This is a genomic window from Acinetobacter sp. LipI_19 (genome assembly GCF_058242925.1).
Genome location: NZ_JBZAYK010000001.1, coordinates 3,682,442 through 3,740,112 on the forward strand (window position 1 = coordinate 3,682,442; position 57,671 = coordinate 3,740,112).

Genomic DNA, 57,671 nt, shown 5'->3' on the forward strand with positions numbered 1-57,671 from the left:
TGCAAAATCTGGATAATCCATGACCCAATCTATATAGCTTGCTGTCATCACTTGAATACCCTGCTGTAGACTTTGTGCAGACAATAATGCTTGATCACGGCGTTCCGCTTGGTCTTCTATGGCTAAAATATACAGGGCTGCCACTAAACCTTCTTTATTTTTAAAATGGTGGTAAATCGCCCCCACACTGGTTTGTGCACGTTCACGGATCATTTCTATTGTTGTTGTTTCAATCCCATGTTCTAAAAAACAAGCTAATGCTTCCGTTAAAATCACCCGTTTTAATTCTGCACGGCGCCCACTATAACGACGTTCCAACAAACTTTGATTATTCATCTACAGCCTTTGATTTTATTTAAGCATTTTCTATATGACATTTTACGCGATTCAAATCGTCTGTCGAGCCAACAACAGAATTTAATTCTGTATTAGAATAATATTCTGCAAACTAAATAATATTCTGTAAACTAAATAAGGAATACAACAATGAGCCAAACCCTAAAACTGTGGAATAGATTTAAAAATAAGCCTGCTGGCAAATGGACATTTTCAAAATTATTGTGCTTAAAAGCACCTTATTTCAGCAGTATCTCACCTGTTTTTGAACGACTTGAAGCGAACTATGCTGAAATTAAAATCAAAAAACACCGTGCTGTTCTCAATCATATTGGTACAGTCCATGCAATTGCCATGTGTAATATGGCTGAACTTGCTGGCGGAACCATGACTGATGTAACCGTGCCTTCCTCGCATCGTTGGATTCCCAAAGGGATGACGGTTGAATATTTAAAGAAGGCTGAAACTGATTTAATTGCGATTGCCACGCCTGTTGAAAGCAATTTTCAGTGGAATCAAGGTAGTGATTATTTGGTCAATGTGGAGGTTAAAGACATGCACAATGATCTGGTATTTAAAGCTGTGATTACTATGTGGGTTTCAGCAAAAAAGTGATTGTCTAAAACCAAATCATGAGGTTCATAAAAAAAACCCTTTGTTTTCACAAAGGGTTTTTGATCAAGCTTGACCGTTTTATCAACTAGAACGGATATATACACCAGTAATAAATAAAATATTAAATTACAATACATTAATAAAAAATGTTAATAATTTTGTTAAATTTAATTTTTAAAACTTAACAAAATTATCTCTTGCCAATCAATGCAACTAATATTTCAGAAAGACATCTCAATATAAAAAAGCAAACTTTGATAGATCTTTATTGAAAGAGCAACAAGACCCAATCATGAACGCAAATTATCGATACCTGAAAAAGATCTTAGAAAGGCACAAGCTATTTTACGAGTTTCTCAAACTAGCAAAGCAGAAGCCACAAAATATTTTAGTATGAACAGGTTTAGATTAAATAATGCACTGACTAAAGTAATAGATTTACCCTATCAGGTAAATCTATTAAGCCAAGACTATTTGAGATTTTTATTGACCTCTTTAAAGATAGTTTCAAATCTTGATAAAGTAGCTTCTGAAAGGTTGTTAACAAAATCCTTGTTACTAGCGAACTCTTTTGCTGGCAAATAGTGATTAAATCTAGATTTTTTAATAACTTTATTGATTCTTGATAATATATCTTCAATTTCTGTACTTAATTCTTCCACCTTAATTTCAGTATAGGTAGATGAGAGAGAAATATTAAATAGTTGAAGATATTCATCAACGGTAAAAACATCCTCAATATCAGCTTTTTTTCTATTATCAAGATAATCATGAAAGAATTTTATATTTTTATCAGATATAATTTTTTGTATAGTTAGACTATCAAATCTTGCTTGCGACTTTTGATCAGTAAATGAATCTAAAAGACAGAAAATTGATAGTTTTGAACCTCGAAGTAATGAGATAAAACTAGCAACTTTATCTAAGCCACCTGTAGGTACAATTGTAATATCCTCATTTAAACCAGTTCTGTTATTCGCATTCAAATATTCTGAAATTGTGGTTAAATATAGTAAATCCGAGACCCCTTCAACTAGTAGATTCTTTTTAGAAATGAATAAATTCTGTGCAACATCATATCCTAAAGCAGCTTGTAAAGGGAAAAGAGTATTAGGATCTTTTTGTTGAATACTATCACTAACGATAGAGCTATCGGAGTCACTAAACACCGTTCTGACACGATTTAATTTCGTTGTTTCTACCATAAATGGTGAGTGAGTTGTATAAATAACTTGATATTTATCAACTAAACTCTCTAAAAAACGTAGTAAATCTGCTTGGGCAGTTGCATGTAAGTTAAGACCCGGCTCATCTAGGAGTAGGATATATTTTGAATTTGAATCAGCTTGAATTTTATTAAACCAAACTAAGAATGAAAAAAACCAATTAAACCCTTTGCTTCTATTCTGGAGAGGTAAAGAAACTCTAGTTTTTGAGTTTTTTACACGAATGTCTAAAACATGTTCAACAATATTTGTATCGACTGTTGTTGCATTACCATAATTTGTATTTACGTGTCTTTGAGCAGTAGCTGTTTTTTTATCAATTTTAAACTCGATATTTAAGTCCTGATTTGCAGACCAATATTGGAATAATGTGTCAGAAATCAAAGCTTCAGTTGCTTCTAATTCTGCAATAAAATCCTCAAAATCATCTGTATTAATAATATCATTGATATTTATATCTGCTAAATCTAAAAGTGCTTTTGCTGTTTTTAGATCATCCGATAGTTCCACACCCTCATCTAAAAAATTTTCTAGTACAATTCTGGATGGAAGTTGGTAATATTCATCATAATAAATGAACTTTGGTAGATGCTTTTTTATTAAACTAGTATAAACATATCTTTCAATAAAGCTGTTCCATGTAGAACTTTTAAAAAAATATTTTTTCAAGGGTTCTAACTTGTCTGAATCTTCGGGAAATCTTGTTAGTAATTCATCAAATTCTGATATAGTTAAGGTTGATTTAAGCTCTTTTTTTAGACTGTCATTAATACTAGAGAGATTATAGTGTTTTAAAAAAGCTTCAAAATTTATCGAAACACCACTGATTAGAGTAGCACCATCTTTGTAAGAGCTTGTCACCGTAATCTCATCTTTTCCCTGCCAAGTACCTTTTCCTAATAAGTGTTCAATAAAATCAATAAGTTTTTTTGAAAGTTTATACCTACAAATAATAGCATTAGGATTTTCATCTGACTTATTAATGCTTTTTAATTCTTTACGTGGATAATCTAGTGTTTGATTAAACTTGAATTTCTCATCAGTTTCAAAATAATTAGTTTTTGCTAAACATTCTAAAATAGAGGTTTTTCCTGATTCATTCATTCCAACCAGTACAGTTATATCATCTTCAATATGTACGGATTGAGGTGTCGTGAATGATTTATATTTTAGAATTTCAATATTTGTAAGTTTAATCATTAGTTATCCCCTGAATTTAAATATCCAACTTAGGCAAAGCTTTGACAATCTTCATTGTTTCCAAACTTACCTTTATCACACGTAAAAACAAATTCAATGGATATTTAGCATCACCCATAGTTTCAATTGCCCAATTGTTTGCATCGTTTACAATACCACTGTCTTTGTGCGTAGAAACACCTTGGCGCTCCATTACCCATTCAAGTGCTGACTTACCATTCACAACGTAGTCATAAGCCTCTATAGGGATTTCACGAATGGTAATGGCATTGTTATAGACCACCGTATCCTTTTGATCCTTTTTTGGGAATTTCATTTTGGTCACATAGAAGTCTTTATCTGCTAGCTGCTTTAATGATTTACCACCCAAGTCCAATTTAGCTTTATACGGCTCTACAGTTTCATAGTTTAAATGCCAATGTGCCAAATCACGCCCTGCTTTAGAGAATGCCCAGAAATCTTCAGTTTTTTTCACGCATGGGATGCGTGGTAACTCTTTGGTAAGGTTGTCAGCATAACGACTACGATAATCTTCACTATGTAATAAGCCATACACATAGTAGAAAATATCTTCCTTGCTAATCGTTTCAGTCGGGTAGGCATCTTGGAAATGCTTTAGCCCTTCATCACTAATGGCATCTTTACGAATATATTTTCCATCTGCTGTTTTGGTTTGAGCATGGTTAAATAGGTCAGCACCATTGCCTTTTACTGTAGTTTCTTCGTAAAGGTAAAGTGGGAAACCTTGTCCTCCTGAATGTTGCATATTTAAATCAGGAATAATATTAGTGATAATTACAGAAAAATCTTTACCGCTACTACTGCTACCGCTTATATATAAAATTAAATTTTCCGTATCTGATGTTGGAAAGATTTGAGGCATCTGACCGACACGATGTATTAATCCACCACCAAAATATAAATTTTGTTTTTGGTATGGTCTATAAATTGAAAAGCGAATAAGACTTTCATCAAATGTTATGTTATTCTTTTTTTCAAAACTAGATAATAAGCTACTTGTCCAACTGATCTTGGTTGTATCCATTATTGGATTATTGCCATTTGTTAGATTATTATTATAAAAGTTGATCATACTTTCTATATTATGTTTTAACTTCTCATTACTACTTTGATATACCCAAGCATCGCGACCTGATTCTGCACCTCTTGAGTAATTCAAGAATAAACTTATTTTAGATTTATCTTTCTTATTTCCAATCTCAATAAAGCCGCTAAAACTATCATCACGCTGATTTAACCAATCGTTATGTTCATCAGGTGTAATTTTCGTCCAACCATCAATTGCAGTAATGCCATTAATACTGACTAGATCAGAAATTTTCTCTAATTTGTCTTCACGGCTTAGATAATCACCGATGTCATGAAAATAGATTTGACCATATTGTTTTACTTTTGGGTTTTTAACCAATACTGCAATCACAATCGGTGCACGACTACCACCACCAAAGATTTTGCCACCTTCTTGCCGTGAACGCTCGCCCGAAGTGCGTTGATTGCCTCTTAAATGGAAGAAGTACAATGAGCTAAATTCATCAGCCAAACATTTGCGTAAACCATCGGCAGAATTCGTATCAATGTAACCACCATTGGTTACAAAACCAATCACACCACAGTCTTTGATACGATCACTCGCCCAACGAATTGCACGAATATATGAATCATAAAGTGAGTTTTTATTGGTGGAAGTTGTATATTCTGCGTAGGTTGTTCTAATGCGTTCATCTAAATGGGGATAGGCAACATTCGCATTATTATCATTTGCAGATTCTTGACCTGATGAATAAGGTGGATTACCAATAATCACACGAATATCAAGATCCTTTTGGCGTTTACGTCGTGCACTGTTATCAATTAAAATTTTGCTAACTAAATCCTCTTTTTCGTACATTTCAAAGGTGTCGGTTAAACAAATCCCTTCAAATGGTGTATATTCTAGCTCAGGATTAATCACTTTCATCTGATCGTGATACACGGTTTCAATATTAATTGATGCGATGTAATACGCTAATAAAACGATCTCATTGGCGTGGATTTCATTTTTGTATTTGTAGATCAAACGATCCGCAGGGATTAAACCTGATTGTAATAAGCGATTGATAAATGTACCTGTACCTGTAAATGGATCAAGTACATGCACGTTATCATCAGCAAAGGTTTTACCAAATTCGCTTTTCAGTACATCATTGACACTATGAATAATGAAATCCACCACCTCTACAGGGGTATAAACAATCCCTAGCTTTTCAGTCATGCGTGGAAAGGCATTCTTAAAGAATGAATCGTACAGCGTTAAAATAATACTTTGCTTACCTTCGGCTGTATTAATTCCTTCTGCTCGCATACGCACTGATTCATAGAATGAATTAAGCGTGTCTACTTCTTTATCCAAATGATGCTCATTGAGGGCATCAAGTACCTTTTGCATTGCTAAACTCATTGGGTTGTGTTCAGCAAAGCTATGATCTTTGAATAGGGCGTCAAAAACTGGTTTGGTGATTAAATGTTGTGCCAACATTTCAATGATTTCAGCATCAGATACGCTGTTATTCAAATCATCACGTAATTCATGAGCAAATTCATTGAAAGCGGTAATTTCATTCGTATTTTCCGAGTTTTCAAGAATAGCTTGAATGCGGTCAATATGAGTTTTAGCAATTTTCGCTACATCACTTGCCCAATCTTCCCAATGATGACGATTACCACATTTTTTTACGATCTTGGCATATAAAGCACGTTCAATCTCACCAACTTCAAATACCATTTCCTCTTGAACTGGTAGCGGGGTTTCTGCTGTACCAATAGATGAACCACCTTTGGCTTGTGCTTTGGCCCTTTGTTTCTTTCCATCACTTAAACCTGTAGTCGTTGTTTCATCGTCACCTTGTTTTGGTTTGGCTTTTTTAGTCTTTTTAACAACCTTATCAGCAACCGCAATAACCTCCATGCGAGATACGTCTTTGCCATTAAACTCTAACTTGTTGATCATCGCATCAAAGCGGTCATCATGCGCACGTAGAGCGTTAAGTACTTGCCATACCACACGATAGGCTTCATTAGAATTTAACGCCTGTTCAGGCTCAACACCCGCAGGAATCACTACAGGTAATATGACATAACCAAGTTGCTTACCATCAGCTTTACGCATGACACGTCCAACAGATTGCACAACATCAACCTGTGAGTTGCGAGGTGTTAGGAAAAGAACTGCATCAAGTGACGGAACGTCTACACCCTCTGATAAACAGCGCACATTAGACAGGATACGACAAGTATTTTCAGGGGCTGTTTCTTTCAACCAAGTGATTTTATCTTTCTTCTCGGTTGCATTCATCCCTCCGTCAACATGTTTAACTTCGCAATTAAGTTTTAATGATGGGTCAATATATGGATCTTCTTCTGTTCTGTATAAATGATCCATTTCCGCTTGTTGATATGCTTCAACAACAGCACTAAACATTTCCGTGATTTGCTTAGAACTAACTTTATGTTTTTTGCCTTTATATTCTTTTTCAATCACTTGACAGAAGGCAACCGCACGTTCCATTGGCTTTGCAACTGTGCCATCTGGATTATATAAACCTTGTTTAGCGAGAGCTTTCCAACAGCCAACAATTTTTGCAGCATCATCAACTTTTAGAGAGTTATTTTCGTCTTTTAATAAGCCTTGTAATTGACGATTAATATGACTTTCTTCAACAGCAAGTACAATTACCTTATAGTCACATAAAATGCCCATTTTTACTGCTTGCGAGAATGTTATGACATATAGATCTTCACCATACAGCGATTTATCATCCATTGAGCAAAGTGTCACACCTTCTGTTTCTTTAGCTGTATCACCATAAATACGAGGAGTAGCTGTCATATATAGACGTTTCTTACCTTGTACATAATCATTATTATGAATACGCACAAACTTGGATTCATCATCTCCCTCAAAAGTTGCACCTGTGGTACGGTGTGCTTCATCACAAATAATTAAATCAAATTCAGGGAATCCTGCTTTTTGAGCTTCTGCAATGACATCAATTGAATGATAGGTTGAGAAAACCACATTCATGTCCTCATTCGCTTCATTCGGTTTAAATAAATCTCTTGCCTTAAATGCCTTAACTAAACTTTGGGGATTGGTTGTAGCAGGGAATTTTAAGTCACTAATCCCGACTACAATATTGTCATCATCTTTTTTCTTACCAACATCACTATCAGAACAAACTGCAAAACTGCGGATACCTAATGATGTTTGTTGAGTCCACTCATCAAGCGTTTGACTAAGTAATGCAAGACTAGGGACTAGAAACAATACATTTTTACCACGACCTACCAGTTCCTCAGCAATACGCAAAGAGGTAAAGGTCTTACCCGTACCACAGGCCATAATAAGCTTGCCACGATCTGCCTCAGCTAATCCATATTTGACTGCCGACAATGCGGGACGTTGATGATCTCTTAAACTATTTTTTTTACGAAATATAGGCTTCACATTTGAATCAAAATTAAACTGTGACCAGTCAATTAAACTGCCTTCTAAATCTAATAATGAAATAGTTGCAACAGGTGGATTTGCATCCACTAAAGATGATTTAGCATTATCAGTCCAATCATCCGTTGAGGCTACGATATAGCGATACGCAAAATAAGATTTACCAGAGCCACCTAAAAAGCTATCAATATCTTTCTTCTGAATTTTTGTAGTGTTGTAATTTTTACACTGGATTGGATGAAATTCACCATCAATAGTTACCGCAATAAGATCAATACCATAGTCACGTTTATCAGTAACTTTTAACTTTTCACCGTACTTTTCAACCCAATCAGAATATGACAAAACTTCTGTATAAATTTCGGCATATTTAGGTTCATTTAAGAAATATTGAATCATCAAATTCTCAAATGAAGTACCTTTATCTCTATTTGTAAGGCTAATTTTTTCAATCGATTGAAGTAAATTTGTTAAAGCTGACATTCAGACCAAGCTCCAAATTATAAAGTGCTTTTATCACTTAAATTTAAAAAATATATTGATGTAAAATTTAACATATTTTTAAAAAAAGCATTTGAAAATATGAGGTTTTACAGTTTTTTTAGTAGTCGAAACAAGAACGTTATATGAAAAAAGTGAATAGTTAGTTGAGCATATTTCTAGCCTTATTGCCTACTTTATCTACCTGAAAGATACTTTCCAAATGAATAAAAAAGTCAGTACGATCACCATCATTTCTAATTTGTTGAATACTCCCTGAAGTCTCCTCGTTCTCATAACTTCCTCCAATTCCTAGCACATAGAAATAGGAGGATAGACATCAATATATCTATTCAAATTTAGGAGTATTATTTCTGCTTCGAATACAACTTACTCTTGCTATCATACTGATAAATTATAATTTTATTTATTGTAACCTTCCGATCATTGTCGTTCAAATCCGTCCCTTTATAATGAATCTGGAATGGATAAAATGGTTGTCCATTTTGGTTAACTTTGATTGCTGAAGAATAGCCGTACTCTGGTTGTTCTGAAACTTTTCCCTCGTCAAACATTTGTTCAACAATATAGCTTTCTTCATTTAACAGAAGCAGTGACCATACGCTTTCCCCATAACCATTACCGTCATAACCATCAATGGTGTAGCTTCCTAGTGTATTGTTTCCAAAAGCTTGTAAATTCCTCTTAAACTCTTGGGCGTTCCATGAGGTTCGACCATATCCCTCGATACTTTCAATTCCCCCTTGGGCTGTTTTTGAAACCATTTGGAATTGTCCATTGCCCAACTTTTTAAAGAGATATAATTCCAAAGTACCTCGTGTAGTATGTGAGGTTTCTATCCTGCCTTCGATTGCTAAAGTCACTTCTACAGGGACTAAATAACGGGTTTCGCCCTGCATATTTTGGTATGTAAAAATAGGGGCGATACTGATCACAGCGTCAGTGAGATCGTCCAAGTCACTAGGCTTATTAACATAGTAATATTTGCCACTTCCCCAATAATCATCTTTTTTTCTTTCTCTGGATGATGTCACTTTATAAAAACTTCGGGCAATGGTATCCGTATTTAGGTTAGGAAGTACCACTTGCTTAAAGTTTTTAGGCTCAAGCGTGGATGTATTATAGTATTTAATAGCCGTTGTGGCTGTTTGTACTGATGACGTTTGAGTGGTATTGAGCTGTTGTGCTTTAGCCTGCAATGTATTGTATAACTTGACTGCTTCAGGTTGTCCCTGCCGTGCAGCACTTTGCAATAAGGCTATACCTTTTTCTGCATCCTGTGGCACACCATCTCCATTTAAATACATGGCCGATAATGCGTACTGGGATGGGGCATAACCATTAGCGGCTGACTTGGAAAACCATTCAGCAGCTTTTTTATGATCTATGGGTACGCCATTTTTACCTAGGTAGTAAAGCATCCCCATATTATGGTTACTTTGGTTGTTATCTCCCTTTGTTGCTACTTGAGACAGAACATAGTTTAACCCTGCTGACAGGTTCACTTTTTTGGTTTCAGCACATACTGTTGAACTAGTTACGACCATACCAGTAGTCATAACAATACTGAGCATTAATTTTTTCATCTGATTCTTATCCTATATATTGTTGTTATTGATAATGATCAGCCGATAGTAACTGACGGATTTCACTTGCCATTTTTGGACTACGCCAAGGGAACAGCACCTTAAGGCTATAGTTAGGTTTAAATTGATCTCGTGTTCCAATATTGACTTGGAACTCACGCTTCATTGGTGTTCGATGTTCACGCTGATTAACATGTGTACCCATCATCGGGTTACTGATCACGGTAGTCGTGGTTCTGAAGCGATCTTCGACCAAGTTGTAATGACCTACAGAGGTAATGTAATCAAAAGGATATTTAACTAAACGTTGATCAGGCTGATCAAAAAGAATGATGGTCTTGTCTTGGCTATTAATCCAGACTCCACGATTTTGATAATTAAAGGTTTCACCCTGACGTTTGAGCTGCTCGGTCATCCCATCAAAGTAGGTATTTCCGTATTGATATAGGTAGTAAATGATCACAAACCAGAATAGGTCAAAGCCAAAGAAGACATAGGCGAAAGCGCCAAAAGAAAAAATCTTGGCAACAATTAAAAAGATCACAATCGGTAAGACTACACACTTTAAAAATAGCTTGGATTTCTTTGGGTAGTTTTCGATTGGAATGATTTTTGGTTTCGTTAATTCAGTCATAGTTATTCCCACACATGTTTAATGCAATAACTCACAATCACAAGGGGGACATAAAAATAGGTATTTTTTATAGGCGTGACTTAGCCATCCACCTTATGAATTGTTCTATTTAAAAATGTTGTTTTTAATACACCTAATTAAGAATTAGCTCTGTATTCCCCATTGTCTGAAATAATGAGGCTGAACATGTGGCGAGGCACAAATGAGAAAAAATGAATGAGACATGATAAATTCCTATATGCGAATAAAGGTTCTACCAAATCACTGTCAAATGATGGTGGTAGAACAAAGAGGGGGTTGACAGACTGGGCATATAGAACCAGCACGCACGAAGCGTCCCCCTCCCGTTCTACCGCAAAGGGGGAACACGAGGGTTTCGCACATAAACCCACACTTGAAAAAGTATGAATCAGGTACGCTATACGCCACGGCCTGTCAAAACCGACTGACAATTTAGGTCAGCAAAGGAATGATAGTTTTAAGCAGCCGCTCAGTCAAATATTTTAAAATCTAAAATTCGATCACTTTTTCTTATTTAGAATCTATTATTTCTAACGAAATCGTGAACTTACTCTAAAAAAATCTTAAGAACATTAGAATTTATTAATATTATCTAACTGCAAATTTGTTAAACAAAAAATTTAAAATTCATATACCTAAATAATTAATTTCTGTATTTCTGTATTTCTGTATTTCTGTATTTCTGTATTTCTGTATTTCTGTATTTCTGTATTTCTGTATTTCTGTATTTCTGTATTTCTGTATTTACATCATAATCGAAATATGTTACTGTTTTTGATAAAATTTTATTTCATCTTTTTAGTCAGGAGGTTGTATGTCTAAAATTCAAAATCAACCTCATAAAGAGGGGAAAAAACTATCTGCAAAAACTGAAAGCTCATTAAATTTTAAGGTTAGTCCAGAAGAAAAAAGAGAATTTAAATTATTTGCAGTTGAACAAGGAATGACTATGCTCGCCTTGTTAAAAGAGGGATTTGAACTATCAAAGGAAAAGCGTAAAAAATGACTACTGATAGCTCTATTTCTGATAACAACACTGATTGGCTTTTTCAATTTAGCACAAATAGAGAACCACCCATTGTAGAAGGTTTGGTTTATGTAGATTCGTATACTCCTGTTGATCATCCTCCTGAAGTTGTTTCCGTAATGGAAAAGGCTCAGTTATTTGGTGCAAAAGCTGTTTTATTTGAATCTGAACAAAATGGACGGCTTACCCCTCAAGCTTTTATTTTTAGTGCTTCAGAAGGTGATTCTGATCAAGAATTTGCTATGTTACACAAACGCCTTTGGAGTTGGGGGGGAGTCCCTTTAATCTATAGGGCGACTTCTGGCTGTATTCAACTTTTTCGTTGCGCACATAAACCAGATTTTATAAAGAATAATAATGAACAACTTATTTTTAATCCTATCCGGACTTTAAAGTTAGGTACAAAAATTGCACAGAGCGAATTATGGTGGGATATTACACGACTTCGTAATGGTACAATTTGGGATAATAAACAGGCATGTGATTTGTTGTTATCTGCACACAAATCTGCACATCGTAAATTAGTAGAAGAAGTTAGGTCTCTAAGCAACTTATTAACAAAGAAAAATTTGCTAAATAGCAGTTTGCGCAGAAGACTACTTATTTTATCATTATTAATTGCTTATCTAGAAGAGCGCTCTATTTTATTACCTACCGATTTTGAAAAAATTAAAACTAATGCTAAAAGTTTTTTTGATATCTTACAGGATGGCTCTGCCCTTATAGACTTACTGTATGTTCTTGAAGACCGATTTAATGGGCATGTGTTTTCTTTAACAGATGAGGAACGCAGTTTACTTCTGAACAGTAATGATCTTCATTACTATGCCACATTAATTAATGGTTATACTGATTCAAATGGTCAACTTAACTTTTGGAAACTTTACTCATTTAAAGATCTTCCTGTTGAGTTGATTAGTAATATATATCAACTTTTTGTAAATGACACAGCTAGCTCTATCTATACTCCCCCTGCTTTAGTTCGATTAATATTAGATGAAACCTTAAGCTGGAAACGGCTTGATGATTTAATGGCAGGCACTGGTATAATTCTTGATCCTGCTTGTGGTTCAGGTGTCTTTCTAGTTGAAGCATTTAAAAGGCTTATTCTTCACTGGCGTTTACGAAATAATTGGAAAAAACCAAATGTTGATACTTTACGGCTATTAATCCAAAAAGTACATGGAATCGATCTGGAACGAGGTGCAGTCGAATTAGCTGCTTTTAGTTTATGTTTAAGCCTTTGTGATGCATTAGAACCAGAAGATATTTATAAAACCCATAAACTTTTTCCAAATCTAATGGGAAATACATTACATGCCAGCTGTTTCTTTGAAGCAAAAGAACTAGGTTTAGTTAAACAACCAATTTCCATTGTAATTGGTAATCCGCCTTTTATATCTTCACTATCGACAGAAGGAGCTAAACGTAGCTATCACTCATATTCTCTTCAACATGGAAAATTACCAGATAAACAATTAGCATACCTATTTTTACATGATGCTATGGAGATGATTTCCAGTGGTGGCATATTGGCGATGATTGAACCATCAGGGTTTATATATAATCAAAATGCTAATCAATTCCGCAATGATTTTCTTTTAAAATGGAAAGTACGGGAAATATTAGATTTCGTATCTATTAGAGGGTTATTTAAAAAAGGTGATGCTGATCCCAAAATTGTGATTGTTATTGCTGAGTCTTTAAAACCAATATCTGATGATAAAATACTGCATGCAGTATTTAGACGAAATGGTCGGGCAAAAGCGGAACAAAGATTTGATATTGATTATTACGATTTGCATTGGTTAACAAATGAGTTAGCTATTAAATCAAATTACATTTGGCGTGCGAATTTATTTGGTGGGAGACGTTTTTTATCCTTTATTGAAAGATTACAAAAATATCCTACTTTACGTGAATATGTAAAACAAAATGATTGGGATATTGGTGAAGGCTATATTGCAGGATTACAAAGCAAGCACAAACCTATAGATCATTTAATTGGTAAACCGTTACTACCCACAAATGCTCTTACAAATCAAGGGATTGATAATTCTTTAATTACCACTGTTCCTAATAGAACAATTGAAAGCCCTAGATCCGTAAGACGCTTCACTCCACCATTACTATTAATAAAAGAAAGTGAAAATTTACAAAATGATCTTTGGACTGATCATTATTTAACATATAAGAATGAAATTGTTGGCATCTCCTGCTCAACGAATGACATAAATAAACTTCAGAATGTAAAAACTTGGTTAGATAAAGAATCCATTGCTTTGCAAGCTTATGTTGCAGGTATAAGCTCTAGACTTATTACTCAAAGGGCTACTGTCATTTTTGCAGGCGATATTTTCTCTTTGCCATATTTAGAAAATGGAGATCTTGATCTTAGTATTAACGATAAAATAATTGCTGAAGATATTGTTAACTATCAAAGAGATTATATTCGTCTCGGCTTAGATTCTATTCTTATGGATCAGGTAAAAGAGGATGAATTAGCATCCTTTGATTCAGTCTTTACATCTCTAATTAATAAAATCTATTATAAAAATCAATTGAAAGAGATTGATTCTCACACTTGGTCTGGTGCAATTTGTAAAGTTTATGCTTTTGGCGAAGGTAAGATAGATTGGACAGGCTCTGAAGAGTTGCATAATAAAATCGACCTATTATTAAAAGAGCATCATGGGACATCTTTATCCATCACTCGTATAACACGTATTTATGATCAAAATTTTATATTTTTATTAAAACCAGATAATCATAGATTTTGGACTAGATCTATAGCCTTACGAGATGGTGATGATGTATTAGCCGATCTTCGGCTACAGGGGTTTTAAAATGTTGGCAGATAAAAATAACTACCAAAGCCTTACAGGAAGATTAAGCAAAGGAACTCATCTTCCAGGTGAGTGGCTAGCTACTTTAACTAAATTTATTTTCGATACATTAGTAGAATGGCGTGACAATCCTTTACGCCCAAAAGAAAGCAGTGAAACTATACTATCATCACAATTATGTAGTGATCTAAATAGTGCATCAAGACATCAAGGATGGGATTTTGTACAATTCAAACAAGAAGAACCTGACGGTGTCTACACAAATAGAAGAATTGATCTAGCTGCCACACCATGCGGTACTATAATTTGGCTCGAAGGAGTCCAATATAATCAATATCAAACTTTACTTCCCATAGAATGTAAACGCCTCCCAATCCCTACAGACCCCAAAAGAGACCCTAGAGAATATTTATATACCAATCTGTCAAGTACAGGTGGTGTTCAACGCTTTAAAACGGGGCATCATGGAGCAAAACATATACATGCTTTAATGATTGGCTATGTGCAAAAGCAAAATATTTTATATTGGAATAAACAACTAAATGAATGGGTTCAACAGCTATGTGATGAAAGCTTGCCAAATTGGTCACTAGATGATCAATGTATATTAACTGAACATAAAATGACGGAAAAAGTAGCAAGGTTAAATTCCATACATAGCCGGAGCACTCCACTTCCACCGATTAACATCACTCATCTCTGGGTGGAAATGTAAAAATCTATATCATCAACTTTAAGAAAATCTATAACGCTGATTAACTTTAACAAATTGCTTATTCAAGTATATATTAATCTGAACTTTTTTTGCTCATCGGCTCATTCAATTTAGCAATACTTAGTCCATATTTATGAGCATTGTATTGCCACACTACAAACTGCTCTAACAGCATAGCGTTTTCTTTTTCCAGTCTGGCATTCTTGACTTCCAAAGCCTCAATTCTAGTTTGAGCAATTTTTAAACTAGGAGGTAATTTCTGTGTTGGATTACTCTTAACCCGTGTAGATTTTGGTTTTTTGCATTGATCATAGGCATTCTTAATTCGTACATATTTCTGTAATGTTTGACGAGTTGGCGCAGGCACAAACTCTAGCTGTAGCTCAATAGCGTTACATAGGAGTTCCCAGGTCAATTTCTGATCTAAAGGCCAATAATCAAGAAGCTCTACAATATTCTCGATGTCTTTATCGGTTAAATGCTGTGCCATATCAAATCCATAAATCCATTTGCAATGCAGGACTGAGCAAATGTGGTTCATCCTCTATCTTTTTACGTTGAGTATTCTCAATAACGGGGATACGTTTATGACCTGCTTTTTGATATGCTAAATCGAGATGTGTAACATCGTCAGAAGGGGGCAGACTCAAAGGTGTTCCATCGGGAATGTTTGGATCATCCAGTAGAGTAATCATCTGTTCACAACGTTTGATTGTAAGCTCTCTAGTTTGCAACCAGACCGTTGCACCAGTAACATTTTTACTCACAGCCTCTTTATCCTTTACCCATAAGAGTTTTTCTTTTCTAAGTCGATCTTGAAGCCGTTTTTTCTTTTCTTCATCCCCCTTAATACAGACATGCTCTGTACAATTCAAACAGTTTCTATACTTTAGGCAGGGCTCATCAATATATGAATGTGTGCAAAGCCCAAACTCAGTTGTATGCATGGACAATGTTGTTCTAGTATTTAACTCCTGTAGAGTTCGAGGTGTAGCGATCTGGAATGCAAATGTACTATCAGTATTTACTGAACCAACCTCATTTTTCTGCATCTCAATTAAGCCATAATTACGATCTTCAACAGTTGTATGGTCATATACTCGATTTTGCTTCATATCAGCTCGGCCTGACCATTTGGCGAGTAATATGCTATCCATTCCATTAGTATTTGCTATCGTATTCAATAAATGTCGAAACTGATGGGTAGACATACTATAGTCACCATATCCCCACCGTTGAAAAATAGATTGGACATTTGATAACTCATCTTTTCCTCTTAATTTCTTTTTGGTTGGTGATAAATCTTCATTTAAGGTATCAATATGTGGTATCCATAATTCTGAGAAAATAGTCGCTTTATCACTATGGAATTGGTTTGCGAAACAACAAAATAAGGCTTCTGACCATTTAACCTGAATACCATTACCTGTTTTAAAAGGTATATAAGGAAAACCTTTAGGTAATCTATTTCTCAGAATAATATTTAAATCATTTAGGCAGACTTCGTAATCACTAATAGGAATACCTCTTGTTTTTAAAAACTTTATACCGGCGTTATTCGAGTTTTCATAAGAAGATATATCCAATCCCATCGCTAATAGTACATCAGAACGCTTTAAGAACTGATCATCAGGCACTTTAGGACAAAGCTCATGTCTTGGAAATTTATCGCTTGTCTCAAGCAAATATGCTAAATGTCTAGGCTTTTCTGACATCTTTTTTAAACGTGCAATTGCCCGTTTGGCCGTTGGAATCATGGTACTCGGAATATATTTAATGTCATACCCAAAATTTTTTTGTCCATACCATCTAATACCGAATACTTTTTCAAGATTAGAACCATCTGCCACAAGCCCTAAACTGCTCTTAGAGAGCGCTTGGACTTCTTCTTCGTGGATACAATTATGCTTTAAGAAAAACAGTTCTGATGCTCGTTCTGGTGCAGATAGAAGCAACCCAACAGCACTGGTGACAAAAATATCTCTATCTGACAACTCAGAATCTTTCCGTGAGAAAATATCAGCTAATGCAAAAATCGCATCTTCATCTGGAAGTTTAGATGCTCTATGTTCCTCGGACTCTGTATCTAATACAATTGATTTATCAGAAGGCTTTTTAATCGGATTTTTCCATTCTGGTAAAGCAACTATTTTTAATTTCCGAATAAAGTCCAATAGAATTTTTAATTGTCTACCTACATGATACGCAGAACTTGCTTTATAGTTTATCTTTGCATTCTCAGCAGCTAAGTCAAAATCTGCAATAACCAATTTAGTTAAATCAACTTCACCATATCGGTCTAAGCATATTTGTTCTATTGCCCGAATTGAAAGAATTGTATCTTGCGTTTTTAACTTACTATTAGTCCTTTGATACTTAACATACGCCTTGGCAAACTCTATAATTGAATGATGCAAAAGATTTTCAGGTGATCTATCTTTGGATGAAATACCTGTTTTGACAAAGTTTACTTCGCCTTTCCAATAATTCTTTTCAAATCTAATATCTTCATTTAATTCTGGTAACTGTTTAACAAAATCAATAAACCGCTTAATTTCGGAGTAAGGAGACTGGATTTTATCAGATAGAAAATATATTAAATTATCCATGATTAAACTCCTTACAAGCATCAATTACTTGCTGAACAGCAATAATTGTTCGATCATTCACGGCAACGATTTCAAGGTTACACCCCATCTTAACTAGATCATCTCGTTCTTGAATTAATTGCTCTAAAATCAGATGATGCGGTGCATTTGCCCAAGGCATAAACTTACTACATAGATAACATGCGATTGGCGCATAATCGTTACAGTATTGATGCGTACCACATGAGCCAACGTCACAATCCTGCTCTACGCAAGAAATTCTATTAGCATCTTTAATTTGTGATTGGGCTTCTATCTCATCCTTTACAACTTTTCCCTGAAAAGCATCTGCATATTTGCGTAAACTCTCATCCATGATAGATGATATTTGCTGTGCAATTTCTGGCACACTTTGTACATAGCAATGTGCATTTTGGGTGTCATGGTGATCCAATAATTTTGCAATGACATTTACGCCTGCTTTTTGCCTCGCAGCATTTGTACCAAGCGTATAGCGGAACCTATAAGAAGTTACGAATATTGGTTTACCTGTTTCCCTTGAACGAACCCCAAGCTTTCTTACCGCATCTTTTAATTTTTGGGTGAGTTGAACCGTGGGCAAATGAATAATTTCATTCGGTAAAATTTGCGAAATTTCCTTTTCATTGCCCCAATCTAACTCTGTTAGTTTTTCAAGATCATAAAATAATGGTAGTTCATCAACTTCCTGTTTTAATAATTCTCGATTAATTGCATTACTCAATATTTGTTCCAGAATCCGAATATGCTCAAATAAAATTTGAGCGATACTTTCACGAATTCCAACTTCACTAAAAGCAAATCGGAATCCACTAGCACTTCTAACTTTAGCTCTCGGAATGTTAAGTATATGAACTTCATTTTTATCATTAAAATTATACTTATCCGATACGTATAAGTCTTTTATCTTTAATCCTGCAATTTGGATTGGTCTTCTACCAGTCGCACAGAAAATACGAATTAAAGCAGCCTCGTAATAAGAAATCTTATTTTCTGCTAAATATTCGTTGGTTCTAGTGATAATTGCTTGAAATTCAAATGGGCTAAATGGGCCTTCATCTGGATCAAGGGAAAGGACTGCTGCTCCTTTTTCATTGCCACTTAATCTCCATGAATCCATTAAATCATAAATTTCATCATCTACTGAGGAAAAACCCAAATCATATAGTTTTTTCAAAAAAACTCTTAGCATTGCTACTTTGTATTCATCCTTTTTTGATGAATAAAAATTTTTATAATTTAAAAGACCTTTAATTGAAAAATGATCTTCTCCTGTAATATCGGAATATTTAACAATATATTCACACATGTTTGCTGTATGTGAACTTGAGCTATACTTAGCAAAATGAGCCAAAGTCATGACAATTTCTGATTGAACAGAAAATTCATAATTTCGTACTCGAGAGATATCTATAGTTTTATTGATATCTAATACCCATTTCTGATCATCGATAGTAAATTCATATCCTTTGAATGAGGTAAAGGTATTTTGTGATTCATCGAAACTATCGGTTTGAATTGATTTATTCATTTTCATCCTCAAATTTTTCTTGGATACTTAAATAAATCTCTACAGCACGCTTATTCTCTGCACGTCTTGAATATCTTCTTGCACTTTGTGAGTTAGGTATCCATCCCATCAGATATGCACGATCATTTTCAACTTGTGATTCTGTGGTTTTGCCTTTTTCCACTAGGATTTGTGACTTCTCAGAAAATTTATCATTCCAAGTATGTCTAAATGCATGAGCATGTACATTGAATAAAACAACTTTAGAAATTTCATAAAATATTTTATCTAAAGCATTGATTGATAAAGGCTGGCCTTTATTTGATAAAATCAAAAAGTCTGTTAGCTCTGCATTAGGTACTGTTGACCTATAATTTAAAATATAAGTTTCTAATTTTCTCTTCAGATTTTGATTGACTGCAATTGATCGACTTCTGGTTTTAACCAAAGGTTGATATAGCCTAGAATCACGTTCATCATGAGGATTACGCTTAATAGTAAGATATGATGTAACACCTTGAGAGGGGGTTATATCTGTAATCTTTAAATTTAATAATTCACCTTTACGACATCCAAGATATAAAAACAAATAGATAATTAGCTCATTTCTATAAGTAAGATAATCTGATGTCCAGATACGATTCTGATTATCAGGATCAACCGCCTTGAGAATTTTATTTAATTGATTACTATCAAAAGATTTGTATTCAGACTGAATATCCATGAACTTACGAGGTCTACGAGATTTTAACAAACGTTTTGTACTTGTTATTGCTGATGAATGAAGATGCGTCTCAAACCATCCAATATATTCAGCAAAATTAGTTAACCGCCTATATATTAATTGTTTAGATACATAGTCCTGAGTAACAACCAATTTTGCTCTAGATCGCTCTTTATTATTACTTTTTGGAAAACTTATGATCTTTGTTTTTGAATCTGCCCCACCTAATCGACTGCGATTGAAACTGGTTAAATTTACTATGGCTTCTATTTCGTTTAGTTTTAAAAAATCTTTACTTTTTATCCTTTGTTCCAAGTCAATTCCTAACTTATCCAACAACTGAAAGAGCAACTTAATATCTTCCAAAATAGCTGAAATTGTATTGATTGATTGACCACGATTTCTTAAATGAATGATCGTATATAAATTTGGATAAGTCATAGGAACACCATCACTATTCAAAAGAACAGCGAATCGCTCACCACTACTCATTACAAATCTTTTAACAGACATCATGGTTAAATTTAACAAAATATCTCAGTATCAAATATCATAATATATAAGTAAAAAAATTTACAGAACCATTTCTAGTATCTGTAAATTTTATTTGTAACTAACTACTAATAAAGAATAATTTAATAAACTTTACAAAACATAGTCTCTAGGGTGTGTCAGAACGGTAAGTCATCATCTAAATCCGCAGGGGCAGCAGTAGGTGCTGATGGTGTAGCTGCAGGTTTAGGCGATTGAAAACCTTGATTTACGTTGTTTCCGCCATTGCCATAGCCACCTTGTGGATTGGCATTGCCGTAACCACCACCTTGATTACCTTGATTCGCATAACCGCCACCACCTTGGTTGTTGTTAAAACCACCTTGCTGGTTGTTATTGAAACGTGGTTGGTTATAACCACCATTGTCAGCAGCAGCGCCTTCACCTTGTTGACGGTTGTTGTCAAGCATCTGCATTTGTTCGCCACGAATTTCAGTGGTATAGCGCTCTTGACCATTTTGATCCGTCCACTGACGGGTACGTAAAGAACCTTCAATATAAACTTTTGAACCTTTACGTAAATACTGCTGTGCAATCTCACCTAAACGGTTGTGCAATACAATACGATGCCATTCCGTTTGTTCTTTTCTTTCACCGGAATTTTTGTCTGTCCAAGATTCACTTGTCGCAATTGAAAATTGAGTGAGAGAACCCCCATTTGGGAAAGTTTTAGTCTCAGGATCACGACCTAAAGTACCAACTAAAATAACTTTATTTACACCACGCATTAGATGTTATCTTCCTATTCGATTCTATGTTTTACTTTATAAGAGTTATGTTTAAATGGCTACCTCTTTCCCAAACAACTGCGTTAAATGTTGTCGCGCAGCATCATCAATTTGCTGTTTATCAACTTTTATATACGCAACTTGCTGGTCAGACATAACCACAACTTCCTCAATACCACGAATTGACAACAACTGAGAAGTCCAATTATCGGTTTGTTTATCCTCAGGCAATCGTAATACGATTGATGTTAAATATCGTGGTTGAGCTAGCCCAAAACTAATGAGCAACCAAAGTATAGCAATAGCTGATAAGACACTCCAACCCATTGTTGTATTATTGAGCAAAATTAATTGCCCACCAAGTGTCCCACCAAAAAAAGCCCCTAAAAATTGAGCACTTGCATTGACGCCCATCGCTGTTGCTTTGGATTGAATCGGCGCTGCTTTAGACAGCCATGATGGGAGTAATGCTTCCATGACATTAAAGGCAATAAAGAACAATCCAAGGCCTAACAACAAGACATATTTGGATTCATAACCAAAAATCAGAATGACTAATCCTGCTATAATTCCCGCAATTGCCGTTAGAAAAATGCTGCGCATTTTACGGTATTTTTCAGCCAGAATAATGCTCGGAAATGCAAAGAACAGACTGATGACCAACAAAGGCAAGTAAACAATGCCATGTTGCGCCAAAGGGATCCCAGCAAAATTGATCAATTGAGAAGGCACATAAACAAACATTGCGGTAAGCAATAAGTGCAACGCAAAAACTGAAACATGCAGACGATTCAGATCGCCCATTTTTAAGATTTGTTTGAGCTGATGCAGATAACCTTGTTTAAAGTTTTTATGATGACGGATGGTTTTAGGCACCATAAACAACATGAAAATTGCCAATAACCCCATAATTGTTGTTACCCAGAATAGCCCTGAAATCCCCACCAAACTGGTGAGCCAAGGTCCTAAACTAAAAGCCACAACAAAAGATAAACCGATACTCATGCCCATCACAGCCATGGCTTTGGTTCGATTCTCTTCACGGGTGACATCAGCCAGCAAAGCCATAACAACCGCAGATACAGCGCCAGCTCCAGCAATCGCACGGCCAATAATGACCCCATAAATGGTTTCAGACATTGCCGCAACAGCACCACCCAAAGCAAACAGCAGTAAGCCAAAAATAATCAAAGGTTTACGACTAAAACGATCTGCCCATAAGCTAAAAGGAATTTGCAGAAGTGCTTGGCTGAGGCCATAGACACCGACCGCTAAACCGATCAAAGCAGGTGTCGCATACTGATAGGACTGACCAACCACCGCAAACACAGGGATAATCATGAACAACCCCAACATGCGTAAAGCAAAAATACTACTTAATGCAAAGGTCGAGCGGCGTTCTAAAGGATTCATCATATCTACTGGCTTATCAAAACTGGCGAGCTAATTATCAAACACATCATCGCATATTGTGGCAACTTTGTGGAAACATTGAGCATAAAAAAGAGCACTGTTAAAGTGCTCTTGTATTGTAATCTCTTTTCTTAAAAAAGGATTAACTCTGTTGTTCAATTCGCTTGTTATATTGAATTGATGCAATGACTGCCCAAACAATAAATGCAACCCCAATCAAACCAGTGACTACTTCAGGTACATGTAAACCTGTACCACTTGCAATCATGATAAATGCCAAAGCGCCAATAGCATAATGCGCACCATGCTCAAGGTAGATATAGGCATCAAGTGTACCTTTATCGACCAAGTAGATTGTCATTGAACGAACAAACATCGCACCAATAGCTAAACCGAGCATAATAATGACAACATCAGAGGTAATCGCAAATGCACCGATTACGCCGTCAAAACTAAAGGATGCATCTAATACTTCTAGGTAAATAAAGCCACCAATACCAGCTTTGATGACACCTGTAGGTGCACCATTGGCATCATGACCCACAGCATTGCCGTCTTCATCTACTTCTGGCTCGCCACCTAGTAGATGACTGAGTACTTGTACACCGATATAAATCACGATGCCCCAAATACCTGCCATTGTGACCACAAGGCGTTTCGCTTCATCTACATTTGCAGCCATAATCAGCAATGCAACTAGAGCAAGGAATACCGACATTGCGGGTACATTGGCTAAGTTGGCTAAACGCTTTTCAATCCATTTAAACCAATGGGTATCTTTACCTTCATCCAAGAAAAAGTTTAAAAATACCAACAACAAGAATGAACCACCAAAAGCGGCGATTTCAGCATGATGTGCCAATAATTTTTCTGAGTATTGAATTGGATCATTTAATGCCATTTTCACAACATCAAACATGCCCATATCCGCTGTGACTGCAACAATCACAACCGGAAATACCAGTCGCATACCAAACACAGCAATCAAAATACCAACGGTTAAAAAGATCATTTTCCAGAAATGATCCCAATTACGCAGTACAGATGCATTTACAACAGCATTGTCAAAAGACAGAGACACTTCCATAACAGCAAGAATTGCCGTAATGGTCAGTGCAGAGAGCATGGCTTGCACGCCTGCATTTGGACCATGGGTAAAGCCCCAATATGCAGAGATTGCCAAACACACGATCGTAAAAAATATTGAGAAACCAAAATGTTTCATCATGGGAATTCGACCTACGGAGAATAGTTTTTGAATCAGAAAACTGAAATAAAAATCGCGTTTTTAATGCGCACATTATGACGACTTTTTCACATTTATCCAAAGTTCTTTGTCATATTTTTATGCAAATACAATCGAATTTTCTGCATTCAAATACCTAAAGCAATTTAGAGTTGCTATAGTCTTGCAAACTGAAATCATTTTATAACTTGAATCATTGCATAGGAAAACGGCATGTCTTTTTCTCAAGACGTTTGGCAACGTAATCTTGCTTTATATAACAAAACTTTAGAGCTTCCATTTAACCAAGAACTTGCGACAGGCTCATTAAACAAGGAAGCTTTTTGTCATTATGTGATTCAGGATGCGCATTATCTGGTGGCATATGGTCGTGCATTGGCTGTCTGTGGTGCAAAAGCATTTGATGCTGACGATATCATCCAATTTACCCAAGGTGCGAAAGAAGCGATTGTTGTAGAACGTAGCCTACACGATGGATTTATGAAAGATTTTGGGATTAGCAAAGCTGACTTTGAGAATACCCCGCTTACCCTTGCCTGCCATCACTACACAGCTTTTTTAACTGCGACGGCTTGGTCTGAAAGCTATCCTGTGGTTTTGGCTTCGTTACTGCCTTGCTTCTGGATTTATGCAGAAGTTGGAAAAGATATTGTGAGTAAATCTATTGCCAATAATCCATATCAAGCATGGATCGATACTTATTCAGGTGAAGAGTTTAACCAAGCAGTTAAAAATGTTTTAGCAACGATTGACCGTATTGCAGAACATTGCGATGCAGATACCCTTGAGAAAATGCATAAAGCCTATACCAAAGGCGCTGAATTAGAATGGTTGTTCTGGGATAGCGCTTATCATCAAAGACAATGGTTAGGCTTAGATCAGTAATACAATTTTATTGAAAATTTCCGATGTATATAAGGTGAATAATTAATCTACTTCATGTATCACATCTACAACTATCCCTTATAAAACTGAGGGATAGCCTCAATAAAAAAGAGTGCCAAAGCACTCTTTCACTCGCAACAGGATACATTAAACCGCTATTTTAAGTTAATCTGATAAATTGCTGTACTGCCACTGACTTCATTGCCTACAATCAACATAGGCTTTGCATTTGGTGAATCTTTGGCAGAGACAAACGTCAGTCCTTCAGGACCTAAATCACTTTTCTCAATCAGAATCTGTTTGCCATCCTTGTTTAAGATTGGCTGACCTTTGGCATCTTTATAAACCTGATCCTGTTTAAAGGTACGATTATTAAAATACTGTATAAACACAGGCTTTTGTGGATTACTAATATCATAAACCATAATCCCACTTTGGCGCTCTAAGCCGATAAAGGCAAAGGTTTTTTTGCCAATCGTACCCAGTGCTAAACCTTCAGGCTCAGGCCCTTTATTGTCACTTCGGTCATCAAAAGCCACCGCTTCATGATCACTATTAAAATAATTTGGAAATAGCTCAGCAACTTTACGCTCAAACTCACTGCCTGAATCCCAAACTAACTTGCCTTGTGCATCCCATATACTGAAAGAACGCGCGCCATAGCTATAAAGTTTGCTATAGGTCAATAATCCATTGGCATCCAATTTTGGTGAGCCATCCGTGTTGGTTTGATAACCCATATTCCAAGCAATGTTTAAACGTCCTAATTGTGTATCATCACGGCACATGCTTGGATCAGTCGCTGTTGCACCACAATAGGCAAAAACCGTTGCATCTAGTTTGGCACCTTTTACACCTGTTGCAAGATTGACTAAGTGTGCTGGATAATCACCTTTGTTATTGAAACCTTTGACATTAAACAGGTGTTTCATTCGAATTGCTTCAACAAAACCTTGGCTTTGATCTCCTGCATAGTACGCTTTTGAGTCTTTTAGCCATTCACGTGAATCACCTTCATTGGCGGTGACTAAATAACTCGCCCCATTGGCTTGATAATGGGCAATTGAATCAGGTTGATACATCCCCACCAAACCTGGCCAAGTTTGGATGTTAATTTTTCCATCTTTATCACTGACATCTAGTGCATTGTGAGCAAGCCCATGATCTTTATAACCTAATGGAAAAATATCAGTCACTTTTTTAGCAACGATATCAATTTTGGCAATGGCATTATTTTCTTGTAAGGTCACCCAAGCGGTTTTCCCATCATTGCTGATGGTGATGTATTCAGGCTCTAGATCTTGAGCCACCGTCGCTTTAGGACCAAAAATGCGTACACCCGATTTAATCAAATCGGCTTTTTTATCATTAAACGCTTTAAAATCGGCAAGGCTAGCGGTTGGTCGTTGAATATTGCTAATATCAATAATGCTGATTGAACCTTCAGGATCGATACTATAGTCATCATTCGGTTCCGCCTCATTTGCCACCAAAACAGTTTTACCATCTGGACTAAATGTCAGCATATCAGGTAAAGCACCAACTTCGATTTGACTAATCAATTTCAAATCTTTGGCATTAAAAAAAGCCACAATACCTTTATCTGTTTTTTGTTTGGCTTGAACAGCAAGTGCCACAATGCCATTTCTAATCGCAACTGAATTTACTTCAGAATCAGCTAAAGCTTCACGAGCCGAAAGCTCACCAATATGCACAGGCGTTTCTGGTTTAGACACATCTAACACATCAACCAAACCCTTTTTGGCATTGACCACAAATACCCGTTTTGTTGTTGCATCATATGCGGGAATCTCTGCTGCACTTTCAGCAAAAATACCCGTTTCATAACGCCCCAGTAAGCTTAAATTAATGCTTTCAGGTGTGCTTTCTTCAACCGTTGGCGCTGTTGTTTTATGATCATCATTACATGCCACTAAACCCACAGAAAGCATTGCTAAACACAATGCTGAAACTTTTATGTTCATAAACAGCCCATTTTTTGTTTAATTTGGCTTAATGTATTCATCACGGGTGTAAGTTCCATGACAAGCAGATTACAGTTTTATGGCAATTTCTTGAACATTCAATTGGGTATTGCGCCTGATTCAATATAAAGCAACGATTTCATACAGATTTAGTCAGATGATTGTTTTAAAATATTCACAAAATGGGATTATTTAAGTTCTATGACGACTACGCCATCGCACAGTAAACTCCAACCTAAATTCTATTTATTGGTTTTTTTAGTTTCGATCGGCTTTTTCATGCAAGGCTTAGATACCACGATTATCAATACCGCTTTGCCTGCGATGGCAGAAAGCCTGCAAGAAAATCCATTAAAAATGCATGGCATCGTGATTAGCTATGTCTTGGCAGTTGCTGCATGTATTCCTTTAAGTGGTTGGTTGGCAGATCGCTTTGGGGTACGAAATATCTTTTTTGCAGCGATCGTGATTTTTACCGCTGCCTCATTGGGCTGTGCACTGTCCAATGACTTCAATCTGCTTATTGTATTTCGAGTTATTCAAGGTATCGGTGGCGCATTACTGGTTCCAGTCGGGCGACTCGCCATGTTAAAAATCATCCCTCGTGAGCAGTTTCTTTCTGCAATGAGTTTGATGAGCTTAGCAGGCTTACTCGGTCCATTAATGGGCCCGATCTTAGGCGGTTGGTTGGTCGAATATGCGTCTTGGCACTGGATTTTTCTGATTAATTTACCCATCGGTATTTTAGGCACTTTTGTCACCTTTAAAGCCATGCCCAATGTAAATGAAGCATCGGTAAAATCCTTTGATTTCAGTGGCTTTATCCTATTGGCAATCGCAATGGTGGGAATGGCTTTAGGGATTGAAAATATTGCTAGCAATGAAATCTCCAGAAGCCTGAGCTTAGGCTTACTTTTCGCAGGGATAATCTCAGCATTGGTCTATGCCTATCATGCCCATACCCATAAAAATGCATTGTTTCGTAGTCGACTGTTTAAAAATAAAATCTATACCATCGGTGTACTCGGTAATTTCTTTGCGCGCTTTGGTGGAAATGCGGTTCCTTTTATTTTGCCACTGATGCTTCAAGTCGCCTTTAAAATGGAACCTTTTATGACTGGGGTAATGATGACCCCAATTGTACTTGGTTCATTATTTTCTAAACCCATCATTCGCCCGATTCTACAACGTACTGGTTATCGTCCATTTCTACTGGTTAATACCTTATTGATCGGTGCATGTATTGCCAGTTTTGCCTTACATACAGCAGATACTCCGACATGGTTAGGTGTAGTGCATTTCTTTATTTTTGGTGTACTCAACTCATTACAGTTTGTGACCATGAATACCCTTACGCTTAAAGATCTCCCACAACAGGACGCCAGTAGTGGGAATAGCTTTTTATCGATGATTATGATGTTATCAATGAGTATTGGGATTGCTTTGGCAGGTACTTTACTCAATGCATTTACAGGCTATTTTAGTGAAGCACATATAACACAAGCATTTCACTATACTCTGATTTGCTTAGGTGCGATTAACATCATTACGGCGTTGATATTCTTTCAAATTCCCAAAGATGCGCAAATTTAAGTGTTGCAATTTTTATTCAGCCATCGTTTTTTAGAACCAAAGCACGTTAAACTGATCCATCTGGATATTTAAAAAAACCATGTCAAAATACGCTGCGAAAAAACACAAACAGCAAAAAATCACTCGCAATAGCTCAGTTTTAGCGATCGCACTTTTCTGCTGCGTCATATTCGGGACTTTGTTTTTTGTTCATAATAATACTGCCTTGGCTGAAGCCTATCCGATTAAAGGTTTCGATGTATCACATCATCAAGGTGATATTGATTGGAAAAAAATCTCTCCGCAGCACTATCAGTTTGTCTATCTCAAAGCCACTGAAGGTGGCGATTATCAAGATGATAAATTTCAGCAGTATTGGTTAGAAGCACGTGAACGTGGTATGCGCGTGGGGGCTTATCACTTCTTTCGTTTATGTCGTGATGGTGACATTCAAGCACAGAATTTTATTAAAACGGTGCCAAATAAAAGTAATGCCTTGCCCCCTGTGATGGACTTGGAATATGACAGCAGTTGTATAAACACCTATACCAAAGAACAATTAATCAAACAGATCAAAAGTATGCATGATCAATTGCAAAAGCATTACGGTAAACAACCGATTTTTTATACCTCTAAAATCTTTTACAACATGGTACTCACAGGTGAGTTTAAAGATACACCGATTTGGATTCGTGAATATAAAGATAAGCCTGATTTAAAAGACCAACGTGCATGGACATTTTGGCAACAGAGCAACCAAGGCAAAATTCAAGGCATCGAAAAAAATGTCGATTTAAATGTATTTTATGGTGATGCAGAACAATGGCAGCAGTTTTTACAGAAAAATAAGTTGAATTAAGCGCAATCAAGATCTTTCATGACATAAGCTGTCGCATATTCTTTACAAAATTTAAATTCATCAATAGAAACAAATCAAGATCGGTTAGAATAATCACACAGCGTTTCAACACTGTGTAATTCATGAGAAAAATCATCCATATTGACATGGATGCATTCTATGCATCTGTAGAGCTACTCGACCGTCCTGAATTAAAGCACTTGCCTGTAGTGATTTCATCACATCATCCTCGGGCTGTGATTGCTGCTGCATCCTACCCAGCGCGTCAGTTTGGGTTACGCTCTGCCATGTCGATGTCACAGGCAAAAAAACGTTGTCCTCAGGTCTATGTGATTGAACCGAATTTTGAAAAATATCGTGATGTTTCTGTAAAAATTCATGAAATTTTTCAAAAATACACTGCGCTTATTGAACCTTTATCTTTAGACGAAGCTTATTTAGATGTCACTGAAAATTTACAAAATATTCCCAGTGCTACTGAAGTGGCGGAACGAATTCGAGCCGATATTTTTCAACAAACAGGTCTTACAGCTTCGGCAGGTGTAGCACCGAATAAATTTCTTGCCAAAATTGCCTCGGATTGGAATAAACCCAATGGCATTTGCATCATTAAACCGACCCAAGTTCAACATTTTATCCATGATTTACCCCTGAAAAAAATTCCCGGTGTTGGTAAGGTCACTCAGGAAAAACTGAAAAGCTTAAACTTAGAGACTTTGGGTGATTTGCAAAAAATTGAAGAAAATATACTGATCCATCATTTTGGCAAATATGGCAGACAGTTATTTTTATATGCCCAAGGTATTGATGATCGTCCAGTACAAGCCGAACGACAACGTCAGCAAATTTCTAAAGAAACCACATTTGATGATGATCTCAGCCTTGAACAGTGTTCAATCTATTGGGACAATTTAATTGAACGTGTTTGGCTCAGTTTAGAAAAAAAACACATGCAGGCTCGTGGTGTCACCGTGAAGTTAAAACTCAAGAATTTTCAAGTTTTACAGCACAGTAAAAGTTTTAAAACCGCACTTCAATCACAGCAAGAAATGGTTCAAGTCATTCAAATATTATTAAGCGAAATGCAAATTCCTGAGCATTTTCAATTCCGTTTAATCGGAGTCGGTTTGTATCAACTGACAGATCAGCAAGATGAAGCACAATTATCATTATGGTAAACACAAATGAAAAAGACATGTGCCGCATCAGCTTAAATCTTTTACTTTATATCAGAAATAAAATCTTGAATTAATCTAGCCACTTGATGGGCGTGTACATTGGCCAAATCATGTTGACCTTGTTCAATGACATGCAATCTAGAATGCTGGATTTTTTCATGTAAATATTTACCCACACCCACAGGGCTAATGGGATCTGCATCCCCCCACAGCAACAGGACTGGGCACTCTATTTTATACAATAAATCATCTAGATGGGATTGATGCTCGACAAACCAATTGGGTACTGCAAATGTTTGCTGGTAATCCCCCCGCCAATTGGCAACCTGAAAAGGACTTAAATCAATTCCACCAGAGCTTGCAACCAAAACCAAAGCGTTGATCAATTCAGGTTTTTGTAATGCAGCTTGAACTGCAAAAACACCTCCCATAGATTGAGCAATTACAATGCTGGGTTGTTGAATTTGGTGGAGAATATAACTCTGCAAATCGTCAAAACTATGAATATGCGGATGCTCTGGATGCCCAGCAAAACTTGGATAGGCCATCACTGTTTTTTGATGATCGGCTGAAAGCTGCTGTATAACAGGTTGCCAAAACACTGTGCTTCCCGATGCGCCTGGTAAAAAAATTAAATGCATTCTCCCATCACCTTGATATACAAAATTTAATCATCACTCTTTAGTTTAGCGCGTTGAAAAGCAGGACGCTGCTGAATTCGTTCAGCATAGGCAGCCAGTCGAGGGGTTTTATTTTTAGTTCGTTGTTGCATGGCAATCACGGGGAAACTCATTTGAATGTCGGCAAAAGAAAACTCACCTGCGGCATAATCATGTTGACTAAAATAATCTTCCAAAAAGGCTGCATGTTCTTTTAAACGAGGATTGCTAAAGCCACCACGTACACCTTCTGAAATTTTCTTTGCAATAGGACGAATTAAAAAAGGAACATGTTTTGGCATATTGGTCATCACCAATGTCATAACAAGATAAGGCATTAAAGAACCTTCGGCATAATGCATCCAGTAGTTATATTGCATTAAGTCTTTAGGATTTTGAGGCCTAAACTGATTTTTTGTATCATAGGTCGCCTGAAGATAATCTAAAATCACAGCAGACTCTGCAATGGTCAGGTCACCATCGGTCAATACAGGTGACTTTCCAAGCGGATGAACTGCTTTTAACTCAGGGGGTGCAGCAAAAGTAGGTAAGCGTTTATAGTACTTAATCTGATATTCAAGCCCTAGCTCCTCTAAAGCCCAAATAATACGGAGTGAACGAGATTGATCAAGGTGATGTAATGTAATCATTGTATTGCCTCAGTTTTTATTCTTCGACTATAAATTGATCTCAACTTTTCAACAATTCTATTACTGTATTTAAATCATTTTTTTATCAACTTTGTTTATACTCTAGATTCAATTTTGGTTATTCTGAGAATAAAAATGAAGTCACTTACCCCATTAATTTTCTTCTTTATTTGTTCAAATCTATATGCATATCAACCCAAGCTTATGTTACTGGGAGCTCTTGAGAATAAGGGAGAGTCCTTTATTGATGTAAATGCACATAAAAAAATTCGTGATTCGTTTAAGCAAGCTGTTATCTATGAAAAATATGCCCATCCTATAAAAGATGAGCAAGGTGTAACATATCAATCTGTTATTAAACAACTTATTGTGGATTGCACAGGAAAAACTATCGCCATTCGGGGCGCTGATTACTTTATAGGAAAAACCTCAAACAGCACATTAGTGAAAAAATTTGATGACATTACGTTGAGCCATGATGGTGAAACGGGGGCAGCTTTTTATTCCTTTGACGACTTAGAGTTTAAAGCGTTGAATCAAGATAAATTCTATAACAAGATTTATGTAAACACCTGTAAATAATCAATAAAAAATTGCATAATCTTACTGATAGAAAAAAAAGATATTTTGTTTTTATACAAAATATCTTTTACATAGCCGTTTTTTAGATAATCGTGGTATTGATTTCCACACTACGCAATAAAGTCTTGGTCACTGGGGTTTTTTGGCAAATGTCTAACACTTTTTGATGCACCGCTTCAGACAACGGAGTCGCAAAAGACAAGCGACGCTCGACCCATTCTTTCCCCTCTTTATTGGCATTAAAATCAGCTTCAACTGTAAACTCACCCAAATCAAGCCCTTTGTGTTGAGCATACATACGCAAAGTAATCATGGTACAAGAAATTAAACCTGAACAAATAAAATCATAAGGCGCTAAGCCCTTGTCTTGCCCACCGAATGATTCTGGTTTGTCGGTAATCAGTTGATGTTTTCCACTCACCACCTCACCTGACCATGGTTCTGGATAGGTTTTTACCTTTGCATTTGCAATAATTGCCATTTTATTTTCCTTTAATCTTTAAATTTTTAGTGAATGCCAGTTTAAATAAAATTTGTAAACGCAACACTTGCGCTAAAGGCTGGTCAAATACACCTTTAACGCAAATTATTTAGTTTGAATCCATATTACAATGCACAATGCAGCACATCACTTCGATGCTCGCATCTTGTCTGGGAATGCTGGTGCTTCTAAACGTGGACCATCATAATCAGGGATCGTTCCAAAACGGACATCCTGATTTGCCCATTGTTCTGTTGCTGTTTTTAGTTCTTCCTGTGTTCTGCCCACAAGATTCCACCACAGTAAAATAGGCGACTCAAAAGGTTCACCACCTATCAACAGTAAACGCGAGCCTTTTGGTAGTTCAACCTCAATCTGAGAAATTCCAGGTTCAATCACTACCATATTGTCACTATTTAAATCATGACCATTGACGGTTGCTTCACCTTCTAATGCCATAAATCCATATTCAAAATGAGGATTCAGTGGAATACGTGTCTTGGTTGATTCTTTTGCAAAAAAATCGATCCCCACTAATTCTGTATGCACTTTGACAGGAGATTTGATATTCATGAATTCACCGACTAAAACTGTAAATTCAATATGATCCTGCTCGACAACTGGTAATTCTGGATAATGATCAAACTGCGGTGCCATATTGATCTTATCATCAGGCAAGGCAATCCAAAGCTGTGCAGCATGCATTCTGGTTTCAGTATCTGGAGCAACTTCTGTATGGGAAATTCCATAACCCGCAGTCATCAGATTCACTTGTTTAGGACGAATCAATTGTTTAGAGCCGATGCTGTCTGTATGCATCATCGTCCCTTCGATCATCCAAGTGAAAGTCTGTAATCCAATATGTGGATGCGGTCCGACATCCAATCCATCTCCCTGAGGAAATACCACTGGGCCAGCGTGATCTAAAAAGCACCATGCGCCAATCATGCGTTTTTGACGGCTTGGTAATGCACGTTTAATGACGGTGCCTTTGCCTATTTCTGCTGAACGAATTGGAAAATCTTGAATAAACTGATTCACGTATTTTTCACAATCGTCAGAGTTAGAAATCTCGGTATAGTTGGTATTGGTCATGTTGTTATCCTAAATTTGTCCATCAGCTCAGGACGTTATTTCAACTTCTACAATTTCATTTTATTTAGCTTATCGGTTTTATATACATCGGCCTATAGCTATCTTAATACGCTGAATACTATCAATAGGACAATAATAGTTTGGTTTTTGTTATGCATTTTCTGATCACAAAATTTGGAAACAATACTTTACCAAATTGAATATTCACGTTGGAATGTTTATAGACTCGTAGTCGCACCATGACATGTTCAAGTCTTGATCGAATTAAGCAGAAGGTGGTGGATTAAGATCCACAAATAATCCTGTGAAACGGCGAACCAGAGGTAAAAAAATTAATACTGTGGGAAAGGCAATCATCCATGAAAATAACCAGACGCTAAACCATTTTGTAAAAAATCCATCAAACCAACCTACATTCTTCCATAAGTTAATCATGGAAATGGTGGCACTCATTAAAGCTGAAAGTATGAATGGCATAATCCACGCGGCATATTTTGCTGGTAATTTAGGAATTCCAGCAAAAATCATGGCAGGTTTATGTTGATGGCCTCTATTCTCGATCTTGGTTTCTGGTTTTAAATCACGCATTTTTCTTGACGTTCTGCTTTAAGTTTTTCATAAATTGTTTAACTGCTGGTTCAAAGTCTTGAAATAGCACATGATCGCGATGGGTAATTATAACTTCTAAAAAGAGTTTTAGTCCTACAGCAAATGCTTTGGTGGTTTCTTCATCAAAAAAATCAGCAGCTTTTAAGCGCTCTACAATTTGGAAAATATCATCGTGATTACCCACATTAAATTCGATATTTTCATCATAAGTTGATGGATGACCTTGCGCATCTGCAAGATGTTGAACAGTCACATGATATTGATGTTGTTTCATAAGATTTCTCTAACTTGTTAAATATTCGCCGTTGTTTAATGAAGGGTCTGTTGACAATTCGTCTACGTTTGCGACTAGGTGTGTTTTTTAAACGATACTAGGCGCGAGATAAGAAATTTAGTCATTCTAAATGATGAGAAACGTCGTTTCGCAAGGTAACGACGTAGCGGCAAAAAACACGCTAGTCCCCTGCTGCGCCTTGCGCTGCAAACAAAGCAGTGCTTTGTTCTTGCTCAGGGTTGTGGCTAAAATTATCTCAGCCTTCGTTATAAAACTCGAAAATAGTCTCGCTATTCTCTTCGTTTCATGCTTTACGACGTATACGTCTCATGCTCAATTTTAACCTACAACGCAAGCCATTTATGAAATGGCAACAGACCCTCATGTGGTACTAAATTTAATATCCAAAACATCAATATCAAACGCTTGAAAAACCTGCTCCACTGAGGCGATTAAAGACGCTTTATTGATCTGGGTCAGGTCGGCACATTGGATATTGAGTGACTCCACTTCGGATAAATAAGGTAAAGCATACTTAACTTCATCTCTACCGTGCAGATTTTGAGTAATCAAACCGACTTTCTCTAGATCGCTCACCACTCGGTATATAGTGGATAAACTGATCTGCTTATTTTGTACATATAACTGCTGATAAATCTGCTTTGCTGTCAGTTGCGCTTTTTGGTCCAACAGCGCTTTGAATACAATCACTCTTGCTTGGGTCACTTTTAAATTTGCCTGACGCAGTTTTTTTTGTATCTCAACACTCATGTCTCACCTAAACCTTCTATTGCCCTGTTATTGCATTGTTATAAACGCCCAATTTCTACTGCGGCTTGATCAATTTTTTCAGCGACTTGTCTAACTTGCTCGGCATCAAAATCTTTACCCTTGAGCTTTAAGCGCAATGATGTTTTTAAGTTTTCCATCGCACGATGAATATCCAAATATTGGTCATTTTCATGAATTTCGCGTCGAGTTTCCAAACGCTCTAATAAGTGTTTGATATGCGCGTGCTGCTCTTTTAAATGTAATTTTCCAGCATCTGTAATGTGATATTGCTTACGATCACCTTCTGTATTTTCAGCATGTAGAAAGCCAATTTCTTCAAGATAGGTAAGAGTTGGATAGATCGTGCCCGAACTTGGAGTATAGCCGCCACCGACTAGATCACTGATGGCTTTAATAATTTCATAACCATGTTTTGGCTGTTGCTGTATCAAATGTAAAACCAAAAGCTTCATTTTACCTGATTCAAACAACCGACCTCGTCGTCCACCATAACCTCGTTCGGTATGCTGTTCACGATGCTCAAAGTCATTTTGTGAATGAATATGTCGCTCTAATTTCATCTTTATTTTTCTCAAATTGATCAATTTATAATTATTAAGATATATCTTAATAAGTCTTAACACAACATTATATTACAGAATAAATTTTAATATTTTGATAAATAAGCAATTAAATTATTTTAAATCGATTTATCTTAAAAATTTAAGATATAAAAAGACAGGTAAAGTCTTTCAATAGCATCTATTGGCTATTTTCATTGTTGTTCCGGATTGCTTAAAGCTTTAGCCAATTTCTCGTTTTTATGCTTTTTGACAGTAAACTTTTAATTTTCAGATCTTTAGTCTTGACATGGCGTTTAATTTACATACAATGCGATTTGTAACAAAAAATTAATATTTTTATAACAAAAGGGTCACACAATGTTTAAGAAAACTTTATTTGCTGCATTACTTGCTACTTCTTTTGGGTCTGCACATGCATACCAAGCTGAAATTGGTGGTTCACTCGGCATTGTTGATCCAGATAAAGGGGATACATCTACTGCTTTTGCTATTGATGGAACATATTATTTTAACCCTGTTCAAGTTAAAAACAACCCATTAAACGAAGCGGCCTTTCTAGATCGCGCAAGCAACGTAAGTGCTGGGATTAGCTATATCGATTATGATGCCTACGATGTAACAGCATATGGTGTTGGTATTGAATATTTTGTTCCAAATACCGATTTTTATGCAAGTGCTGCTATTGGGCGCTCAACAGCTAAGGCCGATCATGTAGATGATTTAGATACGACAACTTACTCTGCTGAAGTCGGTTACTTGCCAATCCCAGGTCTTTTAGTTGCTGTTGGTTTAGCAGGCTATGATAATGATTTTAATGATGATATAGATCCAACTATCCGCGCTAAATATGTCACTCAAGTGGGTCGCTATGATATGAATTTTGAAGGCGATGCAAAATTTGGTGATATCGATGATTACAGCGTAGGTACAGATTTATATCTAGATAAAACCTTCAGTGTCGGATTGGCTTATTCAGGTAGCCGTGCTGATGGTAATGATGAAGACAGCTTTACAATTCGTGCAAAAAAATTCTTTACTCAACAAATCAGCTTAGAAGGTTCTGTTGATTTTGAAGATGATGATAATGTTTACGGTCTTCGCGCTGCTTACCGCTTCTAATTATTGATAAACTTTAAAAAACCGCTCTTGTATAAGCGGTTTTTTATCTCTAAATTTACTGCTCTAAATGCAGCATTCTTAACTGTAAACTCACATTGCCATTAAATTGATTTTTATCCAATTCATAAACAATACGTACCCTATCTTGCATGGGATCAAAATTGAATTTATCACGTACATTAAAGGCAATCGCATCAATCGGTTGGCCATTTTCCAAAGCTAAACGCAATTTCAGATGCACTTCTTTTAACCAACGATAATCGATGACTTTAAAACGCCCTTCAAATACCGGTGCAGGAAACTTTTGCCCCCACGGTCCTAATTGCGCCAAAGTCTCTACAGTTTGCAGTTGAAATGCCTGAGCAGGTAATTCACCATCCGTCCACAACACCGCTTGGAATAGTGCATCATCTGATTGAGCAACCAACTCAGTAAAACGTTGTTTAAATTCTTCAAAATGTTGCTTTTGAATGGTCAAACCCGCTGCTGCTGCATGCCCACCAAAATGACTAATCAAATCAGGATATTGCTCGGCAACCTTTTCAATACTGTCTCGAATATGAATACCATCAATTGAACGTGCGGAACCTTTGATATGAATCCCATCTTTATCTGCCGCAAATACAATACTGGGACGATGAAATTGCTCTTTTAAACGTCCTGCTACAATACCAATCACACCTTGATGCCAATGCTCTTCAAACATAACCAGCGCTGCGGGTAAATGGTCTTGATCAAGCTGTAGATTTTCCAACTCTGCCAAAGCCTCTTGTTTGATCTCCGATTCAACTTGACGGCGTTCTAAGTTTAAATCATTGAGTTGGCGTGCCAAAGTGTGAGCTGATTGAATATCGGTTGCCAAAAGACATTCAATACCTATGTCCATGGTTTCCATACGCCCTGCGGCATTAAGACGCGGGCCTAACACAAAACCTAAATCAGATGCTTCTAACTCAGCAGGATCACGCGCGGCAATATCTAATAAGGCACTGATTCCAGCACGACATTGATTTTGCTGAATTCTTTTAACACCAGCATCCACTAAGATACGATTATTATGATCTAGACTAGCAACATCAGCATAGGTACCTAAAGCAACTAAATCCAAATATTGTGGCATTTTTGCGGCAGATTTACCCAATTTTGCCCGATAGCTACTTAACTTTGCTAATAGGTAAAATGCGACTCCGACACCTGCTAAAGCCTTGCTCGGAAATTCGCAGCCTAACTGATTGGGATTGACAACCGCTTCAGCCTGAGGGGGCTCTTTTGTGGTCAAATGATGATCAGTAATGATCACCTGCATCCCATGTGATTGTGCTTGTGCTACACCGGCATGACTGGAAATTCCATTGTCGACTGTAATTAATAGATCAGGCTGATATCTTTCAAAAGCCAAATCAGCAATTTTAGGGGTTAAGCCATAACCATACTTAAAACGATCTGGAACGAGGTATTCAACATTGGCGGCCATTTCTCGTAAAGCCAAGATCATCAGTGCGGTACTGGTTGCACCATCGGCATCATAATCACCCACAATCACTATTTTTTTGTGTTGGTCTAAGGCCTGATCAATAATTTGAATGGCTTGTTCTAGACCTTTCATTTCTGGTGCAAGTAAATATTTAAGTTTCAAATCTAATTCTTGTTCAGATTGCACACCTCGACGGGCCAAAATTTCAGCAATAAAGGGTAACACGCCCTGAAAATTTTCAGGGCGTGTAATCAAAGGTCGTTGTTTAATTTGTAATTTTTGCATTTATGGCATCAAACGTTGTATTGTCCAAGATCCAGCGACTTTTTCATAAGTGAGGCGATCATGTAAGCGATTTGGGCGACCTTGCCAGAATTCATAATATGTCGGCTCTAAACGATAGCCTCCCCAAAATTCTGGTTTAGCCAATTCATTTTTTTCAGCCACTTGCTCATACAACGCTTGAAAACGCTGTTGTAAACGTTCCCGACTTTCAATCACGCCACTTTGTGGTGTGCTGATATGCGCTGCAATTTGGCTATCACGAGGACGTTTATGATAATAATCAGTAGACTCTTGTTCAGATATTTTCTGAACTTGACCACCCACACGGACTTGTCGCTCAAGCTCAGGCCAATAGAATAGCAATTCTGCATAAGGATTTTCAGCTAAATCTAAGCCTTTTTGACTGTCATAATTGGTATAAAAATCATAACCAGCCTCCGTAGCACCACGTAATAACACGGTACGTACATGTGGCCGCCCTTGTGCATTTGCGGTTGCCAACGACATTGCATAAGGTTCATGTAGTTTTGCTTCTAAAGCCAAATTAAACCAATTGAGAAACTGCTCATGAGGATGAGCATCGACCTGCTCCTCATGTAGTTCACCTTTTTGATAAGTCAGACGAAGCTCACTTAAGTCTTTAATTACATCACGCATGAAGCAAAACCTTCTACAGACGATACAATATTTTAAGCTGCATTTTGACGAACAGCATCTGCTAAATGATTTGCCAAATCAGTTACTTCTTGCAGATTATCACCTTCCACCATAACACGAATGATCGGCTCCGTCCCTGACTTACGAATTAAAATTCGTCCACGTCCTTTAAGTGCAGCTTCTACTTTATCAAACTCTGCAACCAATGCCGGTACTGCAAAGGGGTCAAACATTTGTTCAAGTCGTACATTGACTAATACATTAGGTAAAGTTTTAAAATCTGCTATCAATTCATCTAAAGATTTATTCTGCTCAACCAATACAGTTAAGACTTGGAGGGCTGCAATGATTGCATCACCAGTTGTACTCTTATCTAAAGTCAGAATATGACCAGATGGCTCACCACCAATCACCCAGTTATTTTCTTCTAAATTTTGTAATACATAGCGATCACCAACTTTAGCACGTACAAAAGGAACTTTGGCTTTTTCAAGTGCTAACTCTAATGCCATATTACTCATGACTGTACCCACGATACCTGCTGGTTTTTGCGACGCTTGTGTCGCTAAAATATACAGGATATGGTCGCCATCAACCAAGTTACCAAAACGATCGACCAAAACCACCCGATCAGCATCACCATCAAAAGCAATGCCTAAATCAGCTTGATGCTCAATCACTGCTTTTTGTAAATTTTCAGGATGTGTCGAACCGCAATCCTTATTGATATTTAAACCATCTGGCTCATTAAAAAGTGCAATAACTTTCGCACCTAATTCACGAAATACTGCTGGGCCTACGCTATAGGCTGCACCATTGGCACAATCCACCACAATTTTTAAATGACGCAAGTTGAAATGATAGGGGAATGTCGATTTACAAAATTCGATATAACGACCATTGGCATCTTTAACACGGACACTCTTACCTAGGTTTGCTGTGTCTTCAATAACAATATCATTCTCAAGCTCTCGATTAATCGCATCTTGAATGGTATCTGGAAGCTTTTTCCCTTCATCTGAGAAGAATTTAATGCCGTTATCAAAATAAGGGTTATGCGAAGCAGAAATCACGATACCTAAATTTGCATGCAATGCACGGGTTAAATGAGCAATTGCAGGGGTCGGTAGTGGCCCAAGCAAGTGTACATAAACACCAGCTGCATTGAGGCCCGCCTGTAAGGCTGCTTCAAGAATATAACCAGACAAACGCGTATCTTTACCTAACACCACAATCGGCTTTGATTTAGGGCTAATTTGCTTTAATACTTTTCCTGCTGCAAATCCGAGTTTAAGTGCAAATTCTGGGGTAATTGGGAGTTCACCAAATTTTCCACGAATCCCGTCTGTTCCAAAATAACTCATTTTTTACCCACTTATTATGTGTTGTATAACAATCAATTTTTAACTTTTACTACTTTACACCAAAATAAAAAAGCCGTCATAAACTGACGGCTTTTTCCAATCAAAATATTACAAAAGATTAACCTACACGATAGTTCGGCGCTTCTTTAGTAATCGTTACATCATGCACATGTGACTCTTGCATACCTGCGGCAGTAATTTTCACAAATTTTGCATTTTGGCGTAAGTCTTCAATCGTAGCAGAACCCGTATAGCCCATAGATGAACGTAAACCACCCATCATTTGATGTACGATATTGCCCATTGGACCTTTGTACGGTACGCGACCTTCAATACCTTCAGGTACCAACTTCTCAGCGCCCGCTTTTGAGTCTTGGAAATAACGATCTGCAGAACCCGTCGCACCCGCCATTGCACCCAAAGAACCCATACCACGGTATGCTTTGTAATAGCGACCTTGGAAAAATTCAACTTCACCTGGCGCTTCTTCAGTACCTGCCATGAGTGAACCCACCATAATCGTACTTGCACCAGCACCAATCGCTTTCGCCATATCCCCAGAAAAACGGATACCGCCATCAGCAATTAATGGAATTTGATCTTTCAATGCATTAGCAACACTATCAATTGCAGAGATTTGTGGCATACCAATACCAGCAACAATACGTGTAGTACAGATTGAACCAGGACCAATACCCACTTTAACGGCATCTGCACCAGCATCAAGTAACGCCAAAGCAGCATCACCCGTTGCAATATTACCGCCAATGACTTGAACTTGAGGGAAGTTTGCTTTTACCCAACGGACACGCTCAATTACACCCGCAGAATGACCATGTGCAGTATCTACAACAATTGCATCGACCCCGGCTTCAACCAAAGCTTCAACACGGCTTGGAGTTTCAGCACCCGTACCCACCGCTGCACCAACACGTAAACGACCTAACTCATCTTTACAGCTGTTTGGATAAGATTCCGCTTTACGGAAATCTGTAACAGTAATTAAGCCTTTTAATGCATTGCTTTCATCAACCACCAATACTTTTTCAATACGGTGTTTTTGCAATAATGCTTGAATATTTTCTTTAGATTCATTTTCACGAACAGTCACAAGACGATCTTGTCCTGTCATGATATTGCTTACTGGTTGTTCCAAATTCGTTACAAAACGAGTATCTCGGCCAGTCACAATTCCAACCACTTTGCCATCTTTAACGACAGGTACACCACTGATATTGTTGGCTTGCGTAATTGCCATCAAATCACGAATTGTGGTTTCAGGTGTCACGGTAATCGGATCTTTCACCATTCCCGCTTCGAATTTTTTTACACGGCGAACTTCTGCAGCTTGTGCAGAAATATCCATGTTTTTATGTAAAATACCAATACCACCGTTTTGCGCCATTGCAATCGCCATACGTGACTCAGTCACAGTATCCATTGCTGCTGAAACCATAGGGATGTTCAGTTGAATGCCGCGTGTGAGGCGTGTCTTTAGAGAGACATCTTTTGGGAGGATAGTAGAATAGGCAGGGAGTAATAAGACATCATCGAAGGTTAGCGCTTCTTGAACGATGGTCAACATAACAGTCTCGCTGGTAATTTCCGTGAGCTATTATATACAAATTTCCGTTCAATTTTCATTTTTTATTACGTGGATTTCTTTTATTCTCAGTCTCACTTTATTTTTCAGTATCTTATTGAAATAAAAATAGGCTTTGAATATAAGATTTTAGTGGATTTAACACTGCAGCAAAGTGTCGACTTACAGTCTCTGCTTTTAAAGTAACAGCTAGGCTTTCATCAAAAACCCTACTGAACATATGATTATATTGAGTAGCGCAGTCAAGATAGCTTAAATCCAAAAAGCTTGCCCCATTTGATGATGCTTTTTCAACAGGATGGACTATATATTTGTCCATATTCAAGCGCAGCTGTGTGGGAGGAGCTCGACAGTATTTAACAGCGCAACAGCTGACTTTTACACTGGTTGATTATTCAGATTAATCCACTCTTTACCACGTAGAATACTGAATATAAACATTCTTCTATCCTAAATTTTTCCACTTAAGTTTTAACATACCTGATCAAAGTCTTCATCATTGCTGGGGGTAGCAACCTCGATTTCGATCAGCGGAATCAAACCATAGCCTTGTCTTGCTTTTGCACATTGAGAATCACCAGCATGTACCTGTTTGCATGAAGAACTCCGTTGTTCATACATACTACAGCTGACTTGCTGTCCAATCTCACCTTTTAATGCCACACAACGCGGTTGCTTTTGATTGGTGCCCTGCATACAAGAATACACTGCTGTCAAAGGTTCGACATAATCTGCTGGCATAGCTTCTCCTTCTGCCCAATAAAATGAGACTCGGAAAAAGGCGCAACACGCCCCGCAACTTAAGCACGCATCCTGTGCTGATATTTGTGACAACATTTTTTTAAGATTCTCGTTATCAATTTAAAATTTTGGCAAGAAAATCCTAAAAAAAGTCGCACTCAAACTCAATATATTTTTTGAATTTTTTATTGCGGACAGGTAAACACGGACTCATCCATCAAATCGACACCACATTGTAAATTTTCGATCCAGTCTAAAAACTGATGAATCATCTCTTTACCAATAAACGGCTTACCATGTTGTGGCACAATCATTTCAATATCCATTTGACGTACCATTTTCACCCATAAACGGATCACCCGATTGGTACACATATAGCGCTGATGAAAACCATGCATGGTTGGAATGTGCATTGCAAAATCTTCAATTGGTTTCGATGCATCATCAACAATCGATGCCCCCATATCACCTGAGAATAAAATTTTTGAAATTGGATCGTAAAACTGGAAATTTCCAACGGAATGTAGGAAATGCGCAGGAACTACGATAATGCGTGTTTCTCCCAATGGAATAGAGCCTCCTTGGTCAGGCAATTCGATCAGACGCTCTAACCAGCCCCCTTTCATACGATCACTCATAAATGCGGAATTTAAATGAGGTAAAAAGCGTGCCCATAATTTAGATGCGACCACTTTGGCATCGGTATAGACCAACCAACGTGGCATAGAAGTAATGATGTCGGGATCTTGGTGAGATGCCATGACATAGTCTAGATTTTGTAATCGGGTGTATTTATTAAGCTCCATGGTCAGTGGCACATAGGTCAAATCACCGCCGGGATCTAATACTGCTGCACGTTCATTATTTAAAATAAGAAACTGATTGGCTTGTACACCTTCACCTTTCACCAAACTGGTAAAACTTATACATTTATGAGTGCCATTATCAAACAAAACTTGCGATGTGGTGCGATCTAAAGCCATACCAGAAACCCCAAAACCTTTTTTAAAATAAATCTTTAGTTATCCCATACAACATATAAGGTTTTCTTCAAAGTTACAATAAATCTACAACCTAAGTTTAAAGATTATTTGTGTCATCATTCTCAAAATAGTAAAAAACCCAACATTAAGTTGGGTTTTCAGCTTTAAAAATAGATGACTTTATTGATGTTCAATCAGCTAGGAGAATTGAGCTTAAAAAAAGTAATGCTGAACTAAAGCCGCGACACCAATAATAAAGAAGATTGCAGCTCCAATTTTATGAATCAACGCAATAGGTAATTTATCCGCCAATTTATTGCCAATAAATACAGCAGGTGCATTGACCAACATAATCCCCAATGTGGTCCCTAGGGTTACCCAACCGATACTGTCAAAGCGTGCAGCAAGTGCCACTGTGGCGATTTGAGTTTTATCGCCAATTTCTGCAAGGAAGAATAATACAAAGGTTGCACCAAAGACCCCATATTTTTGCCATTTATTAATACTTTCAGATTCATCATCCAATTCATCTGGAATCAGCATCCACCCAGCCATACCAATAAAGCCAAGTGATACAATCCAAAGTAAAACTGTCGGGCTAAGGACCGTGGTAATCCACTGACCAAGCACAGCCGATACACCATGATTGACAATAGTTGCCAATAAAATTGCAATTAAAATCGGAATAGGTTTACGAAAACGTGCAGCAAGAAGTAATGCGAGTAGTTGTGTTTTATCGCCCATTTCGGACAAAGCGACAACCACTAAAGAGATGAGGAAGGCATTTAACATTTCAAAGTCTCTGGCTAGCAATATTTACCGATGACTTATCCCTCCTGCTAGCCAATATGAATAGTTGCCTATTCAACGCGGAGTGATAAATCAAAGGTCTTGCCAACAAAAGATAGCTGAGTAAACACCTTCAGCTAAATTGGTTCTTTGCTATGATGACCATACTCTGTTGAGTAATTATGTTGATCATCACCCATTTATCATCTCGCAGATGACAAACAGCGGCTACTCCCCAATGAAGTACAGCTATTCTACAACGCTTTATCGATCATTTTCAATTTTTAAAAATTAAAAAATTTAAAGCTTAGATAAACTTCAAAAAATATCGTACCGAAGCATTTTTAATACCCGCATAGAATAAATTCAATTTCGTTCCTCACTAATTTTGAACCCTAGATGGTTATCCTATTGTGGGGCGACATGAATGTCGCCGTTGGCCGGGGTTACAGGACGTATCCCTCACCCAACATGAGCAAAAACAAAGCACAGCTTTGTTTGCAGCGCAAGGTTTGACATCCCCCTACCAAAAGTGAAGCATCGCCTACGCAATAGTATTTAAACTTTGAATGTAAGGTGTGGCATTGCACGCTTTTTTATAATCAGATAATTTGTTTTTCATATAATTGATTTAATAAAAAATATTAATTAAGAGAAATTATATTCTTGTGCCTGAGTTTTTTGACAGATTGACGATATTGAATCATAACTTTAAAGCAGGTTCGAAAATTATTGATAAAACAAAATTAGATGCATAAAAAACCTCGCCTAAAGCGAGGTCTTCTATGATTTAAAACTTAAAGCAAGATGTTACGAATATCTGATAACAACTTGGTCAATTTATTGGTAAATCGCGCAGCATCTGCACCATTAATCACACGATGGTCATAAGACAATGACAATGGCAACATCAGTTTTGGATCAAAGCCTGAGCCATTCCATACTGGTTGCATCGTTGCAGGTGAAATACCCAAAATCGCAACTTGAGGCCAGTTCACCAATGGTGTAAATGCAGTACCGCCAATTGAACCTAGGCTGGTAATGGTAAAGTTTGCACCTTGTAAGTCCTTCGGAGAAAGTTTCTTATCACGTGCTTTCTTACTCAGCTCTCCCAATTCAATAGCAATTTGCTTAATCGATTTTTGATCAGGATTACGCAATACTGGAACAGTTAAACCATCTGGTGTCGCCACAGCGATGCCCATATGAATTTCTTTGCGCAACAGCACAGACTTTTGATCATCTGCCAAGTGACCCGCGAAATAAGGCTCTTCTTTGAGTAGGAACGCCACCGCTTTTGCAATAAAGGCAAGGATCGTTAAGCTAATACCATCTTGCTTAAATTTCCCTTTTAGCTCACTGCGCCAAGCTTCTAGCTCAGTAATATCGGCTAAATCAAATTGTGTCACTTGTGGAATAAAATTATTTAATGACAATTGCGGTACAGACACTTGCTGTAAACGCGTCATTGGCGCAATTTCACTACCACCAAATGCACTGAAATCTGGTAATGCAGGCAAACCTGAAACGACTGGCGTAGCAGATGTTTGAGCTGCTGCTTGTGGAGCAGTCAATTTGGCTTTAACAAAAGCAAAAACATCATCCTTCATCACACGTTCATGAGGGCCAGAGGCCTCGACTTGTGATAAAACCACACCCAGTTCACGCGCAAGCTTACGCACAGCAGGACCAGCGTAAACTTTAGCATTTTCAGCTTGTTGCGCTTTAGATAACTTTTCAGTACCCGCTTGAGCAACTGCTACTTCAGCTTTTGGCGCTGATGTTGCCGTTTTTGCGACTGGTGTTGATGCAGTTTGTACTGCTTGAGCAGCTGGCTTTTCTTGTGGTGCTGGTGCAGTTTGACCTTGTGCTTCAATCGTCACCAAAGCAGTGCCCTGACTCACAGACTGATTCAATTCCACATGGATCGCCGTCACCGTACCTGCAACCGTACTTGGCACTTCTACAGAGGCTTTATCTGACTCCGCAACGCAAAGGCTTTGGTCTTTTTCAACTTGATCGCCTACGCTCACCAAGATTTCAGAAATTGTTGCCTTATCTACACCAAGATCAGGAACAGCAACTTCAACTTTACCCGATTGGGCTGGCGCTGATGCTTCTGGTGCAGCAGTTTGAGTCGGTGTTGCTGATGTTTGTTGAGGTGCTTCAGCAGGCGCTGCCGATGAAGTCGTTGCAGCGCCTACAGTTTTCACTGTAATCAGCACCACACCCTCTTTAACATTATCGCCTTCTTTGACCACAACACTTTCAACCGTGCCGGCAACGGTACTTGGAACTTCAACCGTTGCTTTATCCGATTCCACTACAACGATACTGTCATCTACCGCAATTTCGTCGCCCACTTTAACCAGAACTTCGCCGACCAAAGCTTTTTCAACACCAATATCTGGCACTTGAACTTCAACTGTTTGAGATGAAGCTGTCGCAGATGCAGCAGGCGCCACAGATTCAACTTTAGTTTCTACAGCAGGTTCAGTTTTTGCAGCTTCTTGAGCAGGCTGTGCGGGTGTTTCTGTCTCTGTTGCATCCGCAGATTCAACTTCGATCAATACAGCACCTTCTGAAACTTCATCACCTTCCGTAACGGCAATACTTTTAACCACACCTGCTGAAGTGCTTGGTACTTCAACAGAGGCTTTGTCTGACTCAAGTAGAACGATACTGTCATCAACAGCGATGGTATCCCCTACTTTCACCAAGATTTCTGCAACAGTGGCCTTATCAACGCCAATATCAGGAGTTTTAACTTGCATCATTATTTCTCCTCTGTCACTTCAGTATAAGCAGCAACTTCTTGTACAGATGGATGCGCTTGCGGTAACCATGCAACTGGACGATCAACATCAAGTTCAAATGAAGAGATTGCATCTTTGACTAATCGTGGATCAACTTCACCTTCATCTGCAAGTTTTTTCAATGTTGCAACCACAATATGTGCTGCATCTACACCAAAGTAACTACGTAAATTACTGCGTGTATCTGAACGGCCATAACCATCTGTACCTAAAGTTACGTATGGACGGCTATCTGGAAGGTAAGCGCGGATCTGTTCGCTATACGCACGCATATGATCTGTTGCTGAAACAACAATACCATCCGTGTCACGTAATTGCTGAGAAACCCAAGACTCTTTACCGTCTTCAAGTGGATGAAGGCGATTGTATTCTTCAACAGCCATACCATCACGTGCCAACTCATTAAAGCTTGTTACACTCCATACATTGGAATGGATTTGGTATTCATCACGTAAAATTTGCCCAGCTTTAATCACTTCACGCAGAATCACGCCTGAACCCAATAACTGAACTGTGGCTTTTTCATCTTTATTGAACAAGTACATACCACGTTTGATGCCTTCTTCAGCACCTTCAGGCAATGCCGGTTGATCATAATTTTCATTCATGAGAGTCAAGTAGTAGAACACACGTTCCTGATTCACATAAATACGTTGTAAACCATCATGCACAATCACGGCTAACTCATAACCAAAGCAAGGATCATAAGCTACACAGTTTGGAATCGTACCTGCCAAGATATGAGAATGACCATCTTGGTGTTGTAAACCTTCACCATTTAATGTTGTACGACCAGCTGTTGCACCACACAAGAAGCCTTGTGCCTGAGAGTCACCTGCTGCCCATGCAATATCCCCAATACGTTGGAAACCAAACATTGAGTAATACATATACATCGGAATCATTGGTAAGTTATTGGTTGAATAACTGGTACCCAATGCTGACCAAGCGCTCATTGCACCTGCTTCATTGATCCCTTCTTGCAACATGTGACCATCTTTTGCTTCACGATAGTTCATGAGCTGTTCTTGGTCTTCTGGGGTATAGTTTTGTCCATGCGCAGCATAGATACCCAACTGACGGAACATACCTTCTAAACCGAAAGTACGTGCTTCATCAGGTACGATAGGCACAACACGGTCTTTAATGGCTTTTTCTTTTAACAAAGCTGCAATCAAGCGCACCATAACCATCGTAGTTGATTGCTCTTTACCACCACTGCCTTTAAGTACACCATCAAATACTGAAATCTCAGGAATCGCCAATACTTCGCTGTCTTTACGACGTGCAGGCAAATAACCACCTAAAGCTTCACGACGTGCTTTCATATATTTCAATTCAGGTGAGTTTTCACCTGGACGATAAAATGGAAGCTCTTCGAGTTGCTCATCAGAGAATGGTAAATTAAAACGGTCACGTACATATTTCAATGAATCGTGTTGCATTTTCTTGATTTGGTGGGTTTTGTTGACAGCTTCAATTTCGTCAGACAAACCATAACCTTTCACTGTTTTCGCCAAGATTACAGTCGGTTGACCATTGCTGGTCATTGCTGCGGCATACGCAGCATATACTTTGTATGGATCATGACCACCGCGATTCAGATTATCAATATCTTCATCGCTTAAGCCTTTTACCAACTCCGCGGCTTCAGGGTATTTACCAAAGAATTTTTCACGGGTATAAGCACCCCCTTTTACTTGGTAACGTTGGTATTCACCATCTAGCGTTTCATCCATACGGGCTTTCAAAGCACCTGATGTATCTTTGTCAAGCAAAGGATCCCAATGACGACCCCATACGACTTTAATCACACGCCAACCTGCGCCACGGAATAGTGACTCCAGCTCTTGGATAATTTTACCATTACCACGAACTGGACCATCTAGACGCTGTAAGTTACAGTTCACTACCCAGATTAAATTGTCTAATTTTTCACGACCCGCAAGCGAGATTGCACCTAAACTTTCTGGTTCATCCATTTCACCATCGCCAAGATACGCCCAAACCTTACGGTTCTCTTCTTTAATCAAACCACGATTCATCAAGTATTTTTGAATATGTGCTTGATAAATTGACATGATTGGACCAAGGCCCATCGATACGGTTGGAAACTGCCAATAATCAGGCATTAAATAAGGATGCGGGTAACTTGAAAGTCCCTGACCACCCACTTCACGACGGAAATTACTCAACTGATCTTCGGTCAAACGACCTTCTAAAAATGAACGTGCGTAAATACCTGGTGCACAATGACCTTGGTAATAGATCATATCGCCACCAAAGCTATCGCTATTGGCACGGAAGAAATGGTTAAAACCGACATCATATAGGGTCGCTGAAGACGCGAAACTTGCCAAGTGACCACCTAAGTCATCACCTGTTTTATTGGCACGTAAAACCATTGCCAAAGCATTCCAACGAATTAATGCTCTAATACGACGCTCCATATCTTGGTCGCCTGGCATCGCTGGAGATTCTTCTACTGGAATGGTATTTAAATAAGGGGTATTTAGACGCTGAATAGGTACATGCTTCGAAATTGCTTGTTGATATAATTTTTCTAATAAAAACGCAGCACGATCAGTGCCCATATGCTGGAGCACTGAATCAAAGGCATCTTGCCATTCTTGTGTTTCCTGAGCGTCGCTATCACCATAATACGCCATTTCCCACTTACTCCTTGAATAGTTTTCTATATATTATATGTATCATGTTTTGGGCATGTTAAGTTATCGTTACAGCCAAATGCAGATTGTGAGGATTATTTAGCAACTAAATAGTTGTTGACTAATTGACACTTAAAATAACAAAAAACCGCCAATAAAGGCGGTTTTTTATACAAAATATTTTTTATTTGATGATAGTCTGAATACAGTATTTAATTCATCGCGACTACGAATTCAACCATGCATACAGAGCATCAGTCATACCTTCAACAATGAAAGGGTTAAGGTTATGGTAACATTGCTAAGTAAGAAGATGGATTTTTACGTTGACCATCTTTCACTAGTTCATAATGTAAATGTGGACCAGTACAACGACCAGTACAACCCACGTTGGCAATATGTTCACCTGCCTTAACTTGATCACCTACACGTGCAATTAGACGTGAAGCGTGTGCATAACGCGTGATATAGCCATTGCCATGGTTGATTTCTACATATTGACCATAACCCGTACCCCAACCAGACTTGGTGACAATACCAGGACCTGTTGCATAAATTGGTGTACCACTTGGCGCTGAAAGATCTAAACCAGAATGATGTTCGGCACGACCACCCATTGTGCGACCACCGAAGTCAGAGCTTACGCGCTTCATATCCGGCAGAGGATGAGTGACTAACCAAGAATATGGAGAGTTTGCAGTATAACGAGAAGCAGAGTTTGAGCTAGAACCGTATTTTTTAGCGATACTTGCATTGTTTAACTCGATTGGTACATCTTTGCTACGCAAAGTAATATTCATCTTTGCTGAAGCAGGAAGATCTAAATCATCTGGATTGTAAGAGCCTTGTGATAAAGTCTTTGATAATTGTTCTAAACGATCTGGTGATTGAACCAAGTCTGCAAATGCAGCAGTTGCAGCGGAAGCTGCTATAGTAAAAGCCAATAAAATACGTCGCGTATGCATAAAAACCTCTTTAACTGTTCTTAGTCAAGTTTCTTGAGTGATCTCATCCTTGATATCTATCAAAATGAACGCTTAAGATAGGACATAAATATGTAGGAACCATGTATGTCTGAACCAAAAAACGTCTTTCAACCAACAAGACAACACTTAAAAACAGGAAACTTATCGTTTCTTACAAAGCAAGTTGCCGAATGGCAAAAACTTACTAAATTAATTCAACCGCTACTCCCTCAACCTGAGGATTGGCGAGTTGTCTGTTATCAATACGGTATTTTGACCATCACCGGTGAAAATCAAGCCATGATTAGTCAACTCGGTTATCTTCAAAAACAGTATATTTCTCAATTATCACAAATCAACGAACTTCGTGATTTACAAAAACTGCAAGTTCGTTTACGTATTCAAAACAGCAATACTGAAACACCCCTACAATCCCATAAAACTGTAAGAAGCATACAACCTGCAACATCTGAAATGTTACAAAATGCCGCTAGTTTTGTGAGCGACCCTAAGCTTAGCCAAGCTTTACTACGTTTGGCAAGCAATAAAAAGTAAACTGATTAGATTAAATTAAGGTTAAAACTGATCAAAATATGATAAATATCACACTTTTCATTGTTACATTATAACACAATGCCTAAAAGACAAAGACTTATGTCACGTTGACAAAATGAATTGGGCACAGCTTCTCGTCATCAAATGTTACAATTTCATAGCTGCTTGGATCGCTTTTAACATTGCGTAAAAGCTGATTGTTAAGTGCATGACCCGATTTATAGCCATCGAATTTGGCAATGATTTGATGCCCAAGTAGGTACAAATCACCCACAGCATCCAAAATTTTATGGCGAACAAACTCATCGGCAAAACGTAGACCTTCTTCATTGACCACGCCAGTATCATCTAAACCGACAGCATTATCTAAACTTGCACCTAGCGCCAGATTATTGGCTTTTAAATAATCCAAATCTTTCATGAAACCAAAAGTACGTGCACCACTCACTTCATAAACAAAAGTTTCTGTAGAAAAATCAATGGTTGCTGACTGATATTCTTTTGCAAAGGCTGGGTGATCAAAGTCAATGGTAAAATTAATTTGAAAACCATCGTGTGGGGTAAAAATCGCGCGTTTATCTTCAATCAATGCTTCAACAGGTTTGAGAATCCGAATAAATTTTTTCGGTGCATCCTGTTCGACTAATTCACCCTGCATAAGTAAGTATATGAATGGGCCTGCACTACCGTCCATAATCGGTATTTCAGAAGCAGACACTTCTATAATCAGGTTATCTATACCTAGACCTGCAATTGCACTGGTCACATGTTCAATGGTTCCAACTTTAGTTTCATGGCTGACCAAATTAGAACACATGAATGCTTCTTGAATTAGCATTGCATCTGCTGGAATATCTACAGGTGGATTTAAATCGATACGGCGAAATACAATACCCCCGTCCGCCACATGTGGCAAAAAGTTAATCATGACTTTTTGTCCGCTATGTAGTCCGATGCCACTCGCTTTAACGACTCGCTTCAGGGTACGTTGTTTCAACATGCTAATTCGGTCTTCATTCTCAAATCCGCTATACGTTAGCACATTTAGCCATTGATAAAAAACAAAAAAGGTAATGAATCTCACTACCTTTTTCGTTAATCTTAATTATTTTTAATAATTATCAATTATTTACGCTGTTGATTTTTCAAATAATCTTGAATACTCATTGGCGTAGAACGACCACTTGAACTTGGTGCTGCAACAGGTGCACCGTCTTCTTGACGTTTATTAATCGCCGGAACATCATCTTCATCAACAACAGTGCTGTGGCTGGCTTGTTGGCTATATGACTGCGCAACGTTACTGATATGGGTTCTACGTTTTGCTTCAGTAGCATCACTGGCATTACGTGTTAAACCTGTTGCAATCACAGTGACACGAATTTCATCGCGCGCATCTGGATCAAATACAGTACCAAAGAACACTTCACCTTCTTCAAGGTCAACAATCTGGTTCACAACATCTGTAATCACTTCGGTTTCACGTAAAGTCACATCAGCGCCGCCAGTGATGTTAATCAACACTCCTTTAGCATTCATGATATTTACATTATCCAATAACGGACTACGGATCGCCAAACGTGCAGCTTCTTCAGCACGGTCTGGACCGCTACTCTTGCCTTCACCCATCATCGCATAACCACGTGTACTCATCGCAGTTTTCAAGTCAGCAAAGTCAAGGTTAATGTGACCCGGACGAACAACTAGATCAAAAATACTACGTACTGCATTCAGCAATACGTCATCTGCTTTACGGTAAGCATCTTGCATAGAGATGTCACCATAAACGCTGAGTAAACGTTGGTTCGGTATAATAATTAAAGAATCAACATGTTGTTCTAATGCTTCAATGCCTTTTTCAGCCGAACGTTGACGACGACGACCTTCAAAGTTAAATGGCGTTGTCACCACACCCACAGTAAGAATGCCCATTTCTTGAGCAATCTCAGCAACAACTGGTGCAGCACCTGTACCTGTACCACCGCCCATTCCAGCAGTCACAAACACCATATCCGCACCTTCAAGATGTTGACGGATTTGCTCACGACTTTCTTCAGCGGCAATTTGACCTACATCTGGATTGGCACCAGCACCCAAACCACGTGTGCTTTGCTCACCAAGTTGCATTTTGAAAGGAGCATTCATTCGATCAAGGGCTTGCTTGTCTGTATTTGCACAAACAAATTTCACACCTTTAATGTCAGATTGCACCATGTGTTGTACAGCATTACCACCGCCGCCACCAACACCAAACACAGTAAAACGGGCTTGACCGTTGTTATCGGTTTGTCCATCGTCTAAAAATTCAAATGAGGCCATGACCTTTAGATTTCCTAATATAATTTGGCAGTCACTTAAGCCCGTATACTGCCTTGATCTTCAATAATAAAAATTGTTTTTAGGATGCTGTTCATTGCAGAGCTTGTCAAGTATTGGACAGAACACTTACAACTTCCTAACAATATTCCCCAAAAAACCACACCTAAAAAATACCTTTTAATTTGTTATTTAAGGCATTCCAACCACTCACAATCCGATCAAAGAATGGTCTTCCACCTTGAACTTCAGGCTCATCAATCGCCTCTTGCATGTCACTTTGACTAAACAATAGTAGCCCTGCTGCCGTAGCATACATTGAACGACGTAAAGATGGTAAATTCTGATCATCGGTCACCACTTGTAATGGTGGATTGCCTAAGTGTGCAGAGATACCCAACATACGACGAGCCAATGTCACCATGCCTTCAATCTGACAAACATCACCTGTCAGTACTACACCATGATACAAACTTTGTAGTGCACTACGTTGTTCTAATTCGTATCGGACTTTACTTAAGATATCTTCATAGCGTGCGATAATAATTTCAGTCAACTCAATACGACTAATGGTTTGTGGGCCATCAATTGCCTCAAACTGAATCATATGATCTGGTTTGACTTGATGAATATCGACACAACCATGCAGTAACTTAATCCGTTCAGCTTCTTCAGTTGTGGTTTGCAGCACAGTTGCAATATCACGTGTGACATTTTCACCACCACATTGAATGGTATGGGCTAATGCCAAATGCCCTTCAATATAGACCGCAATATTGGTCGTTCCAGCACCGATATCGAGCAAACAAACGCCATATTCCTTTTCATCTTTAAGCAAACTACCTTCTGCAGTTGCTAAACAAGACACCACCATTTTTTCAACCGAAATATTGGCACCTTTCATTGCACGATCCAAGTTCTGCATGGTACTGATTGGCATCATCATCAATTGATAATGGGCTGTCATACTATTGGCAGATAAATTGATTGGGTTCTGCACCCACTCACTCGAATCATCCAGCTCAAAACCTAAAGGTACTGCACTTGCTAAGTAATGATCGGCTGTCATATGGCTGGCTTTAGCAAGCTCTAATGCACGCACCATTTCAGTTGTAGTAATGGTATGTTCTGAATTTGAAATCGGTGTACGACCAATCGCATAATGGCTTTGTAATTCGGTGCTTGGAATTGAAACCCAAGCTGAATGAATACGACACTCAGCCATATCTTCAGCTTCTTGAACGGCTTGTTTAATTGCATTTGTGACTTTATCAAGGCTCACAATTTTGCCTTTATTCATTCCTTTATTGCGTGCGCTTGCCATGCCAATAACCTGAATATTATCAGGGGCATGTACTTTACCAATCAGTACTGAAACTTTATGTGTCCCAATGTCAATTGCAACAACTGAGGGAACAGCTTCATTCATCACTTTGCTACCATTATCTTCATTGTTTATGTTTGGCTATATGCCTCTTTTTCAAGCCACGTATTATGGCTGTGCAACCATCCCACCTGCAACGCTTATGTCATTACTGGTTACAACAAACTGACCATTCACAATCTTTGGCGAAATAGAATTTCTCCATTGAATTGCCAAACCATTTCGATAGCGCAAATCAATTGCGGATATATTCGACCAAGCTGGTTGCAAATCTGTTTGAGCCAAGTGACTTAAACGTTGTAGCTTACTCATGGTCTGATCTTGATCTACAATCACCCGTAGCCCTGAATCAAACTGCATAAACCAAGTCATACGTTCAGTAAGATAAAGCTCTTTTAACCGTAAATTGACTGGGTGAAATAATTGATTAATTTCATTATAGCGACGCATCATGACTTTGGATTGGCTGAGCGGCCCATGAAGCAATGGCAGGTTTGAATAATTCTTCGCCACCGCTTCTGAGTAGACATCTCCAGCATCACTGAGTAATCGCCCGGTTCCCCAACGTGCGATTGCATGACGTGGCATAATTCGCACGCGAATACCATTTGGCCATGCTCGAGAAACCACGACACGATCCACCCATGATACTTCAAGTGCTTTATCTCGAATCTGTTCTAAATCCGAGGTGAAATAATTATTCTTAACAACAGGTGACAAATGTTGTGTAATCGCTTGTGACTCTACCGATGAGGTAGTACCTACCACTTGAAGGGTAGCTACCCGAGCATCTGTAATCACTTTATACAGACCATAGATTCCTGCAAATAACACAGCAATAGCAATAACCATAAGCAACCAGCTTCCCACGTTGAGAAGCTTTTCCTGACGTGTTGGCGGCCTATCGTGTATTGATGTAATTGCCGCACGTTTGCGACGCATCGAAGCAGGAAGTTGAGCCATAAACTTAGTGTGCTTGTTCCGTGAGTGTTTGCGCTAAAATCGCAACACACAGTTCATCAAAACTATAACCTACAGCTTTTGCAGCTTTAGGAACAAGCGAGTGACTGGTCATACCTGGTACAGTATTTACTTCTAATAACCAGAAATTACCTTGTTCATCTAACATCGCATCAATCCGCCCCCAACCACTAGCACCAACTGCTTGGAAAGCGCGTAAACACAATTCCTGTAAGTTCTTTTCTTCTGACTCACTTAAACCACATGGAATACCATATTCCACGTCATTACGGTTATATTTTGCTTCATAGTCATAAAATGCAACATCAGCAGGTGGTTGCAAACGAATGACTGGCAGTGGCAAACCATTAAGGAAAGAAATAGTATATTCCCGCCCCGTGATCCATTTTTCCGCCATCACAACTGCATCATGTATTGTGGCTTTTTCAATTGCAGCAGTAAGATCTTCAGCTTTTTCAACCTTACTCATACCTACACTAGAACCTTCATGTACAGGCTTAATGATTAGCGGTAAACCAAGGCTTTCAATCACTTCATTTAAATCAGAATCTTTAGAAATAATACGATAGGGTGCCGTCGGTAAATCTGAACCTTGCCAAATTTGTTTGGTTTTAACTTTGTCCATCCCAATAGCGGAGCCCTGAACACCTGTACCTGTATACGGTACATTCATCCATTCTAATACGCCTTGGATTTGACCATCTTCACCACCACGACCATGCAACACAATAAATGCACGATCATAACCTACAAGTTCCGTCACACTACGCTCTTG

At 37.9% G+C, this 57,671-nt stretch carries 47 protein-coding genes and 1 riboswitch (2 of these 48 running past the window's edge); of the genes, 11 read left to right on the plus strand and 36 right to left on the minus strand.

The annotated features are described in order from the left end of the window. A protein-coding gene (locus tag AC4CVF_RS17750; protein WP_419326959.1) for a TetR/AcrR family transcriptional regulator crosses the window boundary here: on the minus strand, positions 1 to 336 show its 5' portion. Its footprint begins 300 nt before the window's first position; only the first 336 of its 636 coding nucleotides appear in the window; the start codon lies at positions 334 to 336; its stop codon lies beyond the left edge, outside the window. 150 nt (positions 337 to 486) lie between these two features. On the opposite strand from AC4CVF_RS17750, the gene AC4CVF_RS17755 reads away from it, so the two are divergent. Next, positions 487 to 951 (plus strand): hotdog fold domain-containing protein, encoded by a 465-nt coding sequence (locus AC4CVF_RS17755; RefSeq protein WP_419326958.1) that lies wholly within the window; start codon positions 487 to 489, stop codon positions 949 to 951. Positions 952 to 1,421: 470 nt separating this feature from the next. Here AC4CVF_RS17755 and AC4CVF_RS17760 read toward each other — a convergent pair whose 3' ends face one another. The 4 genes from AC4CVF_RS17760 to AC4CVF_RS17775 form a co-directional block, all read right to left on the minus strand. Further along, on the minus strand, positions 1,422 to 3,377 hold the full coding sequence (locus AC4CVF_RS17760) for an AAA family ATPase (protein ID WP_016651367.1): 1,956 nt from the start codon (positions 3,375 to 3,377) through the stop codon (positions 1,422 to 1,424). Between the two features lie 16 nt (positions 3,378 to 3,393). Further along, complete coding sequence (locus tag AC4CVF_RS17765; protein ID WP_241304607.1) at positions 3,394 to 8,364, minus strand: DEAD/DEAH box helicase; 4,971 nt, start codon at positions 8,362 to 8,364, stop codon at positions 3,394 to 3,396. Between the two features lie 365 nt (positions 8,365 to 8,729). Further along, positions 8,730 to 9,968 carry a tetratricopeptide repeat protein gene (locus AC4CVF_RS17770; RefSeq protein ID WP_241304608.1) on the minus strand — a complete coding sequence of 413 codons (1,239 nt, stop codon included), beginning with the start codon at positions 9,966 to 9,968 and terminating at the stop codon, positions 8,730 to 8,732. A gap of 25 nt (positions 9,969 to 9,993) precedes the next feature. After that, a complete protein-coding gene (locus AC4CVF_RS17775; RefSeq protein WP_130066764.1) occupies positions 9,994 to 10,602 on the minus strand; it encodes a sortase family protein in 609 nt (202 codons plus the stop codon). A gap of 835 nt (positions 10,603 to 11,437) precedes the next feature. On the opposite strand from AC4CVF_RS17775, the gene AC4CVF_RS17780 reads away from it, so the two are divergent. Genes AC4CVF_RS17780 through AC4CVF_RS17790 form a run of 3 tightly spaced genes read left to right on the plus strand, consistent with a single transcriptional unit; the run spans position 11,438 to position 15,211 of the window. After that, positions 11,438 to 11,629: a hypothetical protein gene (locus tag AC4CVF_RS17780; RefSeq protein WP_016651362.1), complete on the plus strand. Its 192-nt coding sequence runs from the start codon at positions 11,438 to 11,440 to the stop codon at positions 11,627 to 11,629. After that, positions 11,626 to 14,496 carry an HsdM family class I SAM-dependent methyltransferase gene (locus AC4CVF_RS17785; protein WP_016651361.1) on the plus strand — a complete coding sequence of 957 codons (2,871 nt, stop codon included), beginning with the start codon at positions 11,626 to 11,628 and terminating at the stop codon, positions 14,494 to 14,496. Before AC4CVF_RS17780 ends, AC4CVF_RS17785 begins: the two co-directional genes overlap by 4 nt. A gap of 1 nt (position 14,497) precedes the next feature. Next, positions 14,498 to 15,211, plus strand: a complete 714-nt coding sequence (locus tag AC4CVF_RS17790; protein WP_016651360.1) for a hypothetical protein — start codon at positions 14,498 to 14,500, stop codon at positions 15,209 to 15,211. A 73-nt stretch (positions 15,212 to 15,284) separates the two neighbouring features. Here the strand turns inward: AC4CVF_RS17790 and AC4CVF_RS17795 are convergent, their stop codons facing one another. From AC4CVF_RS17795 to AC4CVF_RS17825, 7 genes are all read right to left on the minus strand, one after another. Beyond that, positions 15,285 to 15,701: a hypothetical protein gene (locus AC4CVF_RS17795; protein ID WP_016651359.1), complete on the minus strand. Its 417-nt coding sequence runs from the start codon at positions 15,699 to 15,701 to the stop codon at positions 15,285 to 15,287. A gap of 1 nt (position 15,702) precedes the next feature. Next, on the minus strand, positions 15,703 to 17,820 hold the full coding sequence (locus AC4CVF_RS17800) for a hypothetical protein (RefSeq protein WP_016651358.1): 2,118 nt from the start codon (positions 17,818 to 17,820) through the stop codon (positions 15,703 to 15,705). Further along, a complete protein-coding gene (locus AC4CVF_RS17805; protein ID WP_016651357.1) occupies positions 17,813 to 19,369 on the minus strand; it encodes a site-specific integrase in 1,557 nt (518 codons plus the stop codon). The genes AC4CVF_RS17800 and AC4CVF_RS17805 overlap by 8 nt, the downstream gene beginning before the upstream one ends. After that, positions 19,362 to 20,588 carry a site-specific integrase gene (locus tag AC4CVF_RS17810; protein WP_016651356.1) on the minus strand — a complete coding sequence of 409 codons (1,227 nt, stop codon included), beginning with the start codon at positions 20,586 to 20,588 and terminating at the stop codon, positions 19,362 to 19,364. The genes AC4CVF_RS17805 and AC4CVF_RS17810 overlap by 8 nt, the downstream gene beginning before the upstream one ends. A 155-nt stretch (positions 20,589 to 20,743) precedes the next feature. Beyond that, positions 20,744 to 21,352 (minus strand): single-stranded DNA-binding protein, encoded by a 609-nt coding sequence (ssb, locus tag AC4CVF_RS17815; protein ID WP_105713882.1) that lies wholly within the window; start codon positions 21,350 to 21,352, stop codon positions 20,744 to 20,746. A gap of 51 nt (positions 21,353 to 21,403) precedes the next feature. Further along, entirely contained in the window at positions 21,404 to 22,768 is a 1,365-nt protein-coding gene (locus AC4CVF_RS17820; RefSeq protein ID WP_419819747.1) for an MFS transporter, read from the minus strand. A gap of 139 nt (positions 22,769 to 22,907) precedes the next feature. Next, entirely contained in the window at positions 22,908 to 23,990 is a 1,083-nt protein-coding gene (locus AC4CVF_RS17825) for a DUF475 domain-containing protein (RefSeq protein ID WP_171066888.1), read from the minus strand. A gap of 234 nt (positions 23,991 to 24,224) precedes the next feature. Between AC4CVF_RS17825 and tenA the strand changes: the two genes are divergently transcribed. Further along, complete coding sequence (gene tenA, locus AC4CVF_RS17830) at positions 24,225 to 24,896, plus strand: thiaminase II (RefSeq protein ID WP_490789786.1); 672 nt, start codon at positions 24,225 to 24,227, stop codon at positions 24,894 to 24,896. A 155-nt stretch (positions 24,897 to 25,051) separates the two neighbouring features. Here the strand turns inward: tenA and AC4CVF_RS17835 are convergent, their stop codons facing one another. Further along, positions 25,052 to 26,881 (minus strand): choice-of-anchor I family protein, encoded by a 1,830-nt coding sequence (locus tag AC4CVF_RS17835; RefSeq protein WP_483770448.1) that lies wholly within the window; start codon positions 26,879 to 26,881, stop codon positions 25,052 to 25,054. A 201-nt stretch (positions 26,882 to 27,082) separates the two neighbouring features. On the opposite strand from AC4CVF_RS17835, the gene mdtD reads away from it, so the two are divergent. The 3 genes from mdtD (at position 27,083) to dinB (ending at position 30,490) form a co-directional block, all read left to right on the plus strand. Then, a complete protein-coding gene (gene mdtD / locus AC4CVF_RS17840; RefSeq protein WP_336952415.1) occupies positions 27,083 to 28,474 on the plus strand; it encodes a multidrug transporter subunit MdtD in 1,392 nt (463 codons plus the stop codon). Positions 28,475 to 28,553: 79 nt separating this feature from the next. Then, entirely contained in the window at positions 28,554 to 29,312 is a 759-nt protein-coding gene (locus AC4CVF_RS17845) for a glycoside hydrolase family 25 protein (RefSeq protein WP_483770449.1), read from the plus strand. A gap of 122 nt (positions 29,313 to 29,434) precedes the next feature. Next, positions 29,435 to 30,490, plus strand: coding sequence for a DNA polymerase IV (dinB, locus tag AC4CVF_RS17850; RefSeq protein WP_419326953.1), 1,056 nt, complete (start codon positions 29,435 to 29,437; stop codon positions 30,488 to 30,490). A gap of 41 nt (positions 30,491 to 30,531) precedes the next feature. Here the strand turns inward: dinB and AC4CVF_RS17855 are convergent, their stop codons facing one another. After that, positions 30,532 to 31,131: an alpha/beta fold hydrolase gene (locus AC4CVF_RS17855; protein ID WP_419326952.1), complete on the minus strand. Its 600-nt coding sequence runs from the start codon at positions 31,129 to 31,131 to the stop codon at positions 30,532 to 30,534. A gap of 26 nt (positions 31,132 to 31,157) precedes the next feature. Then, positions 31,158 to 31,799, minus strand: a complete 642-nt coding sequence (locus AC4CVF_RS17860; protein WP_419326951.1) for a glutathione S-transferase family protein — start codon at positions 31,797 to 31,799, stop codon at positions 31,158 to 31,160. Between the two features lie 135 nt (positions 31,800 to 31,934). Between AC4CVF_RS17860 and AC4CVF_RS17865 the strand changes: the two genes are divergently transcribed. Next, complete coding sequence (locus tag AC4CVF_RS17865; protein WP_490789787.1) at positions 31,935 to 32,381, plus strand: surface-adhesin E family protein; 447 nt, start codon at positions 31,935 to 31,937, stop codon at positions 32,379 to 32,381. Positions 32,382 to 32,463: 82 nt separating this feature from the next. Here the strand turns inward: AC4CVF_RS17865 and AC4CVF_RS17870 are convergent, their stop codons facing one another. From AC4CVF_RS17870 to AC4CVF_RS17895, 6 genes are all read right to left on the minus strand, one after another. Continuing rightward, positions 32,464 to 32,862, minus strand: a complete 399-nt coding sequence (locus AC4CVF_RS17870) for an OsmC family protein (RefSeq protein WP_336952428.1) — start codon at positions 32,860 to 32,862, stop codon at positions 32,464 to 32,466. 147 nt (positions 32,863 to 33,009) lie between these two features. Continuing rightward, positions 33,010 to 33,957: a pirin family protein gene (locus AC4CVF_RS17875; RefSeq protein WP_336952430.1), complete on the minus strand. Its 948-nt coding sequence runs from the start codon at positions 33,955 to 33,957 to the stop codon at positions 33,010 to 33,012. Between the two features lie 264 nt (positions 33,958 to 34,221). After that, positions 34,222 to 34,545 (minus strand): DUF2798 domain-containing protein, encoded by a 324-nt coding sequence (locus AC4CVF_RS17880; RefSeq protein WP_419326949.1) that lies wholly within the window; start codon positions 34,543 to 34,545, stop codon positions 34,222 to 34,224. Beyond that, complete coding sequence (locus AC4CVF_RS17885; RefSeq protein WP_336952432.1) at positions 34,538 to 34,840, minus strand: DUF3861 domain-containing protein; 303 nt, start codon at positions 34,838 to 34,840, stop codon at positions 34,538 to 34,540. Before AC4CVF_RS17885 ends, AC4CVF_RS17880 begins: the two co-directional genes overlap by 8 nt. Before the next feature lie 381 nt (positions 34,841 to 35,221). Then, the gene (locus AC4CVF_RS17890) at positions 35,222 to 35,611 is read right to left on the minus strand and encodes a Fur family transcriptional regulator (protein WP_490789788.1); all 390 of its coding nucleotides are present in this window, start codon (positions 35,609 to 35,611) and stop codon (positions 35,222 to 35,224) included. Between the two features lie 38 nt (positions 35,612 to 35,649). After that, positions 35,650 to 36,192 carry a PadR family transcriptional regulator gene (locus AC4CVF_RS17895; RefSeq protein ID WP_336952436.1) on the minus strand — a complete coding sequence of 181 codons (543 nt, stop codon included), beginning with the start codon at positions 36,190 to 36,192 and terminating at the stop codon, positions 35,650 to 35,652. Between the two features lie 360 nt (positions 36,193 to 36,552). On the opposite strand from AC4CVF_RS17895, the gene AC4CVF_RS17900 reads away from it, so the two are divergent. Further along, positions 36,553 to 37,314, plus strand: coding sequence for a putative porin (locus tag AC4CVF_RS17900; RefSeq protein ID WP_336952438.1), 762 nt, complete (start codon positions 36,553 to 36,555; stop codon positions 37,312 to 37,314). 55 nt (positions 37,315 to 37,369) lie between these two features. Here AC4CVF_RS17900 and recJ read toward each other — a convergent pair whose 3' ends face one another. From recJ to AC4CVF_RS17950, 10 genes are all read right to left on the minus strand, one after another. Next, on the minus strand, positions 37,370 to 39,073 hold the full coding sequence (gene recJ / locus AC4CVF_RS17905; protein ID WP_483770453.1) for a single-stranded-DNA-specific exonuclease RecJ: 1,704 nt from the start codon (positions 39,071 to 39,073) through the stop codon (positions 37,370 to 37,372). Further along, positions 39,074 to 39,730: a pyridoxamine 5'-phosphate oxidase gene (pdxH, locus tag AC4CVF_RS17910; protein WP_336952442.1), complete on the minus strand. Its 657-nt coding sequence runs from the start codon at positions 39,728 to 39,730 to the stop codon at positions 39,074 to 39,076. It lies immediately after the preceding gene. Between the two features lie 32 nt (positions 39,731 to 39,762). Further along, complete coding sequence (gene glmM / locus AC4CVF_RS17915) at positions 39,763 to 41,094, minus strand: phosphoglucosamine mutase (RefSeq protein ID WP_419360833.1); 1,332 nt, start codon at positions 41,092 to 41,094, stop codon at positions 39,763 to 39,765. Positions 41,095 to 41,212: 118 nt separating this feature from the next. Beyond that, complete coding sequence (gene guaB, locus AC4CVF_RS17920) at positions 41,213 to 42,679, minus strand: IMP dehydrogenase (RefSeq protein WP_004718605.1); 1,467 nt, start codon at positions 42,677 to 42,679, stop codon at positions 41,213 to 41,215. 489 nt (positions 42,680 to 43,168) lie between these two features. Beyond that, a complete protein-coding gene (locus tag AC4CVF_RS17925; RefSeq protein ID WP_336952445.1) occupies positions 43,169 to 43,534 on the minus strand; it encodes a YkgJ family cysteine cluster protein in 366 nt (121 codons plus the stop codon). Positions 43,535 to 43,623: 89 nt separating this feature from the next. Continuing rightward, a complete protein-coding gene (locus tag AC4CVF_RS17930; protein WP_004718609.1) occupies positions 43,624 to 44,421 on the minus strand; it encodes an oxygen-binding di-iron domain-containing protein in 798 nt (265 codons plus the stop codon). 213 nt (positions 44,422 to 44,634) lie between these two features. After that, positions 44,635 to 45,213, minus strand: a complete 579-nt coding sequence (locus AC4CVF_RS17935; RefSeq protein WP_336952447.1) for a TMEM165/GDT1 family protein — start codon at positions 45,211 to 45,213, stop codon at positions 44,635 to 44,637. A gap of 88 nt (positions 45,214 to 45,301) precedes the next feature. Then, positions 45,302 to 45,459: riboswitch (yybP-ykoY riboswitch) on the minus strand. 548 nt (positions 45,460 to 46,007) lie between these two features. After that, positions 46,008 to 47,984, minus strand: coding sequence for a 2-oxo acid dehydrogenase subunit E2 (locus tag AC4CVF_RS17940; protein ID WP_419327072.1), 1,977 nt, complete (start codon positions 47,982 to 47,984; stop codon positions 46,008 to 46,010). A gap of 2 nt (positions 47,985 to 47,986) precedes the next feature. Further along, positions 47,987 to 50,695, minus strand: coding sequence for a pyruvate dehydrogenase (acetyl-transferring), homodimeric type (gene aceE, locus AC4CVF_RS17945; protein WP_490789789.1), 2,709 nt, complete (start codon positions 50,693 to 50,695; stop codon positions 47,987 to 47,989). Between the two features lie 287 nt (positions 50,696 to 50,982). Further along, the gene (locus AC4CVF_RS17950) at positions 50,983 to 51,660 is read right to left on the minus strand and encodes a M23 family metallopeptidase (RefSeq protein ID WP_490789790.1); all 678 of its coding nucleotides are present in this window, start codon (positions 51,658 to 51,660) and stop codon (positions 50,983 to 50,985) included. A gap of 105 nt (positions 51,661 to 51,765) precedes the next feature. On the opposite strand from AC4CVF_RS17950, the gene AC4CVF_RS17955 reads away from it, so the two are divergent. Further along, positions 51,766 to 52,215, plus strand: coding sequence for a DUF721 domain-containing protein (locus AC4CVF_RS17955; RefSeq protein WP_336952455.1), 450 nt, complete (start codon positions 51,766 to 51,768; stop codon positions 52,213 to 52,215). 97 nt (positions 52,216 to 52,312) lie between these two features. Here the strand turns inward: AC4CVF_RS17955 and lpxC are convergent, their stop codons facing one another. The 5 genes from lpxC to AC4CVF_RS17980 all read right to left on the minus strand — a co-directional run. Continuing rightward, on the minus strand, positions 52,313 to 53,215 hold the full coding sequence (lpxC, locus tag AC4CVF_RS17960; protein WP_419326945.1) for a UDP-3-O-acyl-N-acetylglucosamine deacetylase: 903 nt from the start codon (positions 53,213 to 53,215) through the stop codon (positions 52,313 to 52,315). Between the two features lie 125 nt (positions 53,216 to 53,340). Next, complete coding sequence (gene ftsZ, locus AC4CVF_RS17965; RefSeq protein ID WP_336952457.1) at positions 53,341 to 54,534, minus strand: cell division protein FtsZ; 1,194 nt, start codon at positions 54,532 to 54,534, stop codon at positions 53,341 to 53,343. A 163-nt stretch (positions 54,535 to 54,697) separates the two neighbouring features. Further along, positions 54,698 to 55,960 carry a cell division protein FtsA gene (ftsA, locus tag AC4CVF_RS17970; protein ID WP_419326944.1) on the minus strand — a complete coding sequence of 421 codons (1,263 nt, stop codon included), beginning with the start codon at positions 55,958 to 55,960 and terminating at the stop codon, positions 54,698 to 54,700. A 63-nt stretch (positions 55,961 to 56,023) separates the two neighbouring features. Continuing rightward, on the minus strand, positions 56,024 to 56,878 hold the full coding sequence (locus AC4CVF_RS17975) for a cell division protein FtsQ/DivIB (RefSeq protein WP_490789791.1): 855 nt from the start codon (positions 56,876 to 56,878) through the stop codon (positions 56,024 to 56,026). A gap of 4 nt (positions 56,879 to 56,882) precedes the next feature. Continuing rightward, on the minus strand, positions 56,883 to 57,671 hold the 3' portion of the coding sequence (locus tag AC4CVF_RS17980; RefSeq protein WP_336952463.1) for a D-alanine--D-alanine ligase. The gene runs 141 nt beyond the window's last position; only the last 789 of its 930 coding nucleotides appear in the window; its start codon lies off the right edge, out of view; it ends in the stop codon at positions 56,883 to 56,885.

Excerpts from the sequence above, each read along its gene's own strand:
- AC4CVF_RS17755 (WP_419326958.1), top strand. The coding sequence starts at position 487 with ATGAGCCAAACCCTAAAACTGTGGAATAGATTTAAAAATAAGCCTGCT.
- AC4CVF_RS17760 (WP_016651367.1), bottom strand. The coding sequence starts at position 3,377 with ATGATTAAACTTACAAATATTGAAATTCTAAAATATAAATCATTCACG.
- AC4CVF_RS17765 (WP_241304607.1), bottom strand. The coding sequence starts at position 8,364 with ATGTCAGCTTTAACAAATTTACTTCAATCGATTGAAAAAATTAGCCTT.
- AC4CVF_RS17770 (WP_241304608.1), bottom strand. The coding sequence starts at position 9,968 with ATGAAAAAATTAATGCTCAGTATTGTTATGACTACTGGTATGGTCGTA.
- AC4CVF_RS17775 (WP_130066764.1), bottom strand. The coding sequence starts at position 10,602 with ATGACTGAATTAACGAAACCAAAAATCATTCCAATCGAAAACTACCCA.
- AC4CVF_RS17780 (WP_016651362.1), top strand. The coding sequence starts at position 11,438 with ATGTCTAAAATTCAAAATCAACCTCATAAAGAGGGGAAAAAACTATCT.
- AC4CVF_RS17785 (WP_016651361.1), top strand. The coding sequence starts at position 11,626 with ATGACTACTGATAGCTCTATTTCTGATAACAACACTGATTGGCTTTTT.
- AC4CVF_RS17790 (WP_016651360.1), top strand. The coding sequence starts at position 14,498 with ATGTTGGCAGATAAAAATAACTACCAAAGCCTTACAGGAAGATTAAGC.
- AC4CVF_RS17795 (WP_016651359.1), bottom strand. The coding sequence starts at position 15,701 with ATGGCACAGCATTTAACCGATAAAGACATCGAGAATATTGTAGAGCTT.
- AC4CVF_RS17800 (WP_016651358.1), bottom strand. The coding sequence starts at position 17,820 with ATGGATAATTTAATATATTTTCTATCTGATAAAATCCAGTCTCCTTAC.
- AC4CVF_RS17805 (WP_016651357.1), bottom strand. The coding sequence starts at position 19,369 with ATGAATAAATCAATTCAAACCGATAGTTTCGATGAATCACAAAATACC.
- AC4CVF_RS17810 (WP_016651356.1), bottom strand. The coding sequence starts at position 20,588 with ATGATGTCTGTTAAAAGATTTGTAATGAGTAGTGGTGAGCGATTCGCT.
- ssb (WP_105713882.1), bottom strand. The coding sequence starts at position 21,352 with ATGCGTGGTGTAAATAAAGTTATTTTAGTTGGTACTTTAGGTCGTGAT.
- AC4CVF_RS17820 (WP_419819747.1), bottom strand. The coding sequence starts at position 22,768 with ATGATGAATCCTTTAGAACGCCGCTCGACCTTTGCATTAAGTAGTATT.
- AC4CVF_RS17825 (WP_171066888.1), bottom strand. The coding sequence starts at position 23,990 with ATGAAACATTTTGGTTTCTCAATATTTTTTACGATCGTGTGTTTGGCA.
- tenA (WP_490789786.1), top strand. The coding sequence starts at position 24,225 with ATGTCTTTTTCTCAAGACGTTTGGCAACGTAATCTTGCTTTATATAAC.
- AC4CVF_RS17835 (WP_483770448.1), bottom strand. The coding sequence starts at position 26,881 with ATGAACATAAAAGTTTCAGCATTGTGTTTAGCAATGCTTTCTGTGGGT.
- mdtD (WP_336952415.1), top strand. The coding sequence starts at position 27,083 with ATGACGACTACGCCATCGCACAGTAAACTCCAACCTAAATTCTATTTA.
- AC4CVF_RS17845 (WP_483770449.1), top strand. The coding sequence starts at position 28,554 with ATGTCAAAATACGCTGCGAAAAAACACAAACAGCAAAAAATCACTCGC.
- dinB (WP_419326953.1), top strand. The coding sequence starts at position 29,435 with ATGAGAAAAATCATCCATATTGACATGGATGCATTCTATGCATCTGTA.
- AC4CVF_RS17855 (WP_419326952.1), bottom strand. The coding sequence starts at position 31,131 with ATGCATTTAATTTTTTTACCAGGCGCATCGGGAAGCACAGTGTTTTGG.
- AC4CVF_RS17860 (WP_419326951.1), bottom strand. The coding sequence starts at position 31,799 with ATGATTACATTACATCACCTTGATCAATCTCGTTCACTCCGTATTATT.
- AC4CVF_RS17865 (WP_490789787.1), top strand. The coding sequence starts at position 31,935 with ATGAAGTCACTTACCCCATTAATTTTCTTCTTTATTTGTTCAAATCTA.
- AC4CVF_RS17870 (WP_336952428.1), bottom strand. The coding sequence starts at position 32,862 with ATGGCAATTATTGCAAATGCAAAGGTAAAAACCTATCCAGAACCATGG.
- AC4CVF_RS17875 (WP_336952430.1), bottom strand. The coding sequence starts at position 33,957 with ATGACCAATACCAACTATACCGAGATTTCTAACTCTGACGATTGTGAA.
- AC4CVF_RS17880 (WP_419326949.1), bottom strand. The coding sequence starts at position 34,545 with ATGCGTGATTTAAAACCAGAAACCAAGATCGAGAATAGAGGCCATCAA.
- AC4CVF_RS17885 (WP_336952432.1), bottom strand. The coding sequence starts at position 34,840 with ATGAAACAACATCAATATCATGTGACTGTTCAACATCTTGCAGATGCG.
- AC4CVF_RS17890 (WP_490789788.1), bottom strand. The coding sequence starts at position 35,611 with ATGAGTGTTGAGATACAAAAAAAACTGCGTCAGGCAAATTTAAAAGTG.
- AC4CVF_RS17895 (WP_336952436.1), bottom strand. The coding sequence starts at position 36,192 with ATGAAATTAGAGCGACATATTCATTCACAAAATGACTTTGAGCATCGT.
- AC4CVF_RS17900 (WP_336952438.1), top strand. The coding sequence starts at position 36,553 with ATGTTTAAGAAAACTTTATTTGCTGCATTACTTGCTACTTCTTTTGGG.
- recJ (WP_483770453.1), bottom strand. The coding sequence starts at position 39,073 with ATGCAAAAATTACAAATTAAACAACGACCTTTGATTACACGCCCTGAA.
- pdxH (WP_336952442.1), bottom strand. The coding sequence starts at position 39,730 with ATGCGTGATGTAATTAAAGACTTAAGTGAGCTTCGTCTGACTTATCAA.
- glmM (WP_419360833.1), bottom strand. The coding sequence starts at position 41,094 with ATGAGTTATTTTGGAACAGACGGGATTCGTGGAAAATTTGGTGAACTC.
- guaB (WP_004718605.1), bottom strand. The coding sequence starts at position 42,679 with ATGTTGACCATCGTTCAAGAAGCGCTAACCTTCGATGATGTCTTATTA.
- AC4CVF_RS17925 (WP_336952445.1), bottom strand. The coding sequence starts at position 43,534 with ATGTTGTCACAAATATCAGCACAGGATGCGTGCTTAAGTTGCGGGGCG.
- AC4CVF_RS17930 (WP_004718609.1), bottom strand. The coding sequence starts at position 44,421 with ATGGCTTTAGATCGCACCACATCGCAAGTTTTGTTTGATAATGGCACT.
- AC4CVF_RS17935 (WP_336952447.1), bottom strand. The coding sequence starts at position 45,213 with ATGTTAAATGCCTTCCTCATCTCTTTAGTGGTTGTCGCTTTGTCCGAA.
- AC4CVF_RS17940 (WP_419327072.1), bottom strand. The coding sequence starts at position 47,984 with ATGCAAGTTAAAACTCCTGATATTGGCGTTGATAAGGCCACTGTTGCA.
- aceE (WP_490789789.1), bottom strand. The coding sequence starts at position 50,695 with ATGGCGTATTATGGTGATAGCGACGCTCAGGAAACACAAGAATGGCAA.
- AC4CVF_RS17950 (WP_490789790.1), bottom strand. The coding sequence starts at position 51,660 with ATGCATACGCGACGTATTTTATTGGCTTTTACTATAGCAGCTTCCGCT.
- AC4CVF_RS17955 (WP_336952455.1), top strand. The coding sequence starts at position 51,766 with ATGTCTGAACCAAAAAACGTCTTTCAACCAACAAGACAACACTTAAAA.
- lpxC (WP_419326945.1), bottom strand. The coding sequence starts at position 53,215 with ATGTTGAAACAACGTACCCTGAAGCGAGTCGTTAAAGCGAGTGGCATC.
- ftsZ (WP_336952457.1), bottom strand. The coding sequence starts at position 54,534 with ATGGCCTCATTTGAATTTTTAGACGATGGACAAACCGATAACAACGGT.
- ftsA (WP_419326944.1), bottom strand. The coding sequence starts at position 55,960 with ATGAATGAAGCTGTTCCCTCAGTTGTTGCAATTGACATTGGGACACAT.
- AC4CVF_RS17975 (WP_490789791.1), bottom strand. The coding sequence starts at position 56,878 with ATGGCTCAACTTCCTGCTTCGATGCGTCGCAAACGTGCGGCAATTACA.